General features: G+C 34.1%; 39 protein-coding genes, 4 tRNA genes and 1 pseudogene (1 of these 44 only partly in view). 4 read left to right on the top strand and 40 right to left on the bottom strand.

The genetic code is table 11. The features are described from left to right. Positions 1-231 precede the first annotated feature (231 nt). The 5 genes from QO200_RS10825 to QO200_RS10805 all read right to left on the bottom strand — a co-directional run bounded on the left by QO200_RS10825 (position 232) and on the right by QO200_RS10805 (position 9,973). Positions 232-1,743 carry a LysM peptidoglycan-binding domain-containing protein gene (locus QO200_RS10825; RefSeq protein WP_371539714.1) on the bottom strand — a complete coding sequence of 504 codons (1,512 nt, stop codon included), beginning with the start codon at positions 1,741-1,743 and terminating at the stop codon, positions 232-234. 263 nt (positions 1,744-2,006) lie between these two features. Next, the gene (locus QO200_RS10820) at positions 2,007-4,268 is read right to left on the bottom strand and encodes an aconitate hydratase (protein WP_371539712.1); all 2,262 of its coding nucleotides are present in this window, start codon (positions 4,266-4,268) and stop codon (positions 2,007-2,009) included. A 123-nt stretch (positions 4,269-4,391) separates the two neighbouring features. Beyond that, positions 4,392-7,163, bottom strand: coding sequence for a bifunctional aconitate hydratase 2/2-methylisocitrate dehydratase (locus tag QO200_RS10815; RefSeq protein WP_371539709.1), 2,772 nt, complete (start codon positions 7,161-7,163; stop codon positions 4,392-4,394). A 341-nt stretch (positions 7,164-7,504) separates the two neighbouring features. Continuing rightward, entirely contained in the window at positions 7,505-8,458 is a 954-nt protein-coding gene (locus QO200_RS10810; RefSeq protein WP_371539706.1) for an AAA family ATPase, read from the bottom strand. A gap of 84 nt (positions 8,459-8,542) precedes the next feature. Further along, on the bottom strand, positions 8,543-9,973 hold the full coding sequence (locus QO200_RS10805; RefSeq protein WP_371539703.1) for a peptidylprolyl isomerase: 1,431 nt from the start codon (positions 9,971-9,973) through the stop codon (positions 8,543-8,545). Positions 9,974-10,689: 716 nt separating this feature from the next. On the opposite strand from QO200_RS10805, the gene QO200_RS10800 reads away from it, so the two are divergent. Both QO200_RS10800 and QO200_RS10795 read left to right on the top strand, forming a co-directional pair. Then, positions 10,690-12,135, top strand: a complete 1,446-nt coding sequence (locus QO200_RS10800; protein ID WP_371539700.1) for an alpha-amylase — start codon at positions 10,690-10,692, stop codon at positions 12,133-12,135. 102 nt (positions 12,136-12,237) lie between these two features. Continuing rightward, complete coding sequence (locus QO200_RS10795; RefSeq protein ID WP_371539697.1) at positions 12,238-13,827, top strand: peptide chain release factor 3; 1,590 nt, start codon at positions 12,238-12,240, stop codon at positions 13,825-13,827. A 508-nt stretch (positions 13,828-14,335) separates the two neighbouring features. Here QO200_RS10795 and QO200_RS10790 read toward each other — a convergent pair. The 8 genes from QO200_RS10790 to QO200_RS10755 all read right to left on the bottom strand — a co-directional run bounded on the left by QO200_RS10790 (position 14,336) and on the right by QO200_RS10755 (position 28,912). Next, the gene (locus QO200_RS10790; RefSeq protein WP_371539695.1) at positions 14,336-15,862 is read right to left on the bottom strand and encodes a RagB/SusD family nutrient uptake outer membrane protein; all 1,527 of its coding nucleotides are present in this window, start codon (positions 15,860-15,862) and stop codon (positions 14,336-14,338) included. A gap of 18 nt (positions 15,863-15,880) precedes the next feature. Further along, positions 15,881-18,904, bottom strand: a complete 3,024-nt coding sequence (locus QO200_RS10785) for a SusC/RagA family TonB-linked outer membrane protein (RefSeq protein WP_371539692.1) — start codon at positions 18,902-18,904, stop codon at positions 15,881-15,883. A gap of 722 nt (positions 18,905-19,626) precedes the next feature. Next, positions 19,627-23,802: a two-component regulator propeller domain-containing protein gene (locus QO200_RS10780; protein ID WP_371539689.1), complete on the bottom strand. Its 4,176-nt coding sequence runs from the start codon at positions 23,800-23,802 to the stop codon at positions 19,627-19,629. 247 nt (positions 23,803-24,049) lie between these two features. Next, positions 24,050-24,142: a hypothetical protein gene (locus QO200_RS10775; RefSeq protein WP_371539686.1), complete on the bottom strand. Its 93-nt coding sequence runs from the start codon at positions 24,140-24,142 to the stop codon at positions 24,050-24,052. A 1,033-nt stretch (positions 24,143-25,175) separates the two neighbouring features. Next, positions 25,176-27,338 (bottom strand): beta-glucosidase, encoded by a 2,163-nt coding sequence (locus QO200_RS10770; protein WP_371539684.1) that lies wholly within the window; start codon positions 27,336-27,338, stop codon positions 25,176-25,178. A gap of 159 nt (positions 27,339-27,497) precedes the next feature. Further along, the gene (locus QO200_RS10765; RefSeq protein ID WP_371539682.1) at positions 27,498-27,830 is read right to left on the bottom strand and encodes a hypothetical protein; all 333 of its coding nucleotides are present in this window, start codon (positions 27,828-27,830) and stop codon (positions 27,498-27,500) included. 42 nt (positions 27,831-27,872) lie between these two features. After that, complete coding sequence (locus QO200_RS10760) at positions 27,873-28,508, bottom strand: hypothetical protein (protein ID WP_371539680.1); 636 nt, start codon at positions 28,506-28,508, stop codon at positions 27,873-27,875. Positions 28,509-28,744: 236 nt separating this feature from the next. After that, a complete protein-coding gene (locus QO200_RS10755) occupies positions 28,745-28,912 on the bottom strand; it encodes a hypothetical protein (protein ID WP_371539677.1) in 168 nt (55 codons plus the stop codon). Positions 28,913-28,983: 71 nt separating this feature from the next. Between QO200_RS10755 and prfC the strand changes: the two are divergent. Beyond that, positions 28,984-29,376: pseudogene (gene prfC / locus QO200_RS10750) on the top strand (peptide chain release factor 3); the annotation flags it as partial. A gap of 89 nt (positions 29,377-29,465) precedes the next feature. Here prfC and QO200_RS10745 read toward each other — a convergent pair. The 20 genes from QO200_RS10745 to QO200_RS10650 all read right to left on the bottom strand — a co-directional run bounded on the left by QO200_RS10745 (position 29,466) and on the right by QO200_RS10650 (position 47,459). After that, the gene (locus QO200_RS10745) at positions 29,466-29,819 is read right to left on the bottom strand and encodes a hypothetical protein (protein WP_371539675.1); all 354 of its coding nucleotides are present in this window, start codon (positions 29,817-29,819) and stop codon (positions 29,466-29,468) included. A 240-nt stretch (positions 29,820-30,059) separates the two neighbouring features. Continuing rightward, positions 30,060-30,371, bottom strand: coding sequence for a DUF3467 domain-containing protein (locus QO200_RS10740; RefSeq protein WP_074721347.1), 312 nt, complete (start codon positions 30,369-30,371; stop codon positions 30,060-30,062). Between the two features lie 9 nt (positions 30,372-30,380). Beyond that, positions 30,381-34,691 (bottom strand): DNA-directed RNA polymerase subunit beta', encoded by a 4,311-nt coding sequence (rpoC, locus tag QO200_RS10735; protein WP_371539672.1) that lies wholly within the window; start codon positions 34,689-34,691, stop codon positions 30,381-30,383. A gap of 236 nt (positions 34,692-34,927) precedes the next feature. After that, the gene (rpoB, locus tag QO200_RS10730; protein ID WP_091084270.1) at positions 34,928-38,740 is read right to left on the bottom strand and encodes a DNA-directed RNA polymerase subunit beta; all 3,813 of its coding nucleotides are present in this window, start codon (positions 38,738-38,740) and stop codon (positions 34,928-34,930) included. Positions 38,741-39,013: 273 nt separating this feature from the next. Beyond that, positions 39,014-39,382, bottom strand: a complete 369-nt coding sequence (rplL, locus tag QO200_RS10725) for a 50S ribosomal protein L7/L12 (protein ID WP_091084267.1) — start codon at positions 39,380-39,382, stop codon at positions 39,014-39,016. 91 nt (positions 39,383-39,473) lie between these two features. After that, the gene (gene rplJ / locus QO200_RS10720; RefSeq protein ID WP_371539668.1) at positions 39,474-39,980 is read right to left on the bottom strand and encodes a 50S ribosomal protein L10; all 507 of its coding nucleotides are present in this window, start codon (positions 39,978-39,980) and stop codon (positions 39,474-39,476) included. 22 nt (positions 39,981-40,002) lie between these two features. After that, positions 40,003-40,692 (bottom strand): 50S ribosomal protein L1, encoded by a 690-nt coding sequence (rplA, locus tag QO200_RS10715; protein WP_371539665.1) that lies wholly within the window; start codon positions 40,690-40,692, stop codon positions 40,003-40,005. Positions 40,693-40,705: 13 nt separating this feature from the next. Then, positions 40,706-41,143 (bottom strand): 50S ribosomal protein L11, encoded by a 438-nt coding sequence (gene rplK, locus QO200_RS10710; protein ID WP_074721359.1) that lies wholly within the window; start codon positions 41,141-41,143, stop codon positions 40,706-40,708. A 67-nt stretch (positions 41,144-41,210) separates the two neighbouring features. Next, positions 41,211-41,762 (bottom strand): transcription termination/antitermination protein NusG, encoded by a 552-nt coding sequence (gene nusG, locus QO200_RS10705; protein ID WP_074722024.1) that lies wholly within the window; start codon positions 41,760-41,762, stop codon positions 41,211-41,213. Between the two features lie 8 nt (positions 41,763-41,770). Further along, positions 41,771-41,968 carry a preprotein translocase subunit SecE gene (gene secE, locus QO200_RS10700; RefSeq protein ID WP_074722026.1) on the bottom strand — a complete coding sequence of 66 codons (198 nt, stop codon included), beginning with the start codon at positions 41,966-41,968 and terminating at the stop codon, positions 41,771-41,773. 17 nt (positions 41,969-41,985) lie between these two features. Next, positions 41,986-42,056: transfer RNA gene (locus tag QO200_RS10695), tRNA-Trp, on the bottom strand. A 56-nt stretch (positions 42,057-42,112) separates the two neighbouring features. After that, complete coding sequence (gene tuf, locus QO200_RS10690; protein WP_371539661.1) at positions 42,113-43,300, bottom strand: elongation factor Tu; 1,188 nt, start codon at positions 43,298-43,300, stop codon at positions 42,113-42,115. Positions 43,301-43,354: 54 nt separating this feature from the next. Then, positions 43,355-43,426, bottom strand: a tRNA-Thr gene (locus tag QO200_RS10685). A gap of 39 nt (positions 43,427-43,465) precedes the next feature. Then, positions 43,466-43,546 (bottom strand) — tRNA-Tyr (locus QO200_RS10680). A gap of 46 nt (positions 43,547-43,592) precedes the next feature. After that, a tRNA-Thr gene (locus QO200_RS10675) sits at positions 43,593-43,666 on the bottom strand. A 91-nt stretch (positions 43,667-43,757) separates the two neighbouring features. After that, a complete protein-coding gene (gene hpf / locus QO200_RS10670) occupies positions 43,758-44,060 on the bottom strand; it encodes a ribosome hibernation-promoting factor, HPF/YfiA family (RefSeq protein ID WP_091084255.1) in 303 nt (100 codons plus the stop codon). Between the two features lie 37 nt (positions 44,061-44,097). Further along, positions 44,098-44,991 (bottom strand): tyrosine-type recombinase/integrase, encoded by an 894-nt coding sequence (locus QO200_RS10665; RefSeq protein ID WP_371539659.1) that lies wholly within the window; start codon positions 44,989-44,991, stop codon positions 44,098-44,100. 77 nt (positions 44,992-45,068) lie between these two features. Continuing rightward, complete coding sequence (gene rpsU / locus QO200_RS10660) at positions 45,069-45,263, bottom strand: 30S ribosomal protein S21 (protein WP_007137807.1); 195 nt, start codon at positions 45,261-45,263, stop codon at positions 45,069-45,071. A 151-nt stretch (positions 45,264-45,414) separates the two neighbouring features. Then, positions 45,415-46,557 (bottom strand): acyl-CoA dehydrogenase family protein, encoded by a 1,143-nt coding sequence (locus QO200_RS10655; RefSeq protein ID WP_371539656.1) that lies wholly within the window; start codon positions 46,555-46,557, stop codon positions 45,415-45,417. A gap of 17 nt (positions 46,558-46,574) precedes the next feature. After that, complete coding sequence (locus tag QO200_RS10650) at positions 46,575-47,459, bottom strand: ComEA family DNA-binding protein (protein ID WP_371539654.1); 885 nt, start codon at positions 47,457-47,459, stop codon at positions 46,575-46,577. 307 nt (positions 47,460-47,766) lie between these two features. Here QO200_RS10650 and QO200_RS10645 point away from each other — a divergent pair, with 307 nt between their 5' ends. After that, positions 47,767-49,218 (top strand): amino acid permease, encoded by a 1,452-nt coding sequence (locus tag QO200_RS10645; protein ID WP_091084251.1) that lies wholly within the window; start codon positions 47,767-47,769, stop codon positions 49,216-49,218. An 83-nt stretch (positions 49,219-49,301) separates the two neighbouring features. On the opposite strand, the gene QO200_RS10640 is transcribed toward QO200_RS10645, so the two are convergent. The 7 genes from QO200_RS10640 to QO200_RS10610 form a co-directional block, all read right to left on the bottom strand. After that, entirely contained in the window at positions 49,302-49,541 is a 240-nt protein-coding gene (locus QO200_RS10640) for a PspC family transcriptional regulator (RefSeq protein ID WP_074721373.1), read from the bottom strand. A 73-nt stretch (positions 49,542-49,614) separates the two neighbouring features. Further along, positions 49,615-50,883 carry a DUF2851 family protein gene (locus QO200_RS10635; protein ID WP_371539652.1) on the bottom strand — a complete coding sequence of 423 codons (1,269 nt, stop codon included), beginning with the start codon at positions 50,881-50,883 and terminating at the stop codon, positions 49,615-49,617. Between the two features lie 74 nt (positions 50,884-50,957). Beyond that, a complete protein-coding gene (locus QO200_RS10630) occupies positions 50,958-51,440 on the bottom strand; it encodes a 3'-5' exonuclease (protein WP_371539650.1) in 483 nt (160 codons plus the stop codon). Positions 51,441-51,535: 95 nt separating this feature from the next. Next, complete coding sequence (locus QO200_RS10625; protein ID WP_371539647.1) at positions 51,536-52,897, bottom strand: pyridoxal-phosphate dependent enzyme; 1,362 nt, start codon at positions 52,895-52,897, stop codon at positions 51,536-51,538. A 241-nt stretch (positions 52,898-53,138) separates the two neighbouring features. After that, positions 53,139-55,088, bottom strand: a complete 1,950-nt coding sequence (locus QO200_RS10620; RefSeq protein WP_371539645.1) for a putative porin — start codon at positions 55,086-55,088, stop codon at positions 53,139-53,141. A 165-nt stretch (positions 55,089-55,253) separates the two neighbouring features. Then, a complete protein-coding gene (locus QO200_RS10615; protein WP_371539642.1) occupies positions 55,254-56,687 on the bottom strand; it encodes a RagB/SusD family nutrient uptake outer membrane protein in 1,434 nt (477 codons plus the stop codon). A gap of 11 nt (positions 56,688-56,698) precedes the next feature. Further along, a protein-coding gene (locus QO200_RS10610; RefSeq protein ID WP_371539640.1) for a SusC/RagA family TonB-linked outer membrane protein crosses the window boundary here: on the bottom strand, positions 56,699-57,671 show its final stretch. It continues 2,162 nt past the right edge of the window; only the last 973 of its 3,135 coding nucleotides appear in the window; its start codon lies beyond the right edge, outside the window — the gene reads right to left on this strand; the stop codon is at positions 56,699-56,701.

The following is a 57,671-nucleotide window of genomic DNA, read 5'->3' as shown; positions in this document are numbered from 1 at the left end:
TTGAAAATAAACATTTAACCGCAGAAAAGCGAGGAGTGCGATTCATTTCTAGCAAAAGTAGCCACGCATTTGATACTTCTGACCCAAGCCATAAACGATTCTCTTAAATATGATTCTCAGCCGTTTAAAGGAGAGCATGAAAAACTCGAGGCAATATTACCATTTTTACAAAAAAACTCCCAAGTTAACTTGAGAGTTCGTTTATAAAGTCTGTTTTTTTGATCGAAAATACTACAACACCCGATTAATTTGACTTACTTTCTTTTTATAATACTTTTCTTTAACTGAAGATATCATTACACCTCCACTAACCGAAGCATGGATAAATTTGATATCACCGTCAACTGCCTCGACTACCATACCAACATGGTTAATTTGTCTTCTACCATTCGTTTTAAAGAAAATTAAATCTCCTTTTTGAGCATCTTCATTATCAATCTTTACTCCATATTGCGATTGTTCTATAGAGGTTCTTGGCAACTGAATATCAAAATTACTAAAAGTGGTACACATCAATCCAGAACAGTCAAACCCATCCTTTGTGGTTCCTCCCATGCGGTATCTTGTCCCGATATTCTCTGAAGCTGTAGAAACTAATTGATCTAAGAAATCAGTTCCATGAAAAGACTTTACATTATATTTGGAATCTGAATTCCCCATTTCATTAGTTGACCCAGAATTACTATTTGAAGCAATCGCCTCAACAGCTTTATTACTTCTAATATTTAATTTATAGCCTACTGGAAGACCTCTAATAATTTTCGGGTTTTGTCGTTCTAACTCTTTTACTGAAATCCCATATTCTTTAGCGATTCCATATTTTGTTTCTTTTGCCAATACTTCTCTCACCACTTCTGTTTCAACAGCAACAGCGTTAGTAACAGGTTCAACTATTGTTAGAGTTTCAGCTTTCGACACTGTTTTATCACCTACAAGAACTAGCTCGGCTTTTGTGTTTTTAGGTTCAGGGCGGGACTGAGCCGTAACTTCAGATTCTTTTTTTATTTCTTTTTGAACAACTGCTAACGATTTATTATTTTCCTCTTTTACAGGAATTGAAATTGTTTGACCAATTTTTAAAGCTTCTGTTCCAAGAATAGGATTTGCTTTGTCTAAGTCAGCTACTGTAATTCCGTATTCTTTTGCAATAGAATATTTAGTGTCGTTTGCTACAATTTCACGCACAACACCTTCGGATGAGTTTACTTTTGCATCATTGAACTTTACAGTAAAATTTGATTCTTCTTTTTGAATTGTTTTTCTTTCAGGGGTAGTATTTTTTTGAATTTCTTTTATTGGATCCGCAACAGTTAAAGTTAGACTTTGATTTAATTCTGTTCCTGGAATTCTTATTGTATCTCCTTTTTTTAATCCTGAATTCTGTAGTGTAGGATTGATTTTGTATAAATCTTCAACGGTAACTCCGTATTGTTTGGCTATGCCGTAAAGGGTTTCTTTGGGAAGGACTGTATGCTTTTTTTCAGGGTATGCAATAGCAATATCTGATGTAGTATTTTTGCTTTTTGAGACAGCTGCGGGAATTAATAAAACTCCTTTGAATTTTATCCCTTTTCTGGCATCAGGATTGAGTTCGTAAATAGCAGTGGGCTTAATATTATAATGCGCAGCAATCTGAGAAATAGTCTCCCCCTTGGAAACGGTATGCTCTGTATACTTTTGTTGCGAAAAACCACTTAGACTACTTAATAAAACAACTCCAAAGACCCAATTAAAAAACCGCATAAATTTCATTTAAATTTCACTCAAAAACTTCTATCTCCCTGAATAACAAAACAATAATACAATTTTATTTTCACAAAATCATAAATCATACTACAATAACGTTCTTACTCGAATATATTGCATGTCTAAAATGCGAATTTAACCTATAAATACAAATATCTTACTATTTTAACATCTCTTTACAATCATTTTAACAAACTAAAAAAACATAAAAAAACGCTCTGTTTCCACAGAGCGTTTTATAACTATTAATAAACTTAAAATTAAGCTTCAGCAGCAATTAAGTTTAATGCTGATCCAGCAACATACCAAGCAATTTGTCCTTCATTGTAAGTATGATTCGCTAAGATTAAATCTTTGCTTCCATCAGAATGTACAAATTCTACTGTTAATTGTTTTCCTGGTGCAAAATCAACTAAATCTATAAAGTTGATCGTATCATCTTCTTGGATTTTATCATAGTCCGCTTCATTAGCAAATGTCAATCCTAACAATCCTTGTTTTTTAAGGTTTGTTTCGTGGATACGAGCAAATGATTTCACTAATACCGCTTTAACACCTAAGAAACGAGGCTCCATTGCAGCATGCTCACGAGAAGAACCCTCTCCGTAATTATGGTCTCCAACAACAACAGAAGGAACTCCAGCTGCTTTGTATGCTCTTGCTACAGCAGGAACTGCACCATATTCACCTGTTAATTGATTTTTAACTGAATTTGTTTTTTGAGTGTAAGCATTTACAGCACCAATCAACATATTGTTTGAAATATTATCTAAATGTCCACGGAAACGCAACCACGGTCCAGCCATAGAAATATGGTCAGTAGTACATTTACCAAATGCTTTAATAAGCAATTTAGCTCCTGTAATATTTTTTCCATCCCAAGCTTCAAATGGGGCTAATAATTGTAATCTATCCGAAGTTTCGCTTACAACAATTTTAACTCCTGAACCATCATCGGCTGGTGCTTGAAAACCATTATCATCAACATCAAATCCTTTTTTTGGCAATTCATCACCAAAAGGAGTTGTTAACATTACCTCTTCTCCTTTATCATTTATTAAAGGATCTGTTAATGGATTAAAATCTAGTCTTCCTGCAATTGCTAAAGCCGCAACCATTTCTGGAGACGTTACAAAAGCGTGCGTATTTGGGTTACCATCTGCTCTTTTAGAGAAGTTACGGTTAAAAGAGTGTACAATTGTATTTTTCTCTTCTTTATCAGCACCAGCCCTGTCCCATTGTCCAATACACGGTCCGCAAGCATTTGTAAATACTTTAGTTCCCAATTTTTCAAAAGCAGCAATCATACCGTCTCTTTCGATAGTGTAACGAATTTGCTCAGAACCTGGATTAACACCAAATTCAGCCTTAGGAGTAATACCGTGTTCTATGGCCTGATTCACAATTGATACAGCACGAGCCATATCTTCGTAAGAAGAGTTGGTACAAGAACCAATTAATCCCCATTCCACTTTTATTGGCCAACCATTTGCTTTCGCTTCCTCTTTCATTTTAGAAACTGGAGTACCTCTATCCGGAGTAAAAGGTCCATTGATATAAGGCTCTAGTTCCGAAAGGTTGATTTCAATCACTTGATCAAAATATTTCTCAGGATTTGCATAAACTTCTGGGTCACCAGTTAAATAACTAGCTACCTTATCTGCAGCATCAACTACGTCTTGACGACCTGTAGCAGATAAATACCTACGCATAGAATCATCATAACCAAAAGTCGAAGTAGTAGCACCAATTTCGGCACCCATATTACAAATGGTTCCTTTACCAGTACAAGACATACTTAGTGCACCTTCACCAAAATATTCAACAATTGCCCCTGTTCCTCCTTTTACAGTAAGAATATCGGCAACTCTTAAAATGACATCTTTTGGAGCCGTCCAACCCGATAGTTTACCAGTTAACTTCACTCCTATTAATTTAGGGAATTTCAATTCCCATCCCATTCCTGACATTACATCAACAGCATCAGCTCCACCAACACCAATAGCAAGCATTCCTAAACCACCTGCATTTACAGTATGTGAATCTGTCCCAATCATCATTCCACCTGGGAAAGCATAGTTTTCTAGAACAATTTGATGAATAATTCCCGATCCTGGTTTCCAGAAACCAATACCGTATTTATCTGAAACTGATGATAAGAAATCAAAAACCTCGCTTGATTGTTCTTTTGCAACAGCTAAATCCTTCTCAGCTCCTACTTTAGCCAAAATTAAGTGATCACAGTGTACCGTTGTTGGAACGGCAACTGTTTTCTTACCTGCATGCATAAATTGCAATAAAGCCATTTGAGCCGTTGCATCTTGACAAGCTACTCTATCTGGAGCAAAGTCAACATAATCGACACCTCTTCCATAAGCTTGCTTCGCCTTTCCTTCCCATAAGTGGCTATATAAAATTTTCTCCGTTAAAGTAAGTGGACGATCAACTACTTCGCGTGCAGCATCAACACGACTTGTCATGCTGTCATACACTTTTTTTATCATTTCAATATCAAATGCCATATATAATTGTTTTTTTTATTATTGTTTTATAGACACGACAAGGTACAAAAAATAGAGTAGCTATAAAAATAAAAAAAAGCCTGAATCATAGACTCAGGCTTTTTGATATAATTAATATTATTATTATTTAACTAACAACTTATGAGACGGTGCAAATTGCGTTAGATTAATTCCTTTTACAGCTGCTTTGTATTCCTCCATAGTAGGTGTTCTACCTAAGATTGTAGACAATACAACAACAGGAGTTGAAGAAAGTAATGATTCTCCTTTTTTACCTTCAGAATCTTCAACCACTCTTCCTTGGAAAAGACGAGTAGAAGTTGCCATTACGGTATCCCCTTTTTCTGCTTTTTCTTGGTTCCCCATACATAGATTACAACCTGGACGTTCAAGGTAAAGAATATTTTCATATCCAGTACGCGCCACCCCTTTTGGAGCATTATCGTCAAATTCGAAACCAGAATACTTTTGTAAAACTTCCCAATCTCCTTCAGCCTTAAGTTCATCCACAATATTATAAGTAGGAGGCGCCACTACAAGCGGTGCTTTAAACTCAACTTTACCATATTGCTCGTCTATGTTCTTAAGCATTTGAGAAAGAATTTTCAAATCACCTTTGTGAACCATACAAGAACCAACAAAACCAAGATCTACTTTTTTCACTCCTCCATAAAAAGACAGCGGTCTGATCGTATCGTGTGTGTATCGTTTAGAAACATCTGCATTATTTACATCTGGATCTGCAATCATTGGCTCTTCAACCAGATCAAGATCAATTTCAACTTCCGCATAATACTTCGCATTTGCATCCGGAGTCAAAGCAGGTTTTTCACCAGATCTAATGGCTGCAATCCTATTATCAGCGATTGTAATCAACCCCTTAAGAACTTGTTTCGCATTATCCATCCCTTTATCGATCATGATCTGGATTCTTCTCTTAGCGATCATTAATGATTCGATCAAAGTTTCATCCTCAGAAATACAGATAGAAGCTTTCGCTTTCATCTCGGCAGTCCAGTCTGTAAAAGTAAATGCTTGATCAGCAGTAAGCGTTCCTAAATGAACCTCAATGATTCTTCCTTGGAACACATTCTCTCCGCCAAATTGTTTTAACATTTGAGATTGAGTAGCATGAACTACATCACGGAAATCCATGTAAGTTTTCATGTTTCCTTTAAAAGTAACTTTTACTGATTCTGGAATTGGCATTGAAGCTTCACCAGTAGCAAGTGCAAGCGCAACTGTTCCTGAGTCTGCCCCAAAGGCAACCCCTTTTGACATTCTTGTATGAGAGTCACCACCAATAATGATTGCCCACTCATCTACAGTAATATCATTTAGCACTTTATGAATTACATCAGTCATTGCAAGATATTCCCCTTTAGGGTCACGAGCAGTAATCAAACCGAAGTCATTCATAAACTTCATCAATCTAGGGATATTTGCTTTAGACTTATTATCCCAAACTGAAGCAGTATGACAACCTGATTGGTACGCACCGTCAACAATTGGAGAAATCACAGTAGCAGCCATAGACTCTAATTCCTGAGAGGTCATCAAACCAGTTGTATCTTGTGAGCCAACGATATTAACTTCTACACGCACATCTGAACCGGCGTGTAAAACTTTACCTGGAGTAGTTCCAACTGCATTTTTGTTGAATATTTTTTCTACTGCTGTAAGCCCTTGTCCTTCGATAGAAACTTCTTTTGAAGGAGCAAATACAGGTAAAATATCAATACCTAGCGTTTTCGATGCAAAAGTTTGAAGTTTTTTACCGAATACAATTGCGTATGAACCACCCGCTTTTATAAATTCCATTTTTTGAGGAGTGAACGCTTTAGAAATATCTATAAGCTCTTTGTCCCCATTATATAATTTTTTTGTTTTTGTATTGATCGTTAGAACAGTACCTGTTGCAACAGAGTAAGCCTCTTCAAGAACAGGGTCTCCATTCTCATTACGAACAGCTTCACCATTCGCATCAAGTACTTTTACCCAGTTTTTTAGATCTAGACCAATACCACCAGTAACATCAACTGTAGTAAGAAAGATTGGAGAAATTCCATTTGTTCCTGCTACGATTGGAGCAATATTAATAAAAGGAACATAAGGACTTGCTTTTTTTCCTGTCCAAAGCGCCACGTTATTAACACCTGACATTCTTGACGAACCAACACCCATTGTACCTTTTTCAGCAATCAGCATCACACTTTTATCAGGGTGCTGCGCTTGCAAAGCTTGAATCTCATCTTGTGCCTCAGGAGAAATCAAACATTTCCCGTGAAGTTCACGATCTGATCTTGAATGTGCTTGGTTACCAGGAGAAAGTAAATCGGTAGAGATATCCCCTTCACCAGCTATATAAGTAACTACTTTAATTTCTTCTACTACCTCTGGAAGTTTAGTAAAAAATTCAGCTTTAGCATAACTCTCTAAAATATCTTCAGCAATCGCGCTTCCGCTTTTGTAAGCCACTTCTAAACGAGCTGTATCTGCTTCATAAAGAAAAAATTGCATTTTAAGAACCTTTGCAGCCTCAGTTGCAATAGCTGCATCATTACCTAATGCTAAATCAAGTAAAACTTCAATAGAAGGCCCACCTTTCATGTGTGATAACAACTCAAATGCAAAAGCAGGAGTAATTTCTTTTACAATAGATTCACCCAGAATAATTTCCTTTAAAAAAGCAGCTTTCACACCAGCAGCGCTAGTAGTTCCAGGAACAGTATTATAAGTAAAAAATTTAAGGGATTCTTCGCGTTCAGCGTTATCTGAATCTTTAATTTGCGCAATGATTTCGCTTAGTAATTCAGCGCCATCAATCGGTTTTGGGTTAAGTCCCTGACCTTTTCGTTCTTCGATTTCCTGTAGATAATCGTTATACATGTTCATAATAGAATTCTTTTCAATGTTAAAGGCTGATTTTTTTGATCATCTCAAAATCAAAAGCCATAATATCAATGTTTTTTTTGTTTTTTTCGTAATGCAAATTAACGAATTTAAGATGAGAACTAAAAAAAATTAATAGAAGTGGCCTTTTCAAAAATTATTATTGTCTAATACTAATTTTTAATACGTATAATTGATGAAAAAGTAAAAAATTAACATTTAAATGACAAATCGACAATTATTTATTTGAATTTTAATTCACTAAAATTCCAAATAAAGAGAATGTAAGTAATCGTTGTAGTTAATCATAAACATTGCCATTCTACAGCGTAGTTAAAAGCGCTTTAAATTAACTTTGCAATAATCATTTCCTCCGTAATTCCTTCAGCATCCGCTTTATAATTTTTGATAATACGGTGACGTAGAATTCCAGTTGCCACAGCTTTAACATCTTCAATATCAGGCGAAAATTTCCCGTTGAAGGCAGCATGCGCTTTGGCTGCTAATATTAAGTTTTGAGAAGCTCTAGGTCCTGCTCCCCAATCCAAATAACTTTTAACAAACTCATTAGTCAACGGATTGTCTGGACGTGTTTTACTGACTAAGGTGACAGCATATTCAATCACGTTATCCGCTACGGGAATCCTTCGAATCAATTGCTGAAAATCAATAATTTCCTGCGACGTAAATAATGGGATAATCGTAGTTTTGTTATCTGATGTAGTACGTTTCACCACTTGAACCTCTTCTGCAAACGAAGGATATTCAAGTTTGATTGCAAACATAAATCGATCTAGCTGGGCTTCAGGCAAGGGATAGGTTCCTTCCTGCTCAATCGGATTTTGGGTAGCCAAAACAAAGTAAGGAAGATCCAGCTTATAATTTTCACCTGCGATAGTAACAGATCGTTCTTGCATCGCTTCAAGCAAAGCTGCTTGGGTTTTTGGCGGCGTACGGTTTATTTCATCCGCCAGAATAATATTCGAAAAAACAGGCCCTTTTATAAATTTAAATTGACGGTTTTCATCTAATATCTCACTTCCCAAAATATCAGAAGGCATTAAATCCGGAGTAAATTGAATTCTCTTAAAATTAAGTCCTAAAGCCTGAGCAAGAGTATTCACCAATAAAGTTTTAGCTAATCCAGGAACACCAACAAGCAGTGCATGTCCGCCCGAAAAAATACAAAGCAATACTTGATCAACCACCGAATCCTGACCTACAATAATTTTTGCGATTTCGCTTTTTAACTCATTTCGTTTCTGAACCAAATTATGGATTGCTGCTACGTCAGACATTTTTAAAGGGGATTTAAATTAAAAAAGAGTTAACTCTATGAAATCATAAAGCTAACTCTTTTTATTTATTTTAGAAAAATATAATTATTTTTTTAACCAATTGTTTGTAAAGTCACAGTCTCTATATTCACCAAGGATTTTAATATAGGTCTCTTTGATTTTCTCATCAAACCATTTTCCAATCGCTTTGATTTGTTTTTCTTTTAGTGCTAAATCTTTTATCTTAATATAATCTGTAGCATAATCAGCGACATGCTCATTAATTCTATTAGTAACCGTTATTAACTTATAACTTTTCTTTCCGTTTTCATCCGTATTTAATATTGGCTGAGAAATACTATCGTCTTTTAAATTAGAAACCTCACTATATAGACTTGGGTCCATTTTAGTCATTTCAAAACGGGTGTCTTGTGTTTTTGGATTAATTAAAGAACCTCCATTCGCTCTAGTTTCTTTTTGATCAGATTCTGTTCTGGCTGCTTCAGCAAAACTGATTTTTTTATCTACAATCTTATTTCTAATTAAAGTAATTTTCTCTTTGGCTGACGTCAAAGCATCATCAGATACTGTCGGAGTCAATAATATATGACGCAATTCAATTTCTTGACCTTTGATTTTTTCAACATAAATAATATGAAAACCAAAATCAGTTTCGAATGGATCAGATATTTCACCTTCTTGAAGACTAAAAGCAACATCTTTAAATTCTTTAACAAATGGTGTTTTTCTATTCATTTTATAGTAACCTCCATTTGAGCTTGACCCCGGATCTTTTGAATACAATACCGCTTTCGTAGCAAAACTTGAACCCTCTTCAACTTCTTTTTTAAATCCATTCAACTTGTCAATCACCTTTTGTTTCTCTGCATCGGATACTTTAGGCGTGATTACAATCTGAGCTACTTCCATTTCTGCTCCAAAAAGAGGCAATTCATCTTTAGGAATTGATTTGAAAAAATTACGAACTTCTTCAGGTGTAATTTCTACTTCTTCAACAATTTTCTTTTGCATTTCAGAAGAAAGCTTATTCTCTTTCAAAATATCAAAGAAATAACTTCTGAATTCTTCTTCAGAATTTTTCTTGTAATATTTTATTACTTTATCAAGAGAACCAATTTGACCTACCATGTAACTCAATCTCTCCTCCATCATTCCTTTCACTTCAGCATCCGTTACTTTAACACTATCCTGAATGGCTTGGTGCGCATATAATTTATCCTCAAGCAATTTTCCTAACATTTGACATCTAGTGATGTCTTTTACAGAATTACCCTGACTTGACAACTCTAAATAAGACTTATCTATATCTGAATCTAAAATAATATAATCCCCTACTGTGGCAATAATACCGTCAATCTTTTGTCTTTGATTAGTTTGAACCTTCTTAGCAGGCGTAATCACACTATCTCTAATGATTTCTTGCGCTCTGGTAATAGTACTTGAAAACAGTAAAAGAAAAAATAAAAATGCAATTCTACTATTTATGGACTTCATTTGTATTGTTTTTAATGGCATTATATCAATTTTATATTTTAGTAAAGTATTCTAATTTTCATTGGACGGAATCCCTTTTATAAAGCCCCTATGGCTCGCCGCCAAATATACACTTTAACGATCAAGAAATAAAAATGTTCTTACAAACAATTTCCTAAAGTTAAAACGAACAAAAATAACAATTCAATTACATAATACAAGTTTCCATACTACTATTAACAAAAAATTATAAGCCCATTTACTCATTACGGAAACCATGTAATATCCTCAAGCCCTTACCAATTTAGCTTTGCTATTTAATGACTTACTACTTTAGCAAGTCAAGCTCACCTGGCAAGGCTATTGTATCGTTACTCACAGAAATTAAAACTCTGCAATAATTCAATATCCCATCAAAAACATTTTACGTCCCACCGCTTTAAAACAAAAAACAAAATCGAAGCAAAAAAAAAAACACAAGCGTCTCATTTTTAATAAAATATAATTACTTATCAACACTACAACGTTATCGTTACTGGCTAAAAGGTTTAAGTGAGATACGATACAATTATTTACATACATTAGCCCGACTAGAGCATCATTATTCCTAAAATAACAAAGAAAATAAAACTAATATCTCAAAATAAAACCCGATATAATAGATAATAACTTAATTTTTAGCTTTTACCATCAAAAATATTTGTTATCAACCTTTATAAAAATTACCCCAATTCTTTTATTAACCAACCTACAAAATCATGAAAAAACCAAATTTTAAAATTGCAGCATTAGCCGCATTGACTATTTGTTTCTATTCTTGTAATTCAAACGATGAATTACAAGGACCTACTGCAGAAATTAAGGCACAAAGCAAAATAATCGATGTTACACATCACGATGGTCATCCGTTTAGTACGGGTAAATCCACGACAACATCACTAACAGGAAAGTACGTAGCTAATCCGGGCGGTGGCGTAATGATGCAAGCTTTCTACTGGGACGTACCCGCCGGTGGAAACTGGTGGAATACATTAAGCACAAAAGTAACTGCATGGTCAAATGCCGGTATTGGGTCCATTTGGCTTCCACCGGTATCTAAAGCACAAAATGGTCCCTTTTCTATGGGATACGACCCTACTGATTATTTTGATTTTGGAAATTACAATCAAAACGGAACAATAGAAACACGTTTTGGTTCTAAAACAGAATTAGTCACCTTAATTACAAAAGCGCATTCCGAAAACATTCAAGTTTATGCTGACATGGTTCTAAATCACAATAGTGGCGGACAACTAGAAAGCAATCCTTTTACAGGAACTCAAACGTATACGAATTTTACTGGCGTTGCTTCAGGAAAATTCCCTAGAACCAGTTCCGATTTTTATAAAAATGCTTATGGTAATAATGACGAAGGTGCTTTTGGAGGATTTCCTGATTTAGCACATGTAACACCAAACGTTCAAAACTGGCTTTGGCTTAGATCAGATGGCGTGGGTAAATATTACAAGAACACCATGAAATTTGACGGCTGGAGATTTGACTATGTAAAAGGTTTTGGTCCTTGGGTAGTTAAAGACTGGAATAGTAATGTGGGTGGTTTTTCAGTTGGCGAATATTGGGATTCAAACGTAAACACATTAGAATGGTGGGCAAACAATGCTAACAGTTCTGTATTTGATTTTGCTTGTTACTATAAGATGAATGACGCATTTGACGGTAATAATTTAGCTCTTTTGAATGACGACATGATGTGGAAAAGAAACCCATATAAGGCCGTAACATTTGTAACCAATCATGATACAGATGAGATCTATAAAAAAGAATTAGCTTATGCATACATTTTGACTCACGAAGGCTATCCAACGATCTTTTACAGAGATTATGAAGAATGGCTGGACAAAACTAAAATGAATAACTTGATTTGGATCCACAATCAAAAAGCGACCGGAACCACTTCCATTTTATATGCAGATAATGATGAATACATCGCCCGAAGAAATGGATACAACGGAAACCCAGGTTTAGTTGTCTATATCAATAATTCTTCAACTTGGCAAGAAAGATGGGTTCCTACCAATTGGACCAATGCACAAATAAAAGACTTTACGGGTAATTCCACATGGATTCCAACAACGCAAGGTGATACTTGGGTAAAAATCCAGTGTCCTCCAAACGGTTATTCTGTCTGGTCAATTAACATGTAAACCCTAAATAAATCCAATATAAATGAGGCTGTTCTAAAAGACAGCCTCATTTTTTTTATTCACATTTATAAATAGTACTTTTGCACACTATTTACATCATACATGAGCTTTTTAAAAGAAATACAAAGAAGAAGAACTTTCGGGATTATATCACATCCCGATGCAGGTAAAACAACACTTACAGAAAAACTCCTCCTTTTTGGTGGTGCTATTCAAGAAGCGGGTGCTGTTAAAAACAATAAAATCAAAAAAGGAGCTACTAGTGATTTCATGGAAATCGAACGTCAGAGAGGAATTTCTGTGTCTACCTCCGTTTTAGCATTTAACTACAAAGAAAAAAAAATAAATATTCTTGATACCCCAGGGCACAAGGATTTTGCCGAAGATACTTTTAGAACCTTAACTGCTGTTGACAGTGTCATAGTGGTAATTGACGTTGCCAAAGGTGTTGAGGAACAAACAGAAAAATTAGTCGCGGTTTGTAGGTTGCGAAAAATCCCAATTATCGTATTCATCAATAAGATGGACCGTGAAGGAAAAGATGCTTTTGACCTTATGGATGAAGTGGAGCAAAAACTGGGATTAACAGTTACGCCTCTTAGTTTCCCAATAGGAATGGGTTATGATTTCCAAGGAATATACAATTTATGGGAACAGAACATCAACCTATTTAGTGGAGATAATCGTAAAAATATTGAAGAAACAATCGCTTTTTCAGATGTGCAAAATCCAGAGTTAGAAAAGATTATTGGACAGAAACCTGCAGATACTTTACGTGAAGAGCTTGAATTGATTGATGAAGTCTATCCAAAATTTGATCGTCAGGATTATTTAGACGGAAAATTACAACCAGTCTTTTTTGGATCAGCATTAAATAATTTTGGAGTTCGCGAGCTTTTGGATTGTTTTGTTGAAATCGCTCCATCACCAAGACCAAAAGAATCTGAAACAAGATTAGTTGACCCGAAAGAAGAAAAAATGACAGGCTTTGTATTTAAAATCCATGCAAATATGGATCCTAAACACAGAGACAGATTAGCATTTATAAAAATTGTATCTGGTACTTTTGAAAGAAATAAGCCGTATTATCACGTACGTCAAAAAAAGAACCTGAAATTTTCGAGTCCGAATGCCTTTTTTGCCGAAAAGAAAGAGATCGTTGACATCTCTTATCCTGGTGATATTGTTGGACTACATGATACAGGGAATTTTAAAATTGGAGATACTTTGACAGAGGGAGAAATCATGAGTTTCAAAGGTATTCCAAGTTTCTCTCCCGAACATTTTAGATACATCAATAATGCTGACCCAATGAAAGCTAAACAGCTTGACAAAGGGATTGACCAATTAATGGATGAAGGTGTAGCGCAATTATTTACTCTTGAAATGAACAACCGAAAAATAATCGGAACGGTAGGAGCGCTTCAGTATGAGGTTATCCAATACCGTTTAGAACATGAATATGGAGCTAAATGTACCTATGAGAACTTTCCTGTACATAAAGCGTGCTGGGTAAAGCCAGATGACGCAAAGAATGATGAGTTTAAAGAATTCAAACGTATTAAACAAAAATTCTTGGCAAAAGACAAATATGGTCAATTAGTCTTCCTTGCTGATTCAGATTTTACAATTAAAATGACACAAAATAAATATCCATCTGTAAAATTATTCTTCACATCTGAATTTAATTAAGGTATTTATAAAAAAGTATTAAAAGTAAAGAGGCTGTCATTAATTGACAGCCTCTTTGGGTTTTTATAAGTTACAATTTGTAAGGCGATTATCCATTTGCACATGTTAACCTAGCCTTCAAAGATAGATTGGAAATATTTCTCGATTTTAGCTTTGAAATAGGTATTTTAAATTTATCATACCCTTTTTAAAGAATAAGTAATCTAATGGCTTTGTTGGTATACAAACCTATTAGTACACACTTAATAATTAGGAATATAGAGCTGTATTTCTATTGCAAAACAACAGGAGGAATCTTTATTTTTTCACTTACATACTTTATCAACCTTGTAGCTATTTTTTGGATAAATAAAATAGTTATTGATCCTAAGAATAGGATTCAAATTCAGGTTGTATTGACGGATTTTTAACTTTTAAGAATCAAAAAACTACCCATTATATAAAAAACTGCCCAAAAATCACTTTTCGGACAGCCTTCTTCAACTAACCAAATTTAACAAACCACTTATTAATAACCTGGATTTTGATCCGCTATTGTTAGCGCCTTATTCTTAGCAATTTCTGATGCTGGAATTGGATATAGATCATTTTTAGAGGTATAACCTTTACTTGACAACTCTGCACTAGCTCTACCCCATCTTACTAAATCCCAAAAACGTTGGCCTTCAAAAGCTAACTCTAGGAATTTTTCATTTGCGATAGCGTTAAACAAATTTGTACCTGTTAAGGTTGAAGAAACATCAGCTAATCCTGCTCTTTTTCTAATTTTGTTTAATTCTATTCTCGCATTTCCATCTTGTCCTTCCTTATTGTACGCTTCAGCTGCAAGCAACAAAACTTCAGCATATCTAAATAATCTCCAATTGATACCGTAGTTTAATTCTGCAACACCAGTGCTTGAAGTTTCTGAAGAACGTGTGGCATATTTTGTTCTAATACCTCCTTCGTAATCCCAAGGGGATCCTGTTAAACTTCCACCAAATGCATTAAGTTCTGCTTCACTCATTACTGTAGCTGCTTTACGTTTTACATCTCCGGCAGCATCAAAAGCAGTTAATATTTTTGCAGTTGGTAAATTAAAGCCCCATCCATTAATAATTCCGGTACCTGTTAGATTGAAAAAACCGTCACCACGAGGCCCCATTAATTGCGCATGTATGTTGCTTTCAGTACGACCTCCCCAATTGAAATTACCCCAGTCATTACCAGCTGTAGAGATATAGCCAATTTCGAATAAAGACTCAATTCCAAATTCTGAATCTTTTAACCAAACTTTTGAAACGTCCGGCTCCAAGTCATGTGCTGGATTATCTATTACCGCTTTTAAATAAGGAATTGCTTCAAGAGTTTTTCCTTCAAAAACCAATACTTTTCCCAACAATGCTTGAGCTGTACCTTTTGAAACTCTAAAATTATACTTCACTGCACTTTTATCTGGCAATCCAGCAATAGCAATACCCAAATCTGCTTTTATTTGGGTATAAATTGCTGCCCTTGAACTTTTTGGTATAGCAAAAGCATCAGCGCTAATTGATGTAGGATTTACTAAACGCAAAGGAACTGCACCCCACATAGTAGTTAGCTCAAAATAGCACCATGCTCTGATAAATTTTGCTTCAGCAACAGCAAAGGTCTTATTGCTTAAATTTCCAGCTTCAACCTTTTCTATAATGGTGTTTGCAAGTGCAATTGTTTTATAGTATTTGCTCCAAACAGATTCTAAAGAAGGATTTGAAATAGATATATTTGTGTAATCATCAATATTCTGTAATTGCGTTTGATCTGTTGCATTTCCACCACCAGCATTAGCTTCATCTCCAGGCAACACTTTTATAAAAAAAGCACTACTCCAGTCTACTCCATTGTTGAATTGCATTAGATCATACAATCCAATTAAGGCTTCTTCTGTGTTTTTTTCACTATTGAAGAAAGTGGTACTCTCGAGCACACCTACAGGAGCGACCGTTGTAAAATCGGAACTACATGATACAGTTATACAAGATATAACCATAGCACTATATATTAATTTTTTCATTTTTATTGTTTTATATAATTAAAATTCAAGTGACATACCAAGTAATATTTTAGAAGCTACTGGATAAAATCCTCTATCTACCCCTATACTATTATCAGAGAAACTTCCTGCTTCAGGATCCAAACCATTATATTTAGTAAAGGTAAAATAGTCGTCTAAAGAAATATAAGTTCTTAATTTTTTTAATTTCAATTTACTAGACACCCCTTTAGAGAAGTTATACCCCAGCTGAATTTGTTTAATTCTCATATACGAACCGTCTTGCACCATTAAATCAGTATCGTATGTACTTGTAGCATATTGCGCAGCAGGATAAGATGCAATATCGCCTGCCTGTTGCCATCTACCTGTAAAAAACTCAATTGGCTTATTTGTAACTGGTCTTGAAGGTTGGTGGTAGGCTGCAAAAATATCATTCCCTTGAGTTCCTTGAAACCTAATGTTTAAATCTAAATTTTTATATCCTAATTGAATATTTCCTCCGAAAAGAATGTCAGGGTGAGGAGAACCAATATTTGTTTTATCGTTTGAAGTAATTCCAGCTACACCGTCAGTGTCTACAATATTGATTTTTCCTGTTGCGGGATCTATACCGTCAGTTTTGTAGCCATAGAAATACCATAATGGTAATCCTTTTTGAAAACGAGTTACACCGTCATTGTTTTGTGGTGCTCCTGCGCCTATAATAAAACCATCATCACCTACAAAACTAATATCGGTAACTTCATTATGCAAGGTCGACAAATTAAGATCTATACCATAACTAAAACCACTATCTGTTTTATCACTGTACCCCATTTCAAATTCAAACCCTTTATTTTCTACTGTTCCAGCATTAATAGAAGGAACTCCTACACCTAAAGATGGAGGTGCAATGATATTTCCATTTACAAGAAGTAAGTTTTTAGTTGTTTTAACATAATAGTCAACTGAAAAGTTTAGTCTGCTATTAAAAGCACGAAAATCAACACCTAAATCCAATTGCTCAGAACGTTCCCACTCTAGATTAGCATTTGCTAAATTCCCTGGAGTAATACCACTAACACCTTCGTAAACAACAGGAACCGTATTACCAGTTTCTTGTGCTACAGTTTGGAATATTAAGCTATTTATGTAAGTGCTTAAATTGTTATCACTACCATTTTGCCCCCAACTAGCGCGTAATTTAAGGTAATTAAATTTGGAGCCTTCATTCCAAAAATTTTCTTTAGACACTAACCAACCGGCAGAAGCTGCTGGGAAATACCCTGATTTTTTTGAAGTTGGAAAATAACTAGAGGTATCGTTACGCAACGATCCTTCAAGTAAATATTTACCCATATAATCATATGAAATCCTACCAAAAACAGAGTTTCCTGTTTTTTCTAAAACACTTCCACCAATTACATCATTTGCTCGGTTTGAATAGTCAAAGTATGCGAATTGGTCTGTTTGTTCATGAACTTCAGATCCACGCAATGAATAAGATGGATTCTTAATTTTCTCTGCTGAATACCCTAACAAACCCGTTATATTGTGATTTCCAATTTCTTTATTATAGCTCGCAAAATTTTCCCATAACCATCTTGAAGTTCGTGAAATTTGATTATTTAATGTTACCGTTGTATTTTGAGCTTCTGATGATACAGACCAAATAGGAGTCCATCTATTATCAAATGTATTTCCTCTTTCGTAACCAAATCTAGAAGTAAATGCTAGGCCTTCTGCTAATTTTAATTTAGCATACATAGATATTAAGATTTTATCGGTATCAATACCTCCTCTAAATCTATAGTTTGCAGATGCAACAGGGTTCGTAACTTCCCCAGTTGAATACGTTGGGTATCCGTAAACATTCCCATTACTATCTGTCATAGCTGTTCCCGCCGCTACTCCATCTAAAGCTCTTTGCGGCAAAGTTCCTGTATAAAGAACAGGCGTTAATGGATCTAGAATTAAAGCATGATTTACAATTCCACCTGTGGAATTATCTTCAGTAATAGGAGATGAATTAATAACCGAATAGGTAATATTAGAACCTACTTCTAACCAATCATTCACTTCATTTTTAAGATTGGCTCTTAAAGTGTATCTTTTATAATTCGAATCTTGACCTACGACACCGTCTTGATCGTAGAAAGATCCAGAAAGGTAATATGATAATTTTTCACTAGCTCCTGAAAAACTAAGATCATGTCTTTTCAAAGTTGCATTTTGAAATAATTCTTTTATCCAATTTGTATTGATACCATTATCTACAACTTGCGCTTGACCTGCTTCTTGAAAATAAGTAACAAATTGAGCAGCATTCATCAATTTCATTTTAGTTCTAACTGATTGATTTGCATATTGCGTACTATAGCTAACTACCGCTTCACCAATTTTCCCCTGTTTAGTTGTAATGATGATAACACCATTTGCTCCTTGCGTACCATAAATTGCAGAAGATGCTGCATCTTTTAAAACCTCCATGTTGGCAATATCATTTGGAGAAATATTATCTATAGAACTTACTTTCATTCCATCAACAATATATAATGGATCTGAATTTCCATTAGACCCAGCACCTCTAATCCTAACTTTAGAACCTGAACCTGGAGCCCCAGAAGAAGATACAACGGTAACACCTGATGTCTTACCCTGTAACACGGACTCAACACGTGCTGATGAAGAATTTTGAATATCAGCAGAACTAATACTAGAAATTGCCCCTGTTACTAAACTTTTCTTCTTAACCCCATAACCTACAACTATAACTTCGTCTAAAAGAGCTGAACTCTCTTCCAACGATACATTAATTGGAGATTTCCCTTTATAAATTATCTCTTGGGATTTAAAACCTATAGAAGAAAAGACTAAAACATCTCCATTCTTAGCATTGATTTTAAAAGCCCCATCAAAATCTGTCACTGTCCCTGAGGAAGTACCTTTAACCAATACATTAACACCAGGTATAGGACCTGTTTTATCGGATACAATACCCGATACGGATTGAGCATAAATAATACTTCCAAATAATAAGAATACTGGAAGTATTAATTTTTTTAGTAGTTTGTTTTTCATAAAAATTTAGTTTGGTTTAGTAATTTGTTTTGGTTAGCTAGAAGATTTAATTTTTAAAAAACAATTTGAATAATATAAAGTGCAGTTATAGCGTCTAAATATTTGTATTTCAATAATTTATTCTATTTAAAAATATTAATCCCATAGTTTTACAAATGTTAATAAAATCCAAAAATTTCAATGACATTTTTTAAGCAAGTACTATAAATTTTAGAGCATTTCGCTTTTAATGAACCTTTAGTCGGTATTTTTATAGTCGATGCAATAATTTTTATAGTCAATAATTTCATTTTAAATAAAAAAAACCTTGTAAAAATTCATTTATCATATTTTTATCCTTTATTGATTATTTCTCATAGCAAATAGATTATTAGAAGGTTGTTTATTATTTTTTTGATCGAATGAAATTGTTTTTGTGTTAAAAAACATACAAAAGTCAGTAAGAAAACAGGCTTTATGTAGTGTTTATTTGGGCGATAGAAAAGCAACCAAAAAACAGTTCCTATCAATTATAAATTGGGAATATTTTAAACCAATTTACTATTAAAGAAAAAAAGGCTACGATTATAAAAATCGAAGCCTAACTTTAAAATTTAAGCACTTTTATGGAGAGTGTCGTTTTTATTTACAAATCTATTTTAACTTACTCTATTTAGAATAGCGTACATACTCTGTTTGAAATAAGGAATCCACACTAGATTTCTAATCGACTAAACAAATCATCAGAACTCATATTTTTTGATTTTAACTTCTGATGGCAATAATCCAAAATGACTTTTAAAACACTTTGTAAAATAAGAGGGTGAAGAAAATCCTATTTCGTAACAAACTTCACTTATGTTAGTATTTCCTTTTTCAATAATTTGTTTTGCCTTTTGAAGTCTGATATTTCTCAAAAACTCATTAGCAGTTTGGTTTGTGAGTGCCTTAATTTTTCTATAAAATTGACTTTTACTTAAATTTAATTGCGAAGCAAGTATTTCTACGTTTAAATCTGGGTTACCAATATTATCATTGATGAAGCTTAAAACTTTCTCTATAAATTCTTTATCTAAAGAAGTCGTATTAATATTTGCTGGGACCTCAGTAATTAGACTAAAGTATTTATTAAAAATTAATTGCCTGCTTGTTATTAGTTGTTTTAAACGTAATCTTAACAACCTCATATCAAAAGGTTTTGCCATATAAGCATCTGCTCCTAATTCAATACCTTCCATTCTATCATCAATTGTAGTTTTAGCTGTAAGCATTAATAAAGGAATATGACTTGTTCTTATATCCGTCTTTATATTTTTACAAAAGTCGAAGCCATTCATTTCGGGCATTATAACATCGGTTACAATAATATCTGGGAGCAATTCTTTTGCTATTTCTAATCCTTTTTTTCCATTCTCGGCTGTTAAAACTTTGTAATCATTTCCAAGCTCATTTTGTAAATAATCTCTAAGTTCAGCATTATCTTCTACTATAAGCAAGGTATATTTATTACTGCTTTGATTTTCGGTACTAGTTTTTTCGTTTTCTATTGGAGCGTTTGTAGGAGTAAAATTTTCATTTTTAAATTGTTGCTCTCCCTTTTCTGTTGCTATTTCACTCTCATTAAAATGCGATTTTCCTGCGGGTAGTATAATTTTGAATTTACTTCCTTTTCCAACCTCGCTTTCTACTTCAATCTTGCCTTTATGCAGATTAACAAATTCTCTAACCACCTCTAAGCCTATACCAGTGCCCCCATAGTAACCATTATTTAAGTTTTTAGCTTGATAAAAACGTTCAAAAATCTTTTCCACTTCTTCTTGATCTATACCTACACCAGTATCTGAAATACTAATTTCAACAACCTTAATGGGTTCTGTATTGCTTACTAATGGTAATATAAATAGCTTGTCTGTAGCTTGAAGATCAATATTGATAGTACCTCCTTTTGGGGTTGTTTTTATGGCATTTGATAAAATATTGAAAATAATTTTTTCTAACATCTTTTCATCACCCCATACAGGAATATCCATTACGTCTGCGTCTATATTAAGATCAATGTTATTTGTTATCGCTTCTTCTTTAAAATAGCTTGCAACGTCTTTGGTAAAGTCGACTAAATTAAATTGCGTTGCACTAACTCTCGTTTTATTTAACTCTAGTTTTCTAAAATCTAAAAGTTCATTTATTAATCTATAAAGTCTATCTGTGTTTTTATATATAATATTGTGTTTTTCTCTTATCCTAGCAGGAAGATTCAAACTATCATCTCTAATAATATCAATAATAGGGTTCATTATTAATGTAAGAGGCGTTCTAAATTCATGTGATATATTAGTGAAAAACTGAAACTTTTGCTCATTTAAGGCCTTTTCTTGTAATCTTTTACTTTGTTCTAGAATTAGTGTTTTTTTTCGATCCAATCTATTAAGCATAAATCTATTAAAATGATACCCCCCAAAAACTAACAAAACAAAATAAGAGAACCAAGCCATATTTGACTTCCACCAAGGTGGTAAAACGGTTATCTTTAAAGTTAATGGCGTTTCTGTCCATTTTCCATCACTATTTGCCACTTTTAATTTAAAAGTATAGTTTCCAGGTTCTAAGTTTGTATAGGTAGCACTTTTTAAACTACCAACATAATTCCAAGAGTCTTCTAGTCCCTCTAAATAATAGGCGTATTGGTTTAATTCTGGTCTTGTATAGTTTATACCTGTATATTCAATAGTAAATACAGATTGGGTATGATTTAAAGTAAGATTTTTTGTTTCTCCAATAACACTAGTAAGCGGAGAATCTTTTTGATCAGCAAGAACACTTTGATTGAATAATTTAAAATCAGTTAAATATAATGATGGTAAAATTGCGTTAACACTAATGTTTGAAGGATCAAAATAATCTATGCCAAGATAATTTCCGAAATAAATAGTTCCGTTATTATCTCTAAAAGTAGCATTAGTGTTAAAATCGTTTGAAAGTAGCCCGTCATCCTTTGTGAACGTTGTAAACCTGCTGGTCGCACTATTAAATTTTGTAATTCCCGAATTTGTACTAAGCCAAATATTCCCTTTTAAATCTTCAATAATACCAGTTATATTTATAGCTTCTAATCCTTTTTGTTTATTATACCACGTAAATTTATCCGTATTAGGATTGTATTTACATAAACCAGCGCCTCTTGTTCCAATCCAAATTGAGCCATCTGAACTTTCGTACAAGGACAAAATATGATTAGCTGTTGCATAATTATTAAACTTTTCAGACATTCTAAAAGCCATTGAAACAATAGAAAAGCTGCCGTCTATTAATTTTTTTATTTTAAACAGGCCTTTATCTGTGGTTGTTAACCATATATTGCCTTGCTTATCAACCAATACTTTTCTTGAAAAACTATCTGATATTCCGCTTTTTACAAAAGGTTCAGATTTATGATGAACAAATTTATGTGTATCTGGATTGTATGAATTTAGGCCTTTATCCCAACTTGAAAACCAAATAGTTCCATCTAAGTCTTCTGTAATGCTAAATATGTAATTAGAGCCTAAATCTCCATTAGTGTTTTTTATAGTATAATTAATGAATTTTTTAGATCCTTTCTTTAATACATACAGGCCATTGCCCCAACTTCCAGCCCAAATATTTTGATTACTGTCTACAAATAAGGCTTCAATATAATCATTAGTTAATCCTGAAAACACCTTGCTTTCTGCGGAATTAATATGTGTAAATTTATTTAATTTAGGATTTAAAACATCAATACCTCCACCATCTAAACCAATCCAAAAATTTCCCAATGGATCTTTTACAATGGATGTTACAGAACCAATCTGCAACGAATTAGAGTCATTATATAAACTTTCTATATCCTTGAACTTATCATTTAGCTTATCATAAATCGCCACCCCTGCATTATGATAGCCAACCCATATACGTTCGTTATGATCTAAAAACAAAGACCATATAGAGTTACACAATAGACCCTTAGCATCTGTTTTTTTAGATGTATAATGATTTATAACAGAGCCATTATCGTTTATATGAATTAATCCGTCATTTTCAATACCACACATTAAAGTCCCGTCGGATAAATTAATGATTGACATAAAACGATTTTTTGTAAGCAAAAAATGTTTAATCGTAACTAATTGATTTTTTTTATTATTAATACTATTTATTTTAAACAACCCTGTTGACATGGTTCCCACCCATAAATTATTATTGGCTATCAACAATTTTTGAATTGGATCATTAATAATCTCAATACCTTCCTCAGTTTTGAATTTTGAAAACTTTAGACTATTTGTTTTTGGATCAAATTCTTTAAGACCTTTATCGGTACCTGCATATATTTTTCCATTAGAGTCCGATTGTAATGAATGAATCGTTAAGGGAGTAGCATTGTGATGCTCTTGACTTACTATTTTTTCGACTTTAAAAGTAGCCAAATTAATCTTGAACAATCCCAATTCAAAAGTGCCTACAAACAAATTCCCATTATGATCACCCATCAAACTTCTAACCGAAACTTTTGTTTTGCTAACTTTGAATTCAGATAAAGAAATTCTTTTAAATTGATCCTTTTCGCGATTGTATAAGTTAAGTCCTCCATCGGAGCCAAACCATAATCTATTTTTAGTGTCTTTATAAGAACAATGAATTGTATTATTGCTTAATGAATTAGAATCGTCTAAACTTTTTGTATAGGATGTATAATTAATCCCATCAAATCTGTTTAAACCCCCACCATTAGTACCCATCCATATAAAGCCATAATGATCTTGAATAATGGTATTTACACCAATTTTAGAAACAATCGCTTTTATAGTAACAAATTGATATTTCTGCTCGGGTTCTTGAGACCAAGTACTGGTACCAACTAGAAACAAATAGCCAACAAAAAAATAAAAAATCTTTTTCATAAAATAATAATATTATCCCTTAAAACCTAACTTAGGTAAAATTACAACTTTTACAACTTTTTAATTATAAATATTTTAGACTTCCCAAATAGCTTCAATTTCTTCGAGTAAATTCCCTTTTGTTTATGGAATAAATTTATAGGTGAATTCTATTATTAGTAGGCTGAAAGCACTAAAATGAAGTAAGGTAAGATCCATTCCAAAAGTCATTATTGTTTAGCTCACTAGCTGTTACCATTGGAAATGATTAGTGATACCATATAATTTCCAGCCTCTGCGTAGCTACTGCCTCAGACACAGCTACACTTCTAATTTTATTTGGAAACATTTCAGATAACACTACCCAAACTATGGGGGTCTTTGATAAGGAAAATGAGCCAATAAAATTTTGTTGAACTAGCTAGAACCTCTTCATCTTTTTCGCTAAAAAAAAGCCTTGTGGGGCTCTTTGGTATACTTATCTTCTTAGTCTTGTACTGAACTTTCGTACGTGTATAGATTTGTATTGAATAACTTAACCCGCTATTACTTATACACAATGTTGTAAAACGTTTTTATTTTTTTTATCAATTTATCTCTAAAGTATAAACTATTAAACTTACTATTGTTTACTAGTCAATTATATCAATTAGGTCTATTTTAAGTTCAATGATGATTATGGCAGCATATTCCAAGCTTTGTATTTTTGGAAAGATCAATTCTAGTATGTTCGGCTTTTGAATATGATTTTCTTTGGTGTTGGGATCGGGCATATAAACTAATCCTTTATAGGTTTTATGATTATAATGAAGGGAAGCATCAAAAAAAGAAAAAATTCTCCGGAGGAATAAAATCCGATCAATCTATTTTCTTGAAAAAATGTTTCAGCTTCTTTATTTCATATAAGCAAGGTGATATATCTAAATTGATAGTACTCATGAAATAGTTGTTCAAATCTAGACCTCGTTCTAGAAAATGCTTAAATTATTGTTTTAAAAGTTCCGTTCGGATATCTCTCATCCTTGCCTATTACTGATGCAACACCACGAACAAGAGCGTATTCCATGTATTCTGCTTTTTTTTCTTTTCCGTACGTAAAATATATGAGTTAAATTAACGAGTTAAAAATGTGTAATCTACTTTATCGACATTGTAACCTTAACTTCATCTCAAATATTCCTTAAGTAATGCATATTCGTTATAGCGTTCGAAGTTGGCTATAAATTATTTCATTCGTTTTGGTAATGTTTTACAAAGTTTAATATAAAAATAGTAGCCGATTGCGTGGTGCTTTCTTGTCAAGTTACAAGGTAGCTCAAGAGGGCTAAGCTTTTTTATTTTACCACACCCCCAGCTATTATATTTATATACTTTTGTTTATAAGTGTTGTTATGTTATTCTTTGGTTATTTCAAGTTTAGCACGTGCTAAAATATTATCTGAAGCTGCACCTACTAGTATTTCAAACTGACCAGGTTCCACTTTCCAATCTTCCGTTTCTACATCCCAAAAAGCAAAATCTCTCTCAGTTAATGTGAAATATATAGTCTGTTTATCACCTGCAGCTAATTGAACTTTCTGAAAATCCTTAAGTTCTTTTAAGGGGCGTGCAACCGATGATTTAACATCGCGCACATACAACTGAACAACTTCTTTACCATCAACGGTACCATTATTTGCAATGTCGATTTTCAAGTTAAGTTTTTTGCCCGCTTTAATCGATTTGTTTTCTAACAGTAAGTTACTGTATTCATATGTTGTGTATGACAAGCCAAAACCAAATGCGTAAAGCGGCTTAATATTTTTATTTTCGTACCAACGGTAACCAACAAATACACCTTCGTTATACTTCACATCGGTTATTGGGTCTATAATTCTATGATCTTCATCCCAACCGGTATATAATTTTTTACCTGTAGGTATATAACCATATCCAGGTGAATCTTCAAATTTTTTCTCAATAGTAATTGGTAATTTGGCAGATGGATTTGTGATACCTGCTATAATTTCCGCAAAACCTTTAAATCCAATTTGACCTGGATACCAGCTATACAATAATCCAGCAATAGTATCATTCCATTCGCTCATATTCATACCGCTCCCAGAGCTAACAGATACAATAGTGTTCTTATTTAATGAAGCAATATGTTTAATTTCTTTATTAATATTTTTTGAAAAATTAAATGGATGATCCCATCCTTCAGAATCAAATGTTCCTGTGCTATAAATCACATGACTAGCAGTTTTTAAATCTTCGTCCGTTGGGTTTTCTATATAAGTTACTTTTGTACCATAAATTTCTTTAAGGGCTGTTAGCATGGTTGTATTGTTGTAACCAACAACCTCTGCAGCACCTCCTCCATGGGGAATTTTATCTGCATATTCACCAGTGAGTAAAATCGAAATTTTGGCTGTTTTATCAATAGGTAAAACATGTTTGTTTTTAAGAAGTACAATACTTTCTCTTCCAGTTTGCAAGGCTACTTCTACATGTTGGTCAAAGTTTTTTAAGTAAGAAGTGTCTTTTATTGGTCGCTCAAGCAGTCCCATTGAAATTTCTGTTGTAAGAATGTTGGTCACCATTCTGTTGATATCTTCTTCTTTTACTTTTCCTTCTTTCAAAAGTCTTTTTGCTGAAGTGCGTAAGAAAAATTCATCTTTCTTCATATAGTCAGGATATTCAGCTCTTGGTTCTCCAGGCATATCAAGATCAAGTCCTGATTTAATGACTTTTTCGGAATCATATACAGACCACCAATCACTCATGACAATCCCTTTAAAACCTAAACTCTCACGTAAAAGTCCTGTAATTACTTCCTTGTTTTGTCCGGCATATTCTCCATTTACCAAATTATAAGATGTCATTACCGCCATAACGCCTGCATTGACTCCAGCTTCGAACGCTGGTAAATATATTTCGTGTAAAGTCCTTTTATCGACTACTGAATTCGATGTTCTTCTCTTGTAGTCTGTATTATTGGCTACAAAGTGTTTTAAAGTAGCCATAGTACCTGTCTCTTGCATTCCAACCACATAATTCTCTATCATTCGAGCAGCTAGGTATGGATCTTCTCCAAAGTACTCAAAGTTTCTACCATTTTGTGATATACGGTAAATATTCATTCCTGGTCCTAGAAGCACCGCAATTTCACCAACTCTACATTCTTCACCAATAGATTTCGCATAATTACCTGCCAACTCCTTATTCCAAGTACTTGCTAAGGCTATTGGACTTGGAAAAGCAACCGATTTTTCAAGTTGATCATCGAGATGACGTCGAATGTTTACTCCCTGAGTGGCATCTGAGAGATACATGGCTGGTACTTTAAATTTTTCAAACCCTTTAGTGAAAAAGGTGTTATGACCACCAATCAATGAAATTTTCTCATCAATGGTCATCTGACTTACAATTTTCAAGGCTTGTTCCTTGGCATCATTATAGGCAATAGGAGGTTTAAAAGGTTGAAATATGGTTTCGGTTTTATATTCTTGACTTATTGATTTTGTACATGAACCAATTACTGTACAAATAAGGACGAAATGTGCTATTTTTTTCATAAAAATAATTTTTAAAATTTTATATACTGCAATTAAATTTACAGCATAAAGGTTAAATGATTATAATAATTTATATCCTACAAGGATAAATATCAACTTATATTAAAACACGACTTTTGACTTATATCTTTTATTAACATAAAAAAGAATAAGTATATATTATGAGTTCGTAAATGTTAATTCTCCTGTTTGGGTATTACCATGAACAGGGGAGAAGCACAAGTTACCAACATGTTTTGTCCCAGCTATTTGGTCTAAAAGGATATTCCAACCCGACCAGGCAACCGTACCGTTATTAAAATAATTAGTCATGGATCTTCCATATCGCTCCGCCAATGTTGGGTATTCTCTGTTCAACCGCTCTAAATTGTATGCTTCATTGCATTCCTCTGTAAAAATCAGATTCTTGTCAGGATACGTTTCCTTTACATTTTTTACTGCATCAAACATCGGTATACCGTCGTTCCAATGTTCATAGCAATGGAAACTCATGCCCCAAACTTTCTTTCTCCAGGGTAAGCCCTGAGTAATTCTTTAAGAGATCGCGCTCCTCCTCGGCTGTATAAACACAAGATTCCCAACGCTGACCGCCATCGTTACGTTTTGGATGGTCAATCCCCAAATAGGGACACTTTCTGCTTCGGAAGGTTCAATGAAATTGGCATAGTAATTGGCCCTAGGCTGGTACAGCTCAGGAAGCAGATTTCCGCCTTTTAACACGTTGTTGTTGGACTTCATGAAGGCAGCTGAGATCCATCTACTAGCGTACAGGGTCAGTTTGCCTCCTGCGACCTGACTAGCTTTTTTTGTGAATGGAAGCCTATGTTTTCTATCGTGATCTATGTTGAACGTTTTTAATACTGAATCGCCTTCTTCAACAATAATATAGCTTGCCTTTGAAAAATCGCAACTATATATAATTGTATGGCCTAAAGAGTAACCAAGACCTTTCTCTTTCTTATAATAAGCTTCTAAAAAAATTGATTGATTTTCTGCAGAAAGCTTTAATGAACTATTATGAGTCATTTTATAAACATTACTGCTTATCGAATCCATATTAATTGTCTTTTCGCTTGATAGGACTTCTACAATAGGACGATCCGTTTTGTCCGATTTGCATGAATATATGAATATAATTAGTGCTAAAATTTTAAATAAAGGGTGTCTCATAAACTATAAGTTTTAAATTTCTAAATGGTGATGATGTTTTATTTAAAGGCTGTTTAAATTTCTTAAACAAACAACTTAAATATGGAACCTTTTTAGCTCTCCTTTTGTTAAAATAATATCGGTTAAATTTAATATTTTAGCAGAAAGATGAATGATACAAATCGAGCATTCAATGGTAAAAATGCTGTTTTAATTCATTATTCGAAGGTAACTTGAAGGTTCTGATATAAATTGGTTCAACATTCTACCATGATTCTAGAACCTACTTCATTTTTATTACTCAAACCAAGGGTTTGATTTTTAGAGGCGACTTGTGGTAAATAAAAGGGTAACACATTTTTTTCTACCCCATTTCTATGTGAGACAAGGACATGAATCCAATTCCAACCTTGTCCATTTTCCATGAATATTTTATCAGAAAAAAAATTATAGTTTTATAATTCGTGGACATCCGGTTTATCAACAATGCAGACAACATGCTAATCCCATGAAAGCAAAACAGCTTGACAAAGGGATTGACCAATTAATGGATGAAGGTGTAGCGCAATTATTTACTCTTGAAATGAATAACCGAAAAATAATCGGAACGGTAGGAGCGCTTCAGTATGAGGTTATCCAATACCGTTTAGAACATGAATATGGAGCTAAATGTACCTATGAGAACTTTCCAGTACATAAAGCGTGCTGGGTAAAGCCAGATGGTGCAAAGAATGATGAGTTTAAAGAATTCAAACGTAATAAACAAAAATTCTTGGCAAAAGACAAATCTGGTCAATTAGTTTTCCTTGCTGATTCAGATTTTACAATTAAAATGACGCAAAACAAATATCCAAGTGTGAAATTATTTTTTACATCAGAATTTGAATAATATCTTTTAAAATTGAATATAAAAAAAACGCTAATTTAAAAATTAGCGTTTTTTTTTGTGGTTACAAAAATTTGATTTAAAATCTTATTTTAAGCTACTGCACTTTCAAAGTTAACGGCTTTCTTTAAAAAAGCTTTAATTAGCAAACGATTAGGCGCTAATCCAGAAGTCATAATTTGCTTCTTTGTATTGATTCCTTCAGTAGAAATTGTACTATTAGGATCTTGCTTTGAACCCATGAACCAAAGAACAAATTCAACATTTGATGTCGACTTATTATCTTCTTTTACTTCAGTAGTAGCGATATTATTTGTAGTAGATACAACTTCTTTATTTTCTGAAGTTTGACTAAATCCTGAAACACTTGATACTAAAACAAAAATAAACATTAAGAAAATAGTTGCTGAATTTTTAGAGTCGTTACGTTTAGAAAAGTTGTTCATAAAGGGCTTTATTTTAGAAAAAGATAAAAATTATCTTTACTTCTTTGACAAAAGTATCGTATCAATACCCTTCTATAAAATATTTTCGATAAACAGCCATAAAACTCGTTTACCTACAGAAAACACACTTATAAAAGCATTTATGGGGCTATAATACCAAAAAATATAGCTAATCACTATAAAAATATGAAAACATAGCACAAAAAAAAGGCTCCATTTCTGGAGCCTTTTAATATACAATTATGCTTGTCCTGCCGGACCAAAATTTAGAGGTATTGGAGGTTGTTCAGTGTCTTTAATTTCGCCATGGGCTTGTTCAAAACGATGAATATTCTCTCCTATTGCCTTCAATAACCTTTTGGCGTGTTGCGGTGTCAAGACAATTCTTGATTTCACTTTGGCTTTAGGAATACCAGGCATGATACTTACAAAATCGAGAACAAATTCTGATGACGAATGATTAATAATAGCTAAGTTAGAATAAATTCCTTCTGCTGTTTTCTCATCCAATTCAATATTAATCTGCTCCTGTTGTTGATTAGAATTACTCATATCTGATTATTAATAAATATATTCCTCTTTGTTTGCCATCATGTCATTGTAATCTTCCTTAGAACCTACAATTGTATGATCGTATTCTCTCATACCTGTTCCTGCAGGAATTCTATGTCCTACAATTACATTTTCTTTCAATCCTTCTAAGTAGTCAATCTTACCTGCAACAGCAGCTTCGTTTAATACTTTAGTAGTCTCTTGGAAAGAAGCCGCAGAGATAAATGATTTTGTTTGTAGCGATGCTCTTGTGATACCTTGTAAAACCGGAGTACCAGTTGCAGTGATAACATCACGAGCTACAACAATATTTTTATCGTTACGTTTCAATAATGAGTTTTCATCACGTAACTCACGTGGAGAAACGATTTGACCTTCTTTCAAGTTAGCTGAATCACCAGCATCCTCAATTACTTTCATACCATATAATTTATCGTTTTGAAGGATAAAATCTTTAGTGTGAATCAATTGATCTTCTAAGAACAAGGTGTCTCCTGGATCTTGAACTCTAACTTTACGCATCATTTGACGTATTACTACCTCAAAGTGCTTATCATTAATTTTCACCCCTTGTAGACGGTATACTTCTTGAATTTCATTTACCAAGTACTGTTGAACAGCAGCAGGTCCTTTAATTCTCAAAATATCTTCTGGAGTAATTGCTCCATCAGACAATGGTACACCAGCTCTAACGAAGTCATTCTCTTGAACAAGAATTTGACTTGAAAGTTTAACTAGATACTTTCTAACATCACCAAATTTAGATTCGATAATAATCTCACGGTTACCTCTTTTAATTTTTCCAAAAGAAACAACACCATCAATTTCTGAAACTACAGCTGGGTTAGAAGGGTTACGAGCTTCAAGCAATTCAGTAATTCTAGGTAAACCTCCTGTAATATCTCCTGATTTAGAAGAACGACGTGGAATTTTCACCAATACTTTACCTGCTTTAATTTTCTCACCATTTTCAACCATCAAGTGGGCTCCAACAGGTAAGTTATAAGAACGAATCAATTCACCATCTTTACCATAAACTAATAAAGTAGGAATTAATTTTTTAGCTCTAGACTCAGAAATTACTTTTTCTTGGAAACCAGTTTGCTCATCAATTTCAACCATGAATGATTGACCTTGCTCTAATTCTTCGTAAGCAATTTTACCAGTGAATTCAGAAACAATAACTCCATTATATGGATCCCATTTACAGATAACTTCACCTTTTTCAACTGACTGACCATCTTTCACAAAAATACTTGATCCGTAAGGAATATTATGTGTGTTTAAAAGAATTCCAGTTTTCTCATCAACTAATTTTAACTCAGTTGAACGAGATACAACGATATCAACGGCATTTCCTTCACCGTCTTCACCTTTAACAGTTTTTAAATCTTCAATTTCAAGTTTACCCTTGAATTTTGTTATGATACTTGATTCCTCAGAGATACCACCCGCTACCCCTCCAACGTGGAAGGTACGTAATGTTAACTGTGTTCCTGGCTCACCAATAGATTGTGCTGCAATAACTCCTACTGCCTCACCTCTTTGTGTCATTTTTCCAGTAGCTAAGTTTCTACCGTAACATTTAGCGCAAATACCTTTCAACGCTTCACATACAAGAGGAGAACGAACTTCAACTTTCTCGATTGGAGAAGCGTCGATAGTTTTCATTATTGCCTCAGTAATTTGTTGTCCAGATTCAACTAAAACTTCATTAGTTAAAGGATTTATTACATCTTGCAATGCAACACGTCCTAAGATTCTTTCTCCTAATGATTCAACAATTTCTTCATTCTTTTTCAATGCTGAAACTTCAACACCTCTTAATGTTCCACAATCTTCGATGTTAACAATAACATCTTGAGAAACATCATGCAGTCTTCTTGTTAAATATCCTGCATCCGCCGTTTTCAAGGCAGTATCCGCAAGACCTTTACGCGCACCGTGAGTAGAGATAAAGTACTCAAGGATAGAAAGACCTTCTTTAAAGTTAGAAAGAATTGGATTCTCAATAATTTCACCACCACCAGCAGTAGATTTTTTAGGCTTAGCCATCAAACCACGCATACCAGTTAACTGACGAATTTGTTCTTTGGAACCCCTTGCTCCAGAATCAAGCATCATATACACCGAGTTGAAACCTTGTTGGTCTTCTCTAATGTTTTTCATTGCCAATTCTGTCAATTGAGCATTGGCAGAAGTCCAAACATCAATAACTTGGTTGTAACGTTCGTTATTTGTAATAAGACCCATGTTATAATTCACAGAAATACCTTCAACTTGCTCTCTGGCATCTGCGATTAATTTTGGTTTTTGATCTGGAATTCTAATATCCCCTAATGAGAATGACAATCCACCTTTAAAGGCAAATTTGTACCCCATATCTTTCATGTTATCCAAGAAGGCAGCCGTTTCCGGTACACTAGTTGAATTTAATACATGTCCGATAATATCTCTAAGGTTTTTCTTAGTTAATACATCATTGATATATCCTGCTGCTTCTGGTACAACCTCATTAAAGATCACACGCCCAGCAGTAGTTTGAATAATTTTAAACACTAATTCTCCAGCATCATTAAAATCTTTTGCTCTAATTCTCACTCTAGCATTCAATTCTAATCTTCCTTCGTTTAAAGCTATATTAACTTCTTCTGCAGAATAGAAAGTCAAATCTTGACCTAAAATTTTCTTTTCTGGAGTTGACAAACGTTCTTTGGTCATATAATATAGACCCAAGACCATATCCTGAGAAGGTACTGTAATTGGCGCACCATTTGCAGGATTCAGAATGTTATGAGAAGCCAACATTAATAATTGTGCTTCAAGAATAGCTTCTGGTCCTAATGGTAAATGTACCGCCATTTGATCCCCATCAAAATCCGCATTAAATGCAGTACAAACTAAAGGGTGCAATTGGATTGCTTTTCCTTCAATTAATTTTGGTTGGAATGCTTGAATACCTAATCTGTGCAAAGTAGGAGCACGATTCAGTAATATTGGATGTCCTTTAATTACATTTTCAAGGATGTCCCAAACTACAGGCTCTTTTTTGTCTATTATTTTTTTAGCTGATTTTACAGTTTTTACAATTCCTCTTTCTATCAATTTACGGATAACAAAAGGCTTGTATAATTCGGCTGCCATATCTTTAGGGATACCACATTCGAACAATTTCAATTCAGGTCCAACAACAATTACCGAACGAGCAGAATAATCCACACGTTTTCCAAGTAAGTTTTGACGGAAACGTCCTTGCTTACCTTTAAGGGAATCAGATAATGATTTTAATGGTCTGTTTGATTCTGTTTTAACAGCAGATGCTTTTCTTGTATTATCAAACAATGAATCTACCGATTCTTGCAACATACGTTTCTCATTTCTCAAGATAACTTCTGGAGCTTTAATCTCCATTAATCTTTTCAAACGATTGTTACGTATAATTACACGACGGTACAAGTCATTTAAATCTGAAGTTGCAAAACGACCTCCATCAAGTGGCACAAGAGGACGTAATTCCGGTGGTATAACTGGTACCACTTTCATAATCATCCATTCAGGACGATTCTCACGGTTCAAGTTAGACTCACGGAAAGACTCAACAACTTGTAATCTTTTTAATGCTTCAGTTTTACGTTGCTTAGACGTTTCGTTGTTTGCATTATGTCTCAATTGGTAAGACAATTCGTCAAGATCAATTCTTGCTAGTAAGTCCATAATACACTCTGCTCCCATTTTGGCAACAAATTTATTTGGATCAAAATCGTCAAGATATTGATTATCTGCAGGAAGAGTATCTAAGATATTCAAATATTCTTCTTCTGTTAAGAAATCTAATCTTTGTACTGATTCACCTTCACCGTTTTTTGCAATACCTGCTTGAATTACTACATATCTCTCGTAATAAATGATCATATCTAATTTCTTAGAAGGAAGACCAAGTATGTATCCAATTTTATTAGGAAGAGAACGGAAATACCAGATATGAGCAATTGGCACAACAAGGTTGATGTGACCTACTCTGTCTCTACGGACTTTTTTCTCAGTAACTTCAACACCACAACGGTCACAAATGATTCCTTTGTAGCGAATTCTTTTGTACTTACCACAAGCACATTCAAAATCTTTTACTGGTCCAAAAATTCGTTCACAGAAAAGACCGTCACGCTCAGGCTTGTGCGTACGGTAGTTGATAGTTTCTGGCTTCAAAACTTCACCTCTTGATTCTTTCAAGATAGATTCAGGAGAAGCTAGTCCTATCGAAATTTTATTGAATCTTTTTACAGGATTCTTATCTTTATTATTATTTCTATTATTCATCATAGTTTTTACTATTGATTTAATTGCAATTAAAAAATTGATTATAGTACACAGCGTACTGTGTTTCTACCTGGATTACTTCTCTAAACTTTAAACTTTTATTAAAGCGCTAATTATACAAAACTTATTCTATATAAAAAATCGGAACGGTTTACGAGGCTAAATCCTAAAAACTCTTATAAATGAGTAAACAGTTTTCAGGTATTTCTACCTAAAAACTGCATACTACAAACTTTTATTTATTCTTCTAATCTGATGTCAAGTCCAAGTCCTTTCAATTCATGCATCAATACATTGAATGATTCAGGTAATCCTGGCTCTGGCATAGATTCTCCTTTTACGATTGCTTCGTAAGTTTTAGCTCTACCAATTACATCATCAGACTTCACAGTCAAGATTTCTCTTAGTGTGCTTGATGCTCCATAAGCCTCAAGTGCCCAAACTTCCATCTCTCCAAAACGTTGTCCACCAAATTGTGCTTTACCACCAAGAGGTTGTTGTGTAATTAATGAGTATGGCCCGATTGAACGTGCGTGCATCTTATCATCAACCATATGTCCTAATTTCAACATATAAATTACACCAACAGTTGCTGCTTGATGAAAACGCTCTCCAGTTCCACCATCATAAAGGTAAGTATGTCCAAAACGTGGTATTCCAGCTTCGTCAGTCAATTCATTGATTTGGTCTAAAGAAGCACCATCAAAAATTGGAGTAGCATATTTTCTACCCAAGTTTTGTCCAGCCCAACCAAGAACAGTTTCATAAATTTGACCAATGTTCATACGTGAAGGTACACCTAATGGGTTCAACACAATATCAACTGGCGTTCCGTCTTCAAGGAAAGGCATATCTTCATGACGAACGATACGAGCAACAATACCTTTGTTACCGTGACGTCCAGCCATTTTATCCCCAACTTTCAACTTACGTTTTTTGGCAATATATACTTTAGCTAATTTCAAAATTCCAGCTGGTAATTCATCTCCAACAGAAATTGTAAACTTCTCTCTTCTTAATGCGCCTTGTAAATCATTCAACTTAATTTTATAGTTATGAATTAATTCATTCACCATTTTATTAGTTGAGTCATCCGCAACCCATTGACCTTTACTTAAGTGAGCAAAATCTTCAACAGCATAAAGCATTTTTTGAGTGTATTTTTTACCTTTTGGTAAAACTTCTTCACCCAAATCATTCATTACACCCTGAGATGTTTTCCCATTTACGATCAAGAAAAGTTTTTCTACTAACTTGTCTTTTAATTCAACAAACTTCACTTCGTATTCCATTTCAAGTGCTCCTAAAGCATCCTTGTCTTGTGTACGTTTGCGTTTGTCTTTTACCGCTCTTGCGAACAGTTTTTTGTCAAGAACTACACCATGTAAAGATGGAGATGCTTTTAACGAAGCATCTTTTACATCACCTGCTTTATCCCCGAAGATTGCACGAAGCAATTTCTCTTCTGGAGTAGGATCTGATTCCCCTTTTGGAGTAATTTTTCCAATTAGAATGTCACCAGGTTTAACCTCGGCTCCAATTCTAATCATACCATTTTCATCTAAGTCTTTAGTAGCCTCTTCAGAAACGTTTGGTATGTCATTTGTTAATTCCTCGTTACCTAATTTAGTATCTCTAACTTCTAATGAATAATCATCAACGTGAATAGAGGTGAAAATATCGTCACGAACCACTTTTTCAGAAATAACAATCGCATCCTCAAAATTATACCCTTTCCATGGCATAAACGCTACTTTTAGGTTACGACCTAAAGCTAGTTCACCATTTTGAGTTGCATATCCTTCTGATAATACTTGACCAAGAACAACTCTATCCCCTTTTCTTACGATAGGTTTAAGGTTGATACTTGTTCCTTGATTGGTTTTTCTAAATTTAATTAGATTGTATGTTTTCTCATCAGAATCAAAACTAACCATTCTTTCTTCTTCAGAACGATCATATTTAATAGTAATGATGTTTGCATCTACATATTCTATAACTCCATCACCTTCTGCGTTAATTAAAACTCTAGAATCTGAAGCTACTTGACGCTCTAAACCAGTTCCAACGATTGGCGCTTCAGGACGAATTAATGGTACGGCCTGGCGCATCATGTTAGATCCCATCAACGCTCTATTCGCATCATCATGTTCCAAGAAAGGAATTAAAGATGCAGAAATTGAAGCAATTTGATTTGGAGCAACATCCGCATAATCAACTTTTGTAGGGTCAATTACAGGGAAATCACCTTCTTGACGTGCAATTACGTTTTCAGCAAGAATTTTTCCAGAATCATCCATCTCAATATTTGCTTGAGAGATCAACATTCCTTCTTCTTCTTCAGCGCTTAAGTAAATAGGTGTTGAAACTAAATCAACAACTCCATTAGTTACTTTACGGTAAGGTGTTTCAATGAAACCCATTCCGTTCACTTTAGCGTAAACTCCAAGAGATGAAATCAAACCAATGTTTGGTCCCTCTGGTGTTTCAATAGGACATAAACGTCCGTAGTGCGTATAGTGAACATCACGTACCTCAAATCCAGCTCTCTCTCTCGAAAGTCCACCTGGTCCTAGCGCAGATAATCTTCTTTTGTGTGTTATCTCGGCAAGTGGATTCGTTTGATCCATAAACTGAGACAATTGGTTTGTTCCAAAGAAAGAGTTGATAACAGATGACAATGTTTTAGCATTTATCAAATCTATTGGTGTAAACACCTCGTTATCTCTAACGTTCATGCGCTCTCTAATGGTTCTAGCCATACGTGCTAAACCAACACCGAATTGTTGAGACAATTGTTCTCCAACTGTTCTTACACGACGGTTTGATAAGTGATCAATATCATCAATATCAGCTTTCGCATTAATTAATTCAATCAAATACTTAACGATAGTTATGATATCTTCTTTGGTAAGCACTTGCTTTTCCATTGGGATATCAAGACCAAGTTTTTTATTCATTCTATAACGACCTACCTCACCTAAGTTGTAACGTTGATCAGAGAAGAATAATTTATCAATAATACCACGAGCAGTTTCCTCATCAGGCGGTTCTGCATTACGCAATTGTCTGTAAATATGCTCAACAGCTTCTTTTTCAGAGTTTGTTGGATCTTTTTGTAACGTGTTATGGATGATAGCATAATCAGCTTGATTAGCATCTTCCTTATGTAACAAAATAGATTTAACATTAGAATCGATGATCTCTTCAACATTATCTTTATCGATAATTGTATCTCTATCAAGGATTATTTCGTTACGTTCGATAGAAACTACTTCACCAGTATCTTCATCTACGAAATCTTCATGCCATGTATTTAAAACACGAGCAGCTAATTTTCTACCGATATATTTTTTAAGTCCTGTTTTAGAAACTTTAATTTCCTCAGCAAGATCAAAAATCTCAAGGATATCCTTGTCTCTTTCGAACCCAATTGCACGGAATAAAGTTGTAACAGGTAACTTTTTCTTTCTATCAATATAAGCGTACATTACGCTATTAATATCTGTAGAAAATTCTATCCATGAACCTTTAAAAGGAATTACTCTGGCAGAATATAATTTTGTTCCATTAGCATGAAAAGACTGTCCAAAGAAAACCCCTGGAGATCTATGTAGCTGAGAAACAACAACACGTTCAGCTCCGTTGATCACAAAGGTACCGCTTGGTGTCATGTAAGGAATTGTACCAAGATAAACATCTTGAACAATAGTTTCAAAATCTTCGTGCTCTGGATCTGTACAATACAATTTCAATCTTGCTTTTAAAGGCACACTATGTGTTAAACCTCTTTCAATACATTCCTGAATTGTATAACGTGGTGGATCCACGAAGTAGTCAAGGAATTCCAATACAAAGTTATTTCTTGTATCTGTAATTGGAAAATTTTCCATGAAGGTATTATAAAGTCCTTCATTGCCTCTTTCATCAGATTTAGTTTCTAATTGAAAAAAATCTTGAAAAGATTTAACCTGAACATCAAGAAAATCTGGATATGCAGGAATATTTTTTGTAGAGGCAAAATTCAATCTTTCGGTCTGATTTGTAATCATCAATGGACAAAATTTTGATTATAAAAGTAATTTTTATTGGTATAAATATTTCTAATTATACTTTAATTTTAAAACCACTACATCTTTAAAAATCAATTTAAGATAACTACTTTCTTATTATCTGTCAATTTTTTTTCCTCGTAATGGAATAAAATGGGTTTGCTATCACAACTTATTATTCAATAAATAAGACAGACTTTTGTTATACGAAAAATGGTTTAGGTCTTTGGATGTGTATCCAAGACCTAAACCTAATTCCTAAACTGTGTTTAACTATTTAAGCTCAACAACAGCTCCAGCTTCTTCTAAAGATTTTTTCAAAGCTTCTGCTTCATCTTTAGTTACACCTTCTTTAACGTTTGATGGAGCACTATCAACTACATCTTTAGCTTCTTTCAAACCTAAACCTGTAAGTTCTTTTACCATTTTCACAACTGCTAATTTAGAAGCACCAGCTTCTTTTAATACAACTGTAAATTCTGTTTGTACTTCTTCAGCAGCACCTTCACCACCACCAGAAACTACTACAGCTGCAGCAGCTGGCTCGATTCCGTACTCATCTTTCAATATTGTTGCTAATTCGTTAACTTCTTTTACAGTTAAATTAACTAATTGTTCTGCGAATTGTTTCAAATCTGCCATTTTTTCTATCGTTTTAAAATGATTTGTAAAATTATATTTTGTTTATTGTGCGCATTGTAAATAATAAAAATCGAGTTTTACTCTGTTTTTATTATGCTTCAGTTTCAGCAACCTCTTCTTTAGCGAATTGGTTTTGAAGTGCAGAAATAACTCTTTGTGCTGGTGCTTGAAGCAATCCAATAAGTTCACCAATAAGTTCTTCTTTAGATTTGATAGTTGCTAACGCATCTAATTGATCATCTCCAATATAAACCTCAGCATTGATATAAGCTCCTTTTAAAACTGGCTTAGCCGATTTTTTACGGAAATCTTTAATTATCTTACCTGGTCCATTTGCTACCTCTGAAATGAATATAGCACTATTACCAGTCAATACTGTTGGCAACTCACCATAATCATTAGCCGAGGCTTCCATTGCTTTTACAAGCAAAGTGTTTTTTATAACCTCTAATTTAATACCTGCTTTATAGCAAGCTCTTCTCAACTTTGAAGTTGTATCTGCATTTAATCCAGAAATATCTGCTACGTAAACAATATTTGTACCAGCTAACTGTGCAGTTAAATCTTCAATCCCGATTGATTTTTCTTCTCTAGTCATACTAAAAATTATTAACTACCAATTATACTGCTTTTGGGTCTAATGCAATAGCAGGACTCATAGTGCTTGTAAGGTAGATACTTTTGATATATACACCTTTAGCAGCAGTTGGCTTAAGTTTGATTAATGTTTGAATAATTTCGTGTGCATTGTCAACAATTTGCTCAGCTCCAAAAGAAACTTTACCAATTCCTGCATGTACAATACCAGTTTTATCAACTTTGAAATCGATTTTACCAGCTTTAACCTCTGCAACAGCTTTTGCAACATCCATAGTTACAGTACCTGTCTTAGGGTTTGGCATTAAACCTCTAGGTCCTAAAATACGACCTAATGGACCTAATTTACCCATAACGCTTGGCATAGTGATGATAACATCAACATCCGTCCAACCATCTTTAATTTTTTGTAAATACTCGTCAAGACCTACATAGTCTGCTCCAGCTTCTTTAGCTTCCGCCTCTTTATCCGGAGTAACCAATGCTAATACTTTAACATCTTTACCAGTTCCATGAGGTAATGTTACCACACCTCTAACCATTTGATTCGCTTTTCTTGGATCTACACCCAAACGTACCGCGATATCAACAGACTCATCAAATTTTGCAGATGCAACAACTTTAATTAATGCCGCAGCATCTTTCAAAGAATACATTCTGTTTTTTTCAATTTTTGAAGCAGCCTCTTTTTGCTTTTTTGTCAATTTTGCCATGTCTTTCTTTTAATTAAAAAGGAGCGTCTCCTGATACAGTTATACCCATAGATCTAGCTGTTCCAGCAACCATACTCATTGCAGACTCCGTAGTGAACGCATTTAAGTCAGGCATTTTGTCTTCAGCAATAGCTCTAATTTGTTCCCAAGTAACACTAGCTACTTTTTTACGATTAGGCTCACCAGAACCAGATTTTAGCTTCGCAGCTTCCAATAACTGAACAGCTGCAGGCGGAGTTTTAACAACAAATTCGAATGATTTGTCTTTATACACAGTAATTTGTACTGGGCATATTTTGCCGGCTTTATCTTGAGTTCTAGCATTGAATTGCTTACAGAACTCCATGATGTTTACACCAGCAGCTCCTAAAGCAGGTCCAACCGGTGGCGATGGATTCGCAGCACCTCCCTTAACTTGTAGTTTAACTACTTTACTAATTTCTTTAGCCATTTTTTAAAAAATTTAACACTACAATCATTAGGAAGCGATTGTAATGGATATTATATGTAACAAAATATTATACTTTTTCAACTTGCATAAACCCTAATTCTAATGGAGTTTTTCTTCCGAAAATTTTAACCATTACTTCTAGCTTACGCTTTTCTTCATTAATTTTTTCAACCGTACCATTGAAACCGTTGAAAGGTCCATCAATAACCTTAATAGTCTCACCTAAATTGAAAGGTATCGAACGAGTATCTGCATTTACCGCTAACTCATCCACTTTACCTAGCATTCTATTTACTTCTGAAAGTCTCAATGGCACTGGTTCTCCACCTTTAGTTTCACCTAAAAAACCAATAACACTAGTAATACCTTTTATAATATGAGGTATCTCACCAATCAGATTTGCTTCTATCATGACATAACCAGGAAAATAAACTTTATCCTTGATTAATTTCTTTCCATCTTTTACAGTTACTACTTTTTCCGTCGGAACTAAAACTTGAGAAACATAGTCACCCATCTCTAATCTAGAAATTTCGTTTTCTATATAAGCTTTCACCTTATTCTCTTGTCCACTTACCGCACGAACAACATACCACTTTTTTAGATTATTATCTGTCATCACAAAAATTAGGCTTTTATCCAATTAAAAAATCCAGCTAATGCTTTCGCAAAAAACTCATCTACTCCCCATGTTGCCAAAGCGAATAAAACTGAGAAAATAGCAACAACAATCGTTAGACGTTGCACCTCAGGCCACTCTGGCCAAGTCATATTTGACTTTAATTCCTCAAATGATTCTGATATGTAATTAATTATTTTTGCCATTATGATATATTTTTTTGCACGGGCGGAGGGATTCGAACCCCCATCAACGGTTTTGGAGACCGCTATTCTACCCTTGAACTACGCCCGTTTGTTAAAAACCAGCAACAACTTAAAGCGTTGCTGGTTTTATAATTATTTATAGAATTATGCTACAATCTCAGTTACCTGACCTGCACCTACAGTTCTACCACCTTCACGGATAGCAAAACGTAATCCAACATTCATAGCGATTGGGCTTAACAAAGCAACATTGATTGTTAAGTTATCTCCAGGCATAACCATCTCTACACCTTCTGGTAAAGTAATAACACCTGTTACATCAGTTGTACGTACGTAGAACTGTGGACGGTAGTTATTATGGAATGGTGTATGACGACCACCTTCTTCTTTTTTCAAGATATAAACCTCAGCTTTAAATGTAGCGTGTGGTTTAACTGATCCTGGCTTAATGATAACCATTCCTCTTTTAATAGATTCTTTATCAACACCTCTTAAAAGTAAACCTACGTTATCTCCAGCTTCACCTCTATCAAGGATTTTACGGAACATCTCAACTCCTGTAATAGTAGAAGTTAATTTTTCAGCTCCCATACCAATGATTTCAACAGCATCTCCTGTATTAGCAATCCCTGTTTCGATACGACCTGTAGCAACAGTTCCACGACCAGTAATTGTAAACACATCCTCAACTGGCATCAAGAAAGGTTTGTCAGTATCACGTACTGGCTCTTCAATCCACGCATCAACCGCTGCCATCAATTCGATGATTTTTGGTACCCACGCTGGATCATTATTCAATCCTCCTAAAGCCGATCCTTGAACAACTGGACAATTATCTCCATCATATTCATAGAAAGACAATAAGTCTCTAATTTCCATTTCAACAAGTTCTAACAATTCCTCATCATCAACCATATCCACTTTATTCATGAATACAACCATTCTAGGAATACCAACTTGACGTCCTAAAAGGATATGCTCACGTGTTTGTGGCATAGGTCCGTCAGTTGCAGCTACAACAAGAATAGCACCATCCATTTGAGCAGCACCAGTAACCATGTTCTTTACGTAATCCGCGTGACCTGGACAGTCAACGTGAGCGTAATGACGATTAGCAGTTTCATACTCAACGTGTGATGTATTAATTGTAATACCTCTTTCTTTTTCTTCTGGAGCATTATCAATTTGATCAAATGATTTTGCTTGACAGTAACCTGCATCAGATAACACTTTAGTTATCGCTGCAGTTAATGTAGTTTTTCCGTGATCCACGTGCCCAATTGTACCAATGTTTAAGTGGGGCTTGTTACGGTTAAAGGTTTCTTTTGCCATTTTACTTAATTTTTAATCTATTTATATATTTAATTTCAATCTCTTACTTACTTGAGCCAATGTCGGGAATTGAACCCGAGACCTCTTCCTTACCAAGGAAGCACTCTACCCCTGAGCTACACCGGCAGAGTTTTTTTTTCCTTTTAGATTTAAAATCTAAAATTGTGGGGAGAGCAGGATTCGAACCTGCGAAGTTTACACAGCAGATTTACAGTCTGCCCTCGTTGGCCGCTTGAGTATCTCCCCTCTTTTTTATCTTATTTCAAATTTTAAAAACCTCAGTTTTATTTTGAGCCGGCGGAGGGACTCGAACCCACGACCTGCTGATTACAAATCAGCTGCTCTAGCCAACTGAGCTACGCTGGCAAATTCAATAAAAAAGTCCGCTATTTCTAACGGACTGCAAATGTATAGATTTTATCTCTCATTCAAAACATTTTTTCAAAAAAATTTTCGATTAAATATATGTTCTTATTTTTTCTTTCCTTTTTACCAGCAATCTCTCCAAAGATTCAGCCGACAACTCGATAGCTTCCTCAAATGTTTTGCATTGTTTTTTCACCATAAAATCATCACCAGGGACATTCATCTTCACCTCAGCAACCTTATTCTCCTTATCACTTGTCTTCTCAACTTTTAAATAGACATCTGCAGAAACCACCTTATCGTAGTACTTCTCCAATTTATCCATTCTCTCTTGAACATAACCTACTAATTTTCCGTCAACAGCAAAGTTAACTGCGTGAACATTTACCTTCATAATCAATTTTTTTAATGGTTAAACATTTTTCGAACTATTACTTATTCCTTGGATGCGCTTCTTCATATACTTTCTTAAGCTCTGCTAAACTATTGTGCGTATAAACCTGCGTTGAAGCTAAACTGGAATGTCCTAACAATTCTTTCACTGAATTTAAATCGGCTCCGTTATTTAATAAATGAGTCGCAAATGTATGTCGTAAAATATGCGGACTTTTTTTTACTTTTTCAGAGACAGGACTAAAGTAAGAATTTATTAACCGATACACAAAGGATTCATTTAATTTTAACCCTTTTTTTGCAATAAAAAGACAATCAAAATCCCTAATACTTTCTACATGAGACCTCTCACGAATATACAAGGACAACTGCTCCACTACAATAGGCAAAATAGGCAAAATCCTTTCTTTATTTCTTTTACCAAGAACCTTTATCGTGCCGTTAGCAAAACTAATATCACTAATTTTCAAATGAATCAGTTCCGTTCGCCTTATTCCAGTCGTATAGAATAAGTCTATAATTAATTTATTCCTAACCTCTTCAAAACCTACAGGATCCTGCAGACCATCCAGCACCTTCGCTACTTCTTTCTCAGAAAACGGAATTTGAAGTGATTTAGCAGTTTTTAATGCCTTATGTTTCAACAACGGACTAAGCTGTATTTCTTTTATCCTTAATAGAAACTTATAAAAAGCCTTTAAGGAAGCAATCTTTCTATTAACTGAAACATTTGAAATACCAGCATCCACAAGTGACACAATCCAACTTCTAATTTGGCCGTAATTTACTTGTTCTATGTCCTCTTGATCAAAATTGGTAGTATTAAACGTCTGAAAGCTTATTATATCATTCAGATAAGCACTTACGGTATGTGGAGAATATTTTTTCTCCTTTTGTAGATAATCCCGAAATGCATCTATAGTAGTCACCATATAAAATAAAAAAACCGTTAGCATCAAAGTTAAAAAACTTTAATGACTAACGGCATTTATTGTAAAAAAGAAATTACTTAGTTTTCTAAGTTGTCTTTCATGTTTTGAATATAAGCTGCTTTCTGAACTTTAATTCTATTTTTCACAGAAGGCTTAATAAAAGCAGTACGTGCTCTTAACTGACGAACAGTTCCTGTTTTATCAAATTTTCTTTTATAGCGCTTTAATGCTCTATCTATATTTTCTCCGTCTTTAATTGGTATAATTAACATAATTTTGACACCCCCTTTCGTTAAGTGTGCAAAAGTAGTTATTATTTTGACTTATGGGTCACGAATTATGATTTATTTTATAAAGATAAAAAAAAGCCAAGTAACAATTTCTCATTTCTTGGCTCTCTCTTATTTTTTTACTCTCTTAAAATTACTCTTTCAACAAATTTCTAGAAATTACTACTTTTTGAATTTCAGTAGTACCCTCTCCAATAGTACATAGCTTAGAATCTCTATAAAACTTCTCTACAGGGTAATCCTTAGTATATCCGTAACCACCATGGATTTGAACTGCTTCATTCGCTACGCGCACACAAACTTCTGACGAGAACATTTTAGCCATAGCACCCATAGTAGTCACCGGCTTGTGTTGTTGCTTTAGAAAAGCCGCTTTATGCAACAATAACTCAGATGCTTCAATCTCAGTAGCCATATCAGCTAGCTTGAATGAAATTCCCTGAAATTCACTTATTGGCTTACCAAATTGATGTCTTTCTTTCGAATATTTCAAAGCAGCTTCATAAGCCCCTTTCGCAATACCCAAAGACAATGCACCGATAGAAATTCTACCGCCATCCAATACCTTCATCGCTTGTATAAAACCTTGCCCAACTTCACCTAATCTATTAGCATCTGGAATTCTACAGTTATCAAAAATCAACTCTGCCGTTTCACTGGCACGCATCCCTAACTTATTTTCTTTTTTACCAGATGTAAATCCAGGCATTCCTTTTTCGAATACAAAAGCAGTCATTCCTCTTGAATCACCTTTTTCACCAGTACGAACTATTACTACAGCTATATCACCTGAAATAGCATGAGTAATGAAATTCTTAGCTCCATTAACTACCCAGTGATCTCCGTCTCTTTTAGCAGTAGTATTCATTCCCCCTGCATCAGAACCTGTATTGTGCTCCGTTAATCCCCAGGCACCAATGTGCTCAGCTGTAGCCAATTTGGGAATCCACCTTTTCTTTTGCTCCTCACTACCAAAAGTCAAAATATGATTTGTACATAATGAGTTATGTGCCGCAACCGACAATCCTATAGAAGGATCTACTTTTGAAATTTCTTCAACAATAGTAATATATTCGTGATATCCTAGTCCAGATCCACCTAGGTCCTGCGGGACTAAAACCCCCATAAAACCCATTTCACCTAATTTTTTAAATAACTGAACTGGAAAAATCTGTGCTTCATCCCATTCCATTATATAGGGCCTAATGTTCTTTTCGGCAAAATCCCTTATAGACTGTGCAATCATAGACTGCGTTTCGTTGTAATCAAAGTTCATCGTAATGGTTTTTTATTTTAAAAGTCCAAATATAAGGCAATTATGTTGGCTTTTTCAACAGGAAAGCCCTTAATTTTTATTAAATCCTCAACATTCTTAATATCTCCGTTCATACTCCTATAGGTCACAATTTCTTTTGCAAGAGCGTATCTAAAGTAGGAGAATTGCGAAATTTCTTTTAAAGAGGCGTTGTTTATGTCAATTTTATGCACCACAGGCAACGCATATACTTTAAAATGGGAATTGAGATTCGCGATGACTTCAGGAGACAGTCCCCACACGTCATGCATTTGTTCCATAGATACAAATCCTCCAAGACTTTCTTTTAGCTTTATAATTCGCAATGAAATCACTTCTCCTATTCCATATACTTTGACCAGGTCTTCTTGCGTTGCTCCGTTAATATCTAATAAAGATAGTATTTCTTTTTTAGCGAAAGGTTTGTTTTCATATTTAACATAGCCCTTATTTCCTAACTTGCTTTTTACCCAATCCGGAAATTTAAAATAAGGTGCTATGACGTTTAACAAAGAATCAGAGACCTTTGTAACTGCTTGAAATTCTTTAGCAGAGTTCACATATTTATTTTCTTTTCTATATGCTAATAGACGATCAATCTCAGAAACAGACATCCCAAGTTTATATCCTTTATAATCGCTTATAAAATTAGGATTAAACGGATATATCTTAGCACTATATTTTAGATTTGATTCTTTTAAGGCATCTATTTCAGATTGCATCGCTAGCCACTTTTGTTTATTTGGAGAAACTGATTGAGTTTCATTAAAATCAACAAAAAAATAAACTGACTGCAAGACGATTATTATTGCAAACAATATCACAATACCAGTACGCTGTTCTGCGGAAAACGCAAAATAACTCCTTACGCCTCTCAAACACATTTTAAACAAAATAAATGTAAAGGAATTTTGATTATTTTCATCGCTTTTAAAAATTAACTACACCCTGTTTTAAAATCTAAATTTAGAAAATATTTTTCGAAATACACTTCACAATAATAATAATAATAATCTAAATATCAGCACTTAATTACTGTCCAAATAATTCATTAATCAATTAGCTTAAAAAACCAATATAAATAAAAGTATTGCTACAATTTTTTTTCCCTATTAATTTACACAATAACTTTTATTTTTTATAAAATAAATAATACATTTGAGCGCTATTAATACTAAAACTAATAAATATATGTCAATTTGGAAAACAAAACCACTTTCGGTTTTATTAAATGAAGCATCAGAAGATGAAAAAGGATTAAAAAGAACTTTATCTTCACGATCTCTGGTTGCTCTAGGAGTTGGTGCAATTATCGGAGCGGGCTTATTTTCCTTAACTGGAATTGCTGCTGCCGAACATGCTGGACCGGCAGTTACACTTTCATTTGTTTTAGCAGCCATAGGATGTGCCTTTGCAGGATTATGCTATGCTGAATTTGCTTCGATGATACCCGTTGCAGGTAGCGCTTATACGTATTCCTATGCCACTATGGGGGAATTTATGGCTTGGATTATTGGTTGGGATTTAGTTCTTGAATATGCTTTGGGAGCCGCAACCGTTGGGGTCAGCTGGTCGAGATACTTACTAGAATTATTGAATAAATACGGTGTCCATCTAAACCCAAAATTTATATGTTCGCCCTGGGAAACCTTAACATTAGGTGACGGTACCATTATAGATGGCGGCTACATCAATCTACCAGCTATCTTAATAGTATCTGCACTATCATTATTATTAATAAGAGGAACTCAAGAGTCTGCTTCCATAAATAATATATTAGTTGTACTTAAAGTTATTGTTGTAATTATGTTTATTGTTTTAGGCTGGGACTATATAGACCCTGCAAATTACTCCCCATATATTCCTGAAAATACTGGTATTAAAGGTCAATTTGGTTGGTCTGGAATTGCAGCTGGAGCCGGAACAGTCTTCTTTGCCTTCATTGGTTTTGACGCCGTTTCAACTGCCGCACAAGAAGCTAAAAACCCTCAAAAAGGGATGCCAATTGGTATTTTAGGCTCATTAGTTATCTGTACGATATTATATGTGTTGTTTGCACACGTTATGACTGGTCTAGTACCTTATTACAAATTTGTTGGTGATGCAAAACCTGCTGCGACAGCATTTGCAGTAACTGGATATTCTTTCCTTCAAACAGGATTAATTGTCGCTATTTTAGCGGGGTATACTTCTGTAATGCTTGTGATGTTAATGGGACAAAGTCGTGTTTTCTACACTATGAGTAAAGATGGACTTTTACCTCCTTTATTTGGACAAATCCACTCAAAATTCCGTACTCCTTATAAAACGAACCTTTTCTTCATGGTATTCGTTAGTTTATTTGCTGGTTTCGTACCGGTAAGCGATCTAGGACACATGGTAAGTATTGGAACTTTACTTGCTTTTGTATTAGTATGTATTGGTGTGTTAGTAATGCGTAAAAAGATGCCAGATGCTCCTAGGTCTTTCAAAACTCCATTCGTTCCTTACGTACCTATTGCAGGAGTTTTAGTTTGTACTTACTTAATGTACTCTCTACCTTATGAAAGTTGGATTCGATTAGTTCTTTGGATGGCAATTGGTGTCGCTCTGTATTTTGTTTACGGTAAAAAACACAGTAAATTAAATAATCCAGACAAATAGATTTATTCTAATATAAAAAAAGGGATGATAAAGTATTTAAACACTTTATCATCCCTTTTTATTTATAACTATTTCAAGTTTTTTTACAAGTCAAATACAGAAGTTCTCTTCGCACGAATCAAATCCTTTAGCCTAATCCAAAAGGCTAGCGTCAAATAAACTCCAAACCATAATCCTACAGTTACAAACGATATATAAATAAAGAACAGCCTTACGCTTGTTACCCTCATTCCTAAACTATCTGCCAGCCGCGATGATACGTGGAAGCCATACTTTTCAAAAAAATACTTAAGCTTTATTATTCTAGGTACACTTTGTCCCATTGCATTAGTTTTATATTCTATTTTACAAAAGTACACTATTATTTTTTCTCGAAATAAAAGAAGAGAAAAATCATTACGCTTTCATCAACTCCATACCGATAGCACATTCTAAACATTTGCTCTTAGAACAGTACTCGTTCTTTAGCTGTAACATTGCTTGCGTCTCAAAAGCGCTTACTGACTTCACTCCAAAGGACCTAAATTTATCTACAATAGCATTCTTCTCTGGCGCGACTTCATTTAGTAATTGAATCAAATCCTCTGCAATCTCCTCTCCCCTACTTTTAGCATAGGCAAATTGAATTGGCATTAAGGTATTTACAATAATCAAATCTATAAATGACTTTGATAGCATTTTCTTCTTCTTTGCGCTTTCCTTATCAAATTGATAATGGTCCTGCCAATAAGAAGAAACTGAAACCTGAAAAAGATCGTAGATCGCCTTAGCAGAAGTAATCTCGTTTATTTGTGAAAATAGATTTTGGTTACTATGATACAAATTTGCTAATTGCGAGAGTCGTATTGTGGGGAAATTATCGGGGCGATGCTTAAAAAACTGAACGGGATTAGAACTACATTTTTCAATTTGGTATTTATGCAATAAATAATAATACCTAAATTTTAAATCTTTAAAATAATTATCCTCCTTTTCAACGTCTAATAGTCCTGCACTACCAAAGAGTAAACTTTCTAGATTCTCGACCTCAAAACTTTCTTTTCTTATAATTGAAAACGGAATAGAAGTCGCTACTTTTAGAAAGATTTCCCCGTTCGTATTCAGTCCGAAGTTTTTAGCCAACAAACAAAACAATACTGCTTCCCAATCATTATTGGTTTGTTGCAGCAGCTCAAAAATAGGTTTGGACTTTCTTTCTAATCGTTCAAAAAACAAGCGCTCCTGCCAGTTTTTTAGAACAAAGGAAGGTATACTTGCTAACTGCTTTTCGCAGAAAACCCAAGCCTTTGGAGACATCAGTGACTGATAGTTAGCTATGGTATCCCGGTCAACGTATTTCTTAAGCTCCAAAACAGGAATTTCTGTATTATTCTTTCTGTAGATTTCTGTATCGTGTTCCCAAACTACATGTAGAATTACGTTTTCGTATGCCGCATCTCTTTCATGATGATGCACATACCAGTCGGAAGACTTTAAGTGAATCTCGACATTTCCAGCCCACATTTGATCACCTATTGTAATTTGAGCATTGAAAAAATCAGGACCTGCTAATTCCAGATACTGACCCACACTGGCAATAGTAATTGCCTCATTATTTGAAGTTTTCAAATTAATCGTATCAAACTTCTTGAATTTCCAGAGGTAATGGAGAAAATCTTCTTTCATCGTAAGACCTTGTAGTTAAGAGACTAAAGTAATGAAAAAACGAACAACTTGTACTTCCAATTAATTTTTGATAACTATCTTAATAAATACAATTTGGCACAAGCCCGAGCATCTGATAAAGCTTCATGGTGATTCAATTGAATATTCATTGTTCTACAGCAGTCACTAAGTTTTGTTGGCTTCAAACCTTTGGCTTTGTATATTTTCACAGTGCATTCCCAGCGAGCCGATAAATTCAAATCCTCATAACTTAAGCCATGAAGCGCCATAGACTTGGCCAGTACATTCCTGTCAAAGCTTTCATTGTGTGCGACAACGACTCTGTTCTGTAGTCGTTTTTGGATTTCAGGAAATACTTGCGTAAATGACTTTGCATTCACTGTATCCCTTGGATAAATTCCATGTACTTGAATTGTAAAAGGAGAGTACAGATTGTTTGGCGGTTTAATCAAACTAACAAACTCGTCTACTATTACTCCATTTTCTACAGTCACTATACCCACTGAACACGGGTGAAATGCAGTTGCTGTTTCAAAATCTATTGCTGTGAAGGTCATTTTGTTTTATTTATTGTTGCTAAAAAACCACGGATTTAACGAACTTAATTCGTCGATTCCGTGGTCTAATACACTGTAATTATCTGAACTAAAAATTATTTAATAGAACCTATAATGTCATATTTTGTAATAATGTGGTGTCTTCCATTCCCTAAGTCGATCAATACTGCTGCATTTTCTCTAGTAAACAATTTAGAAACTTCTTCAATTGTCGTTCCCAGCTGCACGATAGGGTAAGGATTCCCCATGATCTCACGAATTGGTCTTTCGGCTGAATTTTTATCTTGCACGTAACTTTGGAATAAGTCAGACTCATCCAGAGAACCTACAAACCCAGTAATATCCATTACTGGTATTTGCGAAATTTTATATTTACGCATTCTTTCGATAGCATGCGAAACTAATTCTTCAGTACGGGCCAGAATTAAAGGCTTGTCTATATGGTCTTTGATTACATCTTCTGCTTTTGTAATTTCCTCTTCAAGAAATCCACGCTCGCGCATCCAATCGTCATTAAACATCTTCCCTACGTAACGGCTTCCTGAATCATGAAATAAAACAACAACAACATCTTCTGGTTTGAAATGCTCCTTTAGTTGTAATAATCCTTTTATCGCCGCTCCCGCAGAATTACCAACAAAAATCCCTTCTTCAAGAGCAATTTTTCGCGTGTATACTGCAGCATCTTTATCCGTTACTTTAGTAAATCCATCAATTAAAGAAAAATCTACATTCAATGGTAAAATATCTTCTCCAATTCCTTCTGTTATATAAGAATAAATCTCGTTTTCATCAAAAATCCCTGTTTCATGGTATTTTTTAAATACAGAACCGTAAGTATCAATTCCCCAAATCTTGATATTTGGATTTTTCTCTTTAAGGTATTTTCCAACACCAGAAATTGTTCCTCCCGTACCAACACCAGATACAAAATGAGTAATCTTACCTTCTGTTTGCTCCCAAATTTCAGGTCCCGTTTGCTCGTAATGTGCCAACGCATTCGATGGATTGTCGTATTGATTTACATACCAAGAATTTGGAGTTTCAGCTGCTAACCTTTTAGAAACAGAGTAATAAGAACGGGGATCTGTAGGCTCAACATCAGTAGGACATACTACTACTTTTGCTCCAACAGCACGAAGGATATCCATTTTCTCTTTCGATTGTTTATCAGAGATAACACAAATTAATTTATATCCTTTTATAATAGCTACCAAAGCCAATCCCATTCCTGTATTTCCTGAAGTTCCTTCAATAATAGTTCCTCCTGGTTTTAGTCTACCGTCAGCCTCAGCATCTTGAATCATTTTTACCGCCATTCTGTCTTTTACAGAATTACCGGGATTAAAAGTTTCTACTTTAGCAAGCACTAATGCATCTATTCCTTCAGTGACTTTATTTAACTTCACTAATGGTGTATCACCTATTGTACCTAGTATATTTTCTGCGTATTGCATTTAATTGTAATTTTTAAGATTGTAATTTGTTATAAATACTTTTGCAAAGATAGTATTTTGTTAGAAAACATTCCTGCTTCTGCAAAATTGCGTTCGTCATTACTTCCTGAACTTTTATTCAAATACAATTTCAGTGAATTTAATTTACGCAAGATACTTTACTCAATTATGGTCTAGCCAATGAAAGCAATGTATTCCGAAGAATAAGAAATGCTATAAAACTAAGAGAAAATCAAAATGATTAATTAAAGAAATTCCAAATTAGCCCAAAACGAATCATGAAATCTCGATACGGATTATTAGGAGCGGAGTAGAAATTATTTCCTGTAAGAGAAGAGTTAAAATGCTCTGCTTTTACATAAATCCTGGTTCTTTGAATTCGAGCATTGACAAAAAAGTCTAGGGTTGGATAATTTCCAATTTCTTTTTTATTTTGAATAAAGAACTCGCCAATTACTGGATTATAATCATTGGCAAAATAATTTGTAAAATAATTCAAAGTAACCCCTGTTTGTAAAAACAAGGCTTTTTTGAACAAGTGATTAGTGTAATAAATAGTATTTCTGGTCACAATTTCAGGAACATTTAGGATTGCATCCTGCTGACTCACTTTTTGATATAAAAGGGTATTATCAAGCGCAAATCGACCAAATTTTATTTCTTTACTTGCTTTAATAGAAACATAATTTATAGTATTCCCATATTGATTTGGACTAACAATTTGCTGACTTTCATCTGTGGCAGTGTCTTCAAAATAAAGATGATCATCTAAGGTCATAAACTGTACTGATGCTTCTACCCAAGGAGTCGTTGCATTAGCCGTGATCGAGTTTATTTTTTCATTCTTAAAATTATTAGACCAGTTGTAACTCACATAGCTACTTTGGTATAAATTGTAATTATCATTTGGTAACTTATTCAAGTTTTGATATCCAAAAGAAAATTGGTAATCGTCATTTAACTCATAATTTAATTTAGCCTCTAAATTAGATAAGGATTGATTCGTTACTGATCTTGAATACAAGAATTTCCCATTCCAATTCTTTTTTTGGTACTCGTATTGACCTCCCGCACTATTTATATTTCTACTTAACGACGCTGGAATTGTTTTATCATCCCTTATTAATATTTGACTGTAGTAATAATTACTTCTGAAATCATCAGCAAAAAACTGGAACTTACCCAATGTTGTATTTTCATAGATTAAGCCCAATTTATTATACATTTTGTTATAATGTGTCTGGTCATTAATCCCGCTAGTTACATAAGAATCTCCAAATCTGTAAATCGTTTCAGAGCCTACTGTCGAAGCTATCGTGGGTTGATTGTACTCAAAAAATTTATTCTCATAATTAAATTGATGGCTTACATATAAATTGTTATCTCCTTTTTTAGGATTTATTCTAAGAAAGTGATCTACGAATATTCGTTTCCCTTTTAAAAAGGATTCAGCATCTGTTAGGTATACCTCAAGTCGTTCTCGATTATCATAGTCTGTATTTTCGCTTTCAAAATCAGAAACTGTTGTTATCCCACCATTCTCCTCATTTAAGATATCCTGATAGGTAAAATGTGCGTTGGCAAAATATCTCTTATTTAAGGTATTATAGCTTGTTGTAAATCTAAAGTTTCCTGTACTTGACAACTGATTGATATAATTTCCCTGAGATCGTAAGCCTTTGTACGCTATTGAGAAATTAAGCCTTGGCGAAGTATTAACGGTAAAAAAAGCATCTAAAGACTGGCCTTTTTGCATTACTGATTTAAAATACAATTCAGTAACAGGAGTTGCAACTGAACTATATCTAATCTGGTTTGCTTCTAAGAAATTAAAATGTTTTGCCTTGAAGCCAAACTCTGGATAAGGAGAAAACTCTGTTAGACTATACTGTAACGTATTATAAGTTTGTCCCTCATTAGCGAAAGGCAAGAGTCCAAAAATATCTTTTCTCAAATAATTAAAACTATACTCTCTCTGAATGGTGAGCGAAGTATCAATATAAGTAGTATCGCGCTCTATAGAAATAAAACGGTACATATCCATTGTAGCCACTTTTTCAGTTTTGTTTTCTTTGATAGAGTCTAGTCCCTCCCTACTACTCGTTTTTGAATCAGCCTTAAGTTCTGGTCTTGCTTGCGAATAAACAGATCCTGAAAGAAATATAATATAGATATAAAGAAGAATTCTCATTTAAATAAAGGTATAATTATACTGTTTTTGAATTATGAACAAGTGTGACAAAGGTAAATCATAAAAAGGATAAAAAAATATAGTGCATGACACAATAATGAATAAAATAAAAAACCCCCTCAAATTTAAAAAAAATGAGGGGGTTCAAAATAAATATATTATTGATTATCTATTATCATTAACAGAATCATCAATTAATTCATTAGCATCTATTTCTGCTTGAGGAATTTTAAGATAAAACTTCTTATCATTCTTCGTCAAATTTGCAGATGTTCCTACTCGATGGTTACCTGTTCTTGTAATTGCTCTTTGTAGTCGCTTAGCATCAAACCATTCAACTCCCACTTCAGCATAAAGTTCTTTTCTTCTTTCAACTAAAATTTCATCGATTAAAGCACTTCCTGTATTAGTAGATTTAACAGCATTAACATCTCTATTTTTTTGCAATAAATAAAGTAAGTTATGTGCCTCAGTTTCTTTTCCTGCTATTCTTGCTTTTGCTTCAGCTTCAATTAAGATCATTTCAGGAGTTCTCATAATGGCATTATCACCTGCAAATGTAAAAGTAAATTTACGAGTAATCCAATATCTATAATCATTAAGATCTGTAATAAGAGCACTTTTCTTAACAAAATATGCTCTGACATCAGTCGCAGAAAATAAACTAACAAAATCTCTGTTAATGTATGTAGCCGAGTACGAAGTAGTAAAATGATCAGCCATAGATGCAGGAGCATTCCAATAATAATTAGATTGATCAGTACTTTGTGCACTACCCCAAATCCATTCTACATTAGAAATATCATCAAAACCTGCTCTGTAATTTGCTGCGTTTAAAACTGCAGCAACATTACCTCCATACGCAGCATTTGCCGCGTCGGCAGCACCCTGCCAATTACCCATTACTTGATAAACTTGCGCTAGTATTCCTTGTGCTACATTTTTATTGATATATGACTTTCCTAAACGGTCTGCTGTTAAACCATCAACCGCTTTTGTTAAATCAGAAACAATTAATTTGTAAACTTCATCAACTGTAGACATTGCTTTACCTGACGAAGCCGACTCTGTATAAATTGGTGGAGCTGGAAAAGTTTTATCTAATGAATAAGTAGGACAAAATTCCAAAACTAATTGATGATAAAAGAACCCTCTTAAAGCATATCCATAAGCTGATAATTCTTTTTTATCTGCAACACTTAGACCACTAGCTTCTACCCCTGCAATTAAAGAATTAGCTTGATTAATCATATAAAAGCAGTAATTCCATGTGAAACGTGTTCTTCTATAAGTAGGCTCACGGTTTTGATTTGCATAATCATCTCTAAACCAAGTACTAGATTGAATTATATCATTACCTTTTAAACTTCTAGCATAGAACATTGAATTTAAACCTGCGGAATCCGTAGAATCATACTGCCCTCTAAATCTCCTCATTATACCAGATATAAATGCCTCAACACCTTCTCTAGATCCGTATACAACCTCTGGTGAAACAGTATCTGTAGGTGCAGGTTCATCTAGAAACTCTTCACTACAACTTACAGTCATAAACAAAGCCATAAAAGCTATGAATATTTTTATAATTATATTTTTCATATTTTTTTTTTTTAAAATTCTAAATTAACACCAAAAGAAATAACTCTTTGATTGTATGATCTACTATCAGTAGTACCAGCAAAACTTTGCTCAGGATCAATACCTTTATGAGATTGATAAGTCCATAGATTATCACCTTGCAAGTACAACCTAAGTTTACTTAGATTCATTTTTTCAACCATACCCGATGGGAAAGTATATCCAAAGTTTAAAGCTTTCAATCTTACATAATTATTCTTGAATAAGAATCTACTTGAAGTGGCATTGAAGTCATTATTTGAAGTTAACAACAATGGTGTATCTGTGATATCACCTGGCTTCTGCCAACGATTTTCGATATCTTGATGAGCAGCTCTTCCTGGAGATTCAAATCCTTCCATTAAACTCGCATAAGTACTGTCATAAACGTATGCACCATAACTAAAATTGAACAAAATATTTAAATCTAAATTTTTATATTTAAAGTAATTTGTTAATCCACCTATTGCTTTAGGTAAAGATGACTTGTCAGAATAATTTCTAGAAGCTTCAGTATAAACTTTAGTAGTTTCTTTTTGACCCGTTTTATCTCCATTTGCATCTAGGATGTCTTTATACCACATTCCGTATCCATCAGCTGAATCTACTCCTGCCCATTCTTGAATATAAAATTCATATAATGATCTACCAACTTCCCATCTTTTAGTACCATTGATAAAACTCGCCTGAGTCAATTCAGCAATTTCATTTTTATCCATTGACAAGTTAAGACTAGTAGTCCATGTAAATGTAGGGTTTAGAATGTTTGTTGAATTCAAAGAGAATTCCCATCCATAATTTCTTAATGCTCCTACATTAGTAAGAATTCCAGTATTCCCAGTAGAACCTGCAACTGGTTGATTATAAATTAAGTCGATTGACTTTTTATTGTAGTAATCAACTGAACCTGTAATTCTATTATTAAACAATCCGAAGTCCAACCCTATATCTGTTGAAGCTGTCTTT

The sequence above is a fragment of the Flavobacterium sp. Arc3 genome, assembly GCF_041431375.1.
Classification (GTDB): domain Bacteria; phylum Bacteroidota; class Bacteroidia; order Flavobacteriales; family Flavobacteriaceae; genus Flavobacterium.
Note: the sequence above shows the minus strand (reverse complement) of the source record. Positions and strands in the feature narration are given on the sequence as shown.

Coding starts and splice junctions, on each gene's coding strand:
- QO200_RS10825 (WP_371539714.1), bottom strand. CDS start 1,743: ATGCGGTTTTTTAATTGGGTCTTTGGAGTTGTTTTATTAAGTAGTCTA.
- QO200_RS10820 (WP_371539712.1), bottom strand. CDS start 4,268: ATGGCATTTGATATTGAAATGATAAAAAAAGTGTATGACAGCATGACA.
- QO200_RS10815 (WP_371539709.1), bottom strand. CDS start 7,163: ATGAACATGTATAACGATTATCTACAGGAAATCGAAGAACGAAAAGGT.
- QO200_RS10810 (WP_371539706.1), bottom strand. CDS start 8,458: ATGTCTGACGTAGCAGCAATCCATAATTTGGTTCAGAAACGAAATGAG.
- QO200_RS10805 (WP_371539703.1), bottom strand. CDS start 9,973: ATGCCATTAAAAACAATACAAATGAAGTCCATAAATAGTAGAATTGCA.
- QO200_RS10800 (WP_371539700.1), top strand. CDS start 10,690: ATGAAAAAACCAAATTTTAAAATTGCAGCATTAGCCGCATTGACTATT.
- QO200_RS10795 (WP_371539697.1), top strand. CDS start 12,238: ATGAGCTTTTTAAAAGAAATACAAAGAAGAAGAACTTTCGGGATTATA.
- QO200_RS10790 (WP_371539695.1), bottom strand. CDS start 15,862: ATGAAAAAATTAATATATAGTGCTATGGTTATATCTTGTATAACTGTA.
- QO200_RS10785 (WP_371539692.1), bottom strand. CDS start 18,904: ATGAAAAACAAACTACTAAAAAAATTAATACTTCCAGTATTCTTATTA.
- QO200_RS10780 (WP_371539689.1), bottom strand. CDS start 23,802: ATGAAAAAGATTTTTTATTTTTTTGTTGGCTATTTGTTTCTAGTTGGT.
- QO200_RS10770 (WP_371539684.1), bottom strand. CDS start 27,338: ATGAAAAAAATAGCACATTTCGTCCTTATTTGTACAGTAATTGGTTCA.
- QO200_RS10765 (WP_371539682.1), bottom strand. CDS start 27,830: ATGAGTTTCCATTGCTATGAACATTGGAACGACGGTATACCGATGTTT.
- QO200_RS10760 (WP_371539680.1), bottom strand. CDS start 28,508: ATGAGACACCCTTTATTTAAAATTTTAGCACTAATTATATTCATATAT.
- QO200_RS10755 (WP_371539677.1), bottom strand. CDS start 28,912: ATGGAAAATGGACAAGGTTGGAATTGGATTCATGTCCTTGTCTCACAT.
- QO200_RS10745 (WP_371539675.1), bottom strand. CDS start 29,819: ATGAACAACTTTTCTAAACGTAACGACTCTAAAAATTCAGCAACTATT.
- QO200_RS10740 (WP_074721347.1), bottom strand. CDS start 30,371: ATGAGTAATTCTAATCAACAACAGGAGCAGATTAATATTGAATTGGAT.
- rpoC (WP_371539672.1), bottom strand. CDS start 34,691: ATGATGAATAATAGAAATAATAATAAAGATAAGAATCCTGTAAAAAGA.
- rpoB (WP_091084270.1), bottom strand. CDS start 38,740: ATGATTACAAATCAGACCGAAAGATTGAATTTTGCCTCTACAAAAAAT.
- rplL (WP_091084267.1), bottom strand. CDS start 39,382: ATGGCAGATTTGAAACAATTCGCAGAACAATTAGTTAATTTAACTGTA.
- rplJ (WP_371539668.1), bottom strand. CDS start 39,980: ATGACTAGAGAAGAAAAATCAATCGGGATTGAAGATTTAACTGCACAG.
- rplA (WP_371539665.1), bottom strand. CDS start 40,692: ATGGCAAAATTGACAAAAAAGCAAAAAGAGGCTGCTTCAAAAATTGAA.
- rplK (WP_074721359.1), bottom strand. CDS start 41,143: ATGGCTAAAGAAATTAGTAAAGTAGTTAAACTACAAGTTAAGGGAGGT.
- nusG (WP_074722024.1), bottom strand. CDS start 41,762: ATGACAGATAATAATCTAAAAAAGTGGTATGTTGTTCGTGCGGTAAGT.
- secE (WP_074722026.1), bottom strand. CDS start 41,968: ATGGCAAAAATAATTAATTACATATCAGAATCATTTGAGGAATTAAAG.
- tuf (WP_371539661.1), bottom strand. CDS start 43,300: ATGGCAAAAGAAACCTTTAACCGTAACAAGCCCCACTTAAACATTGGT.
- hpf (WP_091084255.1), bottom strand. CDS start 44,060: ATGAAGGTAAATGTTCACGCAGTTAACTTTGCTGTTGACGGAAAATTA.
- QO200_RS10665 (WP_371539659.1), bottom strand. CDS start 44,991: ATGGTGACTACTATAGATGCATTTCGGGATTATCTACAAAAGGAGAAA.
- rpsU (WP_007137807.1), bottom strand. CDS start 45,263: ATGTTAATTATACCAATTAAAGACGGAGAAAATATAGATAGAGCATTA.
- QO200_RS10655 (WP_371539656.1), bottom strand. CDS start 46,557: ATGAACTTTGATTACAACGAAACGCAGTCTATGATTGCACAGTCTATA.
- QO200_RS10650 (WP_371539654.1), bottom strand. CDS start 47,459: ATGTGTTTGAGAGGCGTAAGGAGTTATTTTGCGTTTTCCGCAGAACAG.
- QO200_RS10645 (WP_091084251.1), top strand. CDS start 47,767: ATGTCAATTTGGAAAACAAAACCACTTTCGGTTTTATTAAATGAAGCA.
- QO200_RS10640 (WP_074721373.1), bottom strand. CDS start 49,541: ATGGGACAAAGTGTACCTAGAATAATAAAGCTTAAGTATTTTTTTGAA.
- QO200_RS10635 (WP_371539652.1), bottom strand. CDS start 50,883: ATGAAAGAAGATTTTCTCCATTACCTCTGGAAATTCAAGAAGTTTGAT.
- QO200_RS10630 (WP_371539650.1), bottom strand. CDS start 51,440: ATGACCTTCACAGCAATAGATTTTGAAACAGCAACTGCATTTCACCCG.
- QO200_RS10625 (WP_371539647.1), bottom strand. CDS start 52,897: ATGCAATACGCAGAAAATATACTAGGTACAATAGGTGATACACCATTA.
- QO200_RS10620 (WP_371539645.1), bottom strand. CDS start 55,088: ATGAGAATTCTTCTTTATATCTATATTATATTTCTTTCAGGATCTGTT.
- QO200_RS10615 (WP_371539642.1), bottom strand. CDS start 56,687: ATGAAAAATATAATTATAAAAATATTCATAGCTTTTATGGCTTTGTTT.